Below are 57671 nucleotides of genomic sequence, written 5' to 3'. Positions count from 1 at the left end.
TACATTTACAAACAGGCTGAAAACAACAAGAGATTTCTGATAGGGAAAAAACCTTCCGTAGATATAGACAGCATCAGCACAAACCTGTATGGCTGGGTAAGTTCGAATGTGATTTCATCATGGGGCGAGCGTTCGGCAGTTAAAATGAAAAATACCACAGGTATTGCAGAAACTTCTTTGGGAATTCGCGAAGGATATCCCGGCGGAAATGAAGCCGAAAACAAAACGGCTGTTTTCCTGACAGATGTCAACAAGAGAACACCGCTTGAAAATATTTTCCCAGTGAGCCTGCCATTGCATGAACCGCCGGCCCCAGACTCGAAGACTAAGTATTTCACAAACATATTGGATTATAGTAAGAATTTTGTTTTCAATGTTTTAGGGGGATCTATTGAGTTTGGCCGCTACAAAGAGATTACGGAAAGAGATAAAAAACTTAATATTGTTTTTGCATTAGACATCAGTGCTTCCAACGCACCGTATGCCCCGATTGTAAAATCTCTGCTTCAGGATCTGCAGCTCAGATTCGAAAAGCCTTCTTACTTCAACCAGGTGAAATACGGAGTGGTCTTGTATAAAAACAATTCTTGCGGAGACAATGTGGCTGTTTCAAATTTAAGTACGGATTATAATAAAATCACAACATTCATTGATCAGAAGACCAATGAAATGAGTTGTCCGAGCAACAGCGGTTACCAGCCGGTGAATGAAGGTTTAACAGCTGCTGGAGACCTTTTGTCGAATGTACCTGATGAAACCAATATTGTCGTAACGGTAGGGACTTCTGCAAACCAAAGCGGAAATATGTACGGCGTTATTAATTCTTTGACACAGGCTCAGGCACGCTTAATTATGTTCCAGACCAGTGCAAAATCATCTGATACCTATAACGATTTTGTTTTAATGGCAGAAAATGTGGTAACCAATACAGCAAAAAATATCGCCGAATTAAAAAAACAGAAAATCATCAAACAGGATCAGGTCCTGACTAAGAATAATTTTAATCTTGTTGAAGGTGATGAAGGTTTCTTCTCTTTGGATTATCCTAAACAAAGCATGGCTCAGGGGTTTGTTATTTTCCCTAAAAAAGGGGATATCGCCGCTCCAGGATATCTTAAAAAATCAGTCGACAGCCTGATTGCTCAGGTGACACTGGATAATACAACTATAGACAAATCTTTAGATGAATATTTCCATTCAACAGTAGGAGCAGGAAAAACAGATGTCGATTTAAAGTATAAATATCTGTATCCGGGCCTTACAAATCCGGTACCGGCCGGGATTGCCGCACAGCTGATCAATTATGGAAATCCGTTTCTGGTGAAAGGCCATATTCCTAAAGATTTGAAAGATTATAAACCCGGTCTGGAAAAAGGAATTCTGATTTCTGAAACAGAATATGATAATCTGAAGCTATTCTACACAGAAGTTTATCAGAAGACAGGCGCCGAAAGATTGGATTTTAAGCAGGCAAGAGCTGTTAATGAATATATAAAGCTCCTGAAGAAATATAATCCGACCCTGCAATTCCTTGATAAAAGCGAATTGTACAAGCAGCCGATGGCTTATGCAGTAGGAGTGAGTACCGGGTTTGATGTCACTGAAGAAGAACTAATGTCTAAATATATGCTGAAGGGCTGGAAAAAGCCTAAAGTTGTGACTAATGAAACCGTAAGGACGTACTTCCGTTATTACAAAACTCTTGCAGACAGGATGCTGACCCACAGAAATGATCCGGCAGTGAAGATTGAGCAAAACGGTCAAACGTTTTATTGGCTGAATGAATACTTTATGCCGACCCTGCTGCCCACCGAGCAGCCGGAATATACTCAACATTAATATCTTATCATATCAGAAAGCGAAAATTTATTTTCGCTTTTTTTATTTTTTTAAGGTAAATTTTTTATCTTTGGTAGTAACCCAAATTACAGTATTATGTCACAGCAATCATCACCTCATGAAGGCAGACACTTTGTTGTACAAAAAGGCAAAGCCCAGTGCAACCAGGGTGACCAGTTCCCTCATTATAAAGTTACTTCCCACCAGAAACATTTTTGGAATGACTCTGACGGCAATTCTGATTTCCTTGGCGTTACGGAAGATGATCTTCAGTTCAATCCTTCCGGCCCAAGTTTCGGAAAATGTAAACTGAAGCCTTCGTCAGGCGGAAATTTACCCTGTTCTTATGCACCGGCCGGAAAATGGCAGAAGACCTATGATAAAGTAAAAATAACGGATAAGAAGATCGTAACGGAAGTTTCCGAGCTGTTATGTACCGTTGGGGGCAAAATTACCGTCAAAGACCATGGACAGCGCGGACAGATGAGTAAAAAAAATGTGAAAAATGCCGACAATAAAATGGTACAGCATATCAATCCGCTGGTGAACATGCAGGATTTTAAAGAGACTGTGTTCGAAAGTGAGCTGGATGCTTATTAATCTTAAAAAATACTTTCCATGTCGAAAAAAGGAGTTTCAAAAATAGCAGGAAATCCTACACCGAAAGTAGGAGAGAAAACCTTGTATACCATTACAGACTGGTATCCTTCAACGCCCGAAAGCGATAGAAACCCGGCTTTGGTAACCTGGGAATTATTTAAAAAGCGTTCCGACGGAAGCTTTACCACAACCAACATCAGGAAAAAAGGCGACGGGAGTTTTACTTTCGGTGAAGTGGCTTCAAAAAATACCTACCGTCTCGAAGCATATCTGCATGAACCGGAAGGAGCGGGTGCTACAACCATAGATATTACACCGCAGCCGACAGAAATTCCTAAAATCAATAAAGTCGAGCTTTTGTATGTAGATGATTCTAAAGGAACCATATTCAGCTATACGGAAAAACTGGTTGCTAAAGCACAGTGCGTAAATTTGGCGAATAAAAAACTGGTTTTTACCCTTTGGGAAGATGATGTTACAGGAGACGGACATACTGCTAAAAATCTTTTTGTCGACAGTAAAGAAGCGATCGTTGACAGAGCCGGAATAGCTACCGCTGAATTTGTTTTAACAAAGGCTTTAATGCAGAAAGCTTTACAGGGGGAAAGAGATCCTAAAGAATTGGAGTTTTATGTCACGGTAGAATACTACAAAAATAAAAAGCATGCTACCGGAAATATCGACGTTAAAAACCCTGACTACAGACCGCCGGCGGCACCCAAACCTTCCGCCCCGCCAAAGAACAGTACTCCGTCACAGCCTTCGAAAACACCTCCCAAAGCTAACGGTTCGCCGGCTGCTCAAAAGCCTCCGTCCCAAAAAGAAGAAAAGGGCATTATGAATTCTATGACAGAATCCGTAAGAAACAAATGGAATGAACTCTGGGACTGGGTAGAATCCAAAGGCACTGTAAAACCGGATCAGAAACCTACAGCACAGAAACCTGGAGGGAAGACGGTGAGTGTGGTTGAACAAACTCCTAGACAAGCTTCTGATAAAAAAGGTAAATGTTTTTGTAACAGAGATTTTACTTCTGATGAATTTGAAAAAATTATTCATGGATTAAGAGACAGTGAAACACGGGTTAAAAAAGACAGTGGTTATGCTCTATTTGCAGCAGACAACTGTACATTACCGGAAACAGATAAAACGATAGAAAAATTAAGAGCCCAGATTAATAGCTTATTTACTAAATACGAAATTACTACCTGCTTAAGGAAATTGCATTTTTTAGCTCAGGTTTACCATGAAACAGACCGTTTGAGAACAACTTTAGAATATGCTACCAATAAAGACTACAAGCCCTATTTCGGCAGGGGATTAATGCAATTGACTTGGGAAAGTAATTATAAAATTTATAAAGCTTATACAGGGATAGATTTTGTAAAAGATTATAAAAAAATAGAGAATAACCTATTTAATGCTTGTGATTCTGCAGGTTGGTATTGGAAACAAGGGAAAGTTCTAGGTGTTGGAAAAAGATGGAAGGGACCAGCTGATCCTCCTGCATATGTAAAAATTCATAAGCCTGATTATCCTAAGGAAACAATTACTTACCATGATGGCAAAGATACAAAGAAATATGGAACTGTAAATTTAGGATTAATTGCAGACGATGATAAAGTAGACTTGATCAGTTATTTAGTAAATGGGGGATCAAACGGCTTACAGGAAAGAAGAAATTATGTAATCACATTAAAAAATATATTTAAATATCCTCAGGATTGTGTAAACAGAGATAAGAAAAAGGCAACTAGCACTTCAGGTCCTTCATCATCTGTCACTATAAGGTTAACAAGGAAATGGCAAACTGATAATTCTACCATAGGAGAATTCACCATTGATAATACAGATATTAAAGGATTCATTCTTGAAGAGAAAGGTCCTGATACTACAGTTTCAGGAATTGAACAAAGGGTTCCGGTTGGGACTTACAATTTGGAATGGCACGCTGGAACTAAGATTAAAAAAGGCTTGAAGTTATATAATGATGTGGTTTCCAAATCAAGAGCCATTTTGATACATTCTGGAAATACTGCAGGCGATACAGAAGGTTGTTTATTACCTGGATCTACAAAATCAAAAGATTTCGTAGGAGGCAGTAAAGCTAAACTTAAGGAAATTTTTGACCATGTGGAAGAAATCGGTATAAAAGATGCAAAAATAATTATTTCACAAAATTATGAATAAAATAGTATTCCTATTATTGATATTTTTATTTTCATGTAAGAGTCCATCACAAGAAAATAAATCTGAAAACATAAAAGTATCTGTACCATCTTTAGAAAAAGCTTTTTCTATAAAGGATGAAGCAGCTTTTTTAGACAGTTTCCCCCAAAATTTTTTAGATTTTAAAAATACATTTGGTTGGAATGATAAAACAGATATTGCAGAACCGCTCTATAAAAATTCGAATGAATATATTGATTATTGGTTTTTACTGATTCAAAAACCTAAATATAAAATGTATGAACATCAGATTATAAATATTTCGAAAGGAGGTGTTTGGCAAGCAGATGCTGTAGGATACTTTCAGAATCGTGCATTAGATTATATTAAAGAAAATAAGAAATATACTCTTATTAATGCTTTATCAAAGAGTGATGCAAAATCCGTATTGTCGTTTCTATTTGATAGTCATATAAAAATTGACCCTGATTTTCTTTCACACCTGAATAAAGATAAGCAAGAGATTGTAGAAGATATAATATCAAAAGACATCTCCTCCGAAAAGAAAAGAGGAACTTTTAAAACGTATGAGAATAATAAAAACTATTTTATCAAAACCTTTGATGTCGACAAAGATGGCATTGCAGATAAGATTGTAAGCAGCGTAGTCTACCAGGGAGAAGATTTGTTTGTGTTTTTAGGGAATAAAAAAGGGACGTATGATTTGTCCCTGGAGACCACAAATTTTTCTGAAGACGGAGGAAATATTATTAAAGCGATTTCTGAGATTCCCGGAAATAAAGGACTGAAAATTACTACTTATTTTCCGGACCGGGGATTCTATGAAAAAGAATACAGCATTGTTCCTGATGGCAATTCATGGATACTTAAGAACATAATATATAAAACAATATCGGATGCTTCTGAAAATGCTGTAAAATATATTTGCGAGGTAAGCCAGAATATTGATATCACAAAATCAGGATGGTCAGAGAAGTTGAATCCTATCCCTGCAGAAGCGGATAGAAGCAAGAAATGCAGAACCGAACCGGTGGATCATCTGAAGATAAGACAATATCAAATTCAGGATCCTGACGGATTTACCAATCTTAGAAAAGCGCAAAATACATCTTCACCGGTCCTGCAGAAGATAAATTCAGGCGAAAATGTTGAGGTACTGAATCGTTCAGGCGACTGGTTCCTGATAAAAACAAGCACTGGAAACAGAGGATATGTGCATAAAAGCAGAGTGAAAACGAATTAACACAATAAACGCAAAAATGAAAAAGCGGGCTGAATTGTATTTTTCCATACTGAAAAATTGTTTAAAAGATAGCACGGTATTTCGTCAAAAGAACGTGAGGGAAAATATAAAATCATTGTTGCCGTTTTTTATTTTAATACTGTTTTCCTGTAAAGGCGAACCCGTTAAAAAAGAAATGATCAGTACCTTCATTCATCAGGAAAACCTTACCGGTGGCTCTGCAAATCAAACTGCTGATAATTGTTATGATTATTTAACGGAATTGGTCAGGAGCAGTAATTTTCCCTTTTCAGAATGGAAAATACATAAAAATAAAGTACATCTTTTGATAGATGACGATAATAATGGAATCATCTCAGCCAAACTTTTTTATGATACCGAAGGAACAGGTACTATCGGATGGATAGAATATCATAAACAAGAAGGTAAGTTATTTAATACCTCTGCCAATCTTGATCGTCCTATTGAATTACAATATGATTTAAAACGGAAAGGTTTATTTGATTCGTGCCTTTCTAAAAAGCAGGACCAACATCTTTCTCATGAAGATAGGATGAAGGATGTTCATGAATCTTTTGTAATAAGCTGTGGTTCGGGATGTGCCATGACTTATACTCCAGAGAGTGTAACAGGGAATTTTCCTGATATTCAGGTTAAATTCAGGGTGGAAATATATATTGATGAACAATTGACGGATACTTATGATGAAGTTTATATATTTTCCTACGACAATTTAAATCAAATAAAAAATGTACATCCTGAAGGCAAAAATGAAAATGTTTTAGAAACATTATTGCCAAGTGCGCAGAAGTCATTCAGAGATTTTGGAAACCGGCTGGCTCGGAAAAAAAGTAAAATATGAAATCCGTACTGTTCTTTTTTATTGTTTTAAGCAATTTTTTTTTGCCGGAAAATCATAACCAAACTAATGAAAGAGATTGGATTGGGAGTTATTTTTTTTCTGCACGCAACAGAGAGGCTCTGGAAACAAGTTTTAATATCCAGATTATAAAATTCGATAATATTACAGTAAAATACATAAGTGACGGAGAAAAACTACAGATATATAAAAATGTTAAAGCCCAACTTATACAAAAAAATAAATTAAGCATCCTTTTTAATCCTCAAAATGAAGAAATGGGAATGATCTATGTTGAAAAAAACGGGAATGATTTTTATATATCAGGAGGCCCAATATACTTTATAAATCCCGGAAATAATGAATTTCCTTTAAAAAAGACAGATTAGTAACAAAACGATATTGAATCCAACCTGAAACACCAATAAATGAAATCTCTAATCCTGATCTTTTTATTCATTTTCAGTTGTAAAGAAAACAAGACTGAAGCTGTATATAAAGACAAAACTATTTTGTAAAATAAAATTTTTGGATTAATTTGGTGTAAGCCAAAAACAAAACCATATGACCGTTCATTTTATTCTTTCCGGGGAAACATTGGAAAGCATATCTGAAGAAATTAATCTTGAAAACCCAAAGTACCTTAAAGAATTCCATAATTTACATTGTGCCCGGGAAGATATGATAGATAACGGACTTACTCCCGGGAAAAAACTGCTGCTTCCTGATCTTAACATCATTAATGAATACAACCGCAGAAATGATGCGCCTTTTAAAGATTCAAAATTAAATCCGGATATTCCCTTTTTTCCTGAAGGGTTCAGTAAAATATATACGGTTACCATTACTGAAATTGAGAAAAATCTATTGGAAAGGAAGAGCAACGTTCTTACCTGTACGGTTTCAGTGAAATGGATCAGAAGAGAAGGGACTTCCCATGTTTTTCATGTATTTAAAAATAATTTTTCCGATGCACACGGAAGTATGATGTCTGATGTTGCCTCAGCGTCAATCCGTGCCCTTAATCCTTTCGTGATCAGAACAGATAATAAAGGAGAAATCATAACAATCGAGCTGAATGAAAATGCAGCTCATAATTTCCGGCCTATAAAAGACCGATTAATCGACCTGTTCCCCGATCCGTATGCCGGACAGTACCTTGATGAATTTGAATCGGCGGTGATGAGCGGAGATGTGTTTGACAGGAGAATGAAAGAGGATATTTTTATGAAAATATATTTTGCACCCTTAAGAAATGAATTCAAAAACGGTAAGTCTTTCCTAACCCAATCTGTCGGAGTCGGAGAGGAAATTATTCCTGTCGGACTCGTACAGAAAGTAGAAAGGTGGGATGATCCTGGAGAAATTGTATTCCGGCAGAATGAAACAGCTGATCAGGAAATCGTTTTTAACGGAAAATATACTGTTTTGCCTGAAACAGGCTTGGTAAAAAAAGCTGAGGTCAGATATACCCTAATTCAGGAGGATGTTACAACCTCTACTCATATTACCATTGAATAAGGCCACAGGGTTTTTCCGGGAAGGTATATTAAGGTTAAGACTACATCTTATGTCGTAGAATTACGACATTAAATCGTAGAATTACTACAAAAAATAAAATTGTTATTTAAATAATTCCGGATTTGAAAATTCCGTTTTATCTTTGTTATACAATCATCGAATCACAAAATATTATTAACAATTAAATTTACAATCATGGCAGCAAATTCAAGAGGAATCTTAAAATTCAACGGCGGTGAAGGACAGAAATTATTAAAGCTGAACTACAGTGTATCAAGATCTACGGATGTATCCGGGAGAGTGGCATCAGACCCTTCCAACGCACTGATCAAACTTACCATAGAAGCAACAGAAAAATCAGACATCCTGGAAAGTTTACTGAACGGTAAATACAAGCCTACGACAGGAGAAATCACATTCAACAAGTCTCACGAAGAAGGTACGTTGATTACTTTGACTTGGGAAAACGGATATGTGATCCAGCATGAAGTAGACTTTGATGCAGTAGATGAAAACAGTATGCTGATCAGTTTTATCGTAAGTGCGGAAACTATTAACTACGGTAATTCTGCTTACGATGGACTTTGGCCGTCAGCCTAAAAAAAAATTAACTTTTAGTATTGAAAGACATACAAAAGGTAAAGACTGCCCTTCAATGGCAGTCTTTTTTCGTTTGTTTAAATTGTTATGAACTTTGTATAAGGCTTTAAACAATTTGCCAAACAATCAAATAGATATAAATTTAAAATAACTGTTTGAATAATTTTTTTTAACTTTACTTATACCACAATCACAAAATTATGTCAACTACAACTGAAAATAGGCAGGGGGCAAATTTTCGCCCGTCTGAGAATGCCGATGGCATTTCAGAAAGTCACCATGCAGGAATTAACAGGTTGGTGAAGCTTTCTCTTGTAATCGAGGGAAAAGTAATCAAATACTACAAACATTTTACCTTAACCCAAAGCACAAAGCACCATCATGAATTCAGCGTTATGCTGGCTCATGATGCACTGGGCAACCGCCAGACCCATACGCTGGAAGAAGCCAATAGGTTTTTAGGCAAACGCTTGACTGCAGTAATCTCCTATAAAGACATTGAAGCAAGCCCGGAAAGGACATTTGTAGGCGTGATCACAGATGTTGGTTTCAGCCAGGAAAAGATGAGCCTCGGAAATATTATTTTAACCGGATACAGTCCGACCATTTTACTGGACGGTGCGCCTCATGTCCAGAGTTTTGGCGGCGAATCGCCTGTAAATATGGGGATTATTGCCAATGAGGTGATTAAGCAGGGGATTGACAACCGTTTTGATATCCGGGTCGATACCAATGACTATTCCCAGATTATCTACAGCAGCCAGTACGACGAAACCCATTACAATTATCTGGCAAGAATGGCTGAAGCCTATGGCGAGCAGTTTTATTACGACGGTGAAGTGCTTCATTTCGGAAAACTTCCGCCTCAGAACAAACCGATTAAACTGACCTACGGAAGCAGTGCCAATGATATCAGGGTTCATCTGAAAGCCGTTCATATAAAGCCTCAGTTTTACGGGTATAACAGCAGTAAAAATGAGAAGCTGACTTCAGGGGAAACTCCTGTTCAGCACGTGGGTGAGCTGGCCAAAACAGCCTATGCACATAACAATTCCATTTATAAAACCCCGGCCTTACAGGTGGCTCCGGTTAAGGCATCTACCCATCTGGATGTAGAATATTCTCAGAAAAGTGCAGCGGGAAGCCAGGCAGTCAATGTATTTTTATTATCCGGGGCTACCACGGTTCCGTTTTTGCATCCGGGCTGTGTAGTGGATGTGCAGATGCGTAAACCGGATACCAATGAATCTTCCTACTTTACAAGGGTTATGATTACTGAAGTTTCCCACGAAATCGATACCATCGGGCATTACAGCGGACAATTCGAAGGGATTGCTTCCGATACGGGGTTCTTGCCGAAACCTGACTTCACCGTTCCTAAAGCCGAGCCTCAGATCGCCACGGTGATCTCCAATACAGATCCGGAAGGCCAGGGCAGGGTACAGGTAAGGTTTGACTGGCAGACAAACGACACCACCCATTTTATCAGATTGATGAGTCCGGATGCGGGAGGCACTGATCAGGTAAACCAGAACAGAGGCTATGTGGCCATACCGGAAGTCGGGGACCAGGTCATGGTGAATTTTGTACACAGCCATCCTGACCGTCCTTTTGTCATGGGCGGCATGTTCCACGGCGGAGTAGGCCTTGGCGGCGGAGTGGACAACCGGGTGAAATCCATTCAGACCAGAAGCGGCCATAGGATCGTTTTTACGGAGGATGAAAGCATTGTGATTACGGATAAATCAGGGAATGAGATTCATCTGGATACCACGGGAAGCAATATCACGATCACGGCTCCCGAAACCATGACGCTGAACTGCAGGAATATGAATATCAACGTTGCAGAAAACATGATAACGAATGTCGGGATGAATAAATCCGATACCGTTATGGTTAATCATACCGAAAGTGTGGGTTCTATGAAATACCTGTCAACCGGTGCTGATTTTATGACCAATGTGGTCGGGAAGATGAGCCACTACGTAAAAGGGGATATGGAAGTATACGGTGAAAAGGAACATAAACTGACCTCTCTGAAGGGAGTTGAGGTGAACAGTGAAGGCAAGGTAGAGCACCACGCAGAAAAAGAAGTTCAGAACAACAGTGGCGAGAAGTCTAAAAATCACTAGTCATGAGCATCGAGTATTTTGTAGAAGGGAAAACGGTCACCCATACGGGAGGGGATTACAGAACCTACGCTAAAGAAGAAATCAGTCACAACAGTGCCGTTTCAGTGGAGCAGAATGGGAATCAAACCGGGGTAAGTTATAACCCGGCTCAGAAAATAAATCCCAATGACAAGCCTGTCAATACCATTGATGTTACCCTAAACCTTTTTTTCGACGGAACCCAGAATAATAAGACTAATACACAAGCAGGAAGATCTCATGAAAATTCTAACCACGAAGATGACAGTTATACCAATGATTATTCTAACGTTGCCAGAGGATATGATGCGATAGACCCAAATGCCGACAATCAAGTGTCTTGGTATATAGAAGGCATTGGAACCGAAGATTTACAAAGTGAATCCATACCATTTACTACAAAGCCCAATAATGCAGGAATACCTTTCGGAACAGGAGCCAGAGGAGTGCCTGCTAAGGTAACCAGAGGCTGTACAAAAGGGGCTGAAGCTCTCAGCAGATATGCTGGTAAAGATATTCATCTGAAAATAAATGTATATGGATTTAGCCGCGGTGCAACGGCAGCCCGACATTTTGTTCATATGGCAACTCAGCCTGCAAGAGTATTGAGAATTAATAATGAAAAAGGTATGGCTTTGGCTCCTTATGATGACTCTGATAATCGTATTGAAGTAAAACTTGATGACCCGTTGATTATACAGCATGGCTATTTTGGAGCCTGTTTAATAGCAAATAAAATTACGCCCAAAACTGTCAGTTTTAATTTTGTAGGTTTATATGATACGGTAGCTGCATATGGAATGGATCACAGAGGAAAAGAAGTAGCAGGGGTAAGTCTTATAGATGGAGATACGGCACAGTTAGGTTTAGATGCTGTTAAAAAAGCTTATTTTATCCTACAGCTGGCAGCAGATGATGAGCATCGTGATAATTTCGATTTAACCAATATTAAAAGATCCGGAGTAAAAGGTCTGGAGTTTACTTTACCAGGCGTACATTCTGATATAGGAGGCTGCTATGTGGAAATGGCAGAGGAAACGGTAGACCTATACAAAGAAGAGGGAAGTGGGGAAGAATGCAAAAGGTTTCGTAAAATACTGATTGAGGAAGGATGGTATAATGATGATACTAAAGAGATTTGGATAGAAAGACTTGCCCCACATGTTCACGGAGTAGATGCTAGATTCATTCTAAAAGGAAAGCGTAGGCTTCATAATGCATATGATAAAGTCTCTTTAAATGCCATGTTCCATTATTCAAAACAGTTTGATGTAAAGTATGATACTTCTCTTATAGAAAATCATAAAATAACGGATGCTTTTTTAAGCAGAATTTATAACCAGATTCTTGGCTACATGAATGCCTGCACGAATTTGAGGAATGATTATATTGGAAATTATAATAAAACCGGATCTTCAGGAGATTACGTTGAAAAAATAAAGAAAATCTATTATGAGGACTTTACCGATCCTAATGATCTCAAAATGCTTCGGAACCGGTATCTTCATTGGTCAGCCAGCGTAACCAAATTGGGATTGGGGCCAAGAGTTGGCAAAGTAACTGATGCTAAGGACCGCAAAAGAAATATACAGGATGGATAACGTAAAGAAAACAATTAAAAGATTACTGCAGTATACAATTTGTTTTATACTCTGTATTAATCTGATACACTGTCAGAAAATGAAAGAAGAAAAATTAGCATTTCAGGTAGAAATAAGTTCTCCGGCTACACAATATAGGGTAGAGCCTGTCTTTGATAAAATTAAAACCTTGGAAGGGATACATGCAGGTTTGCCTTATGGCGGTTCTTCCGGCAACTGGGGAGATTCGGGTAAAGGCTGGACAGATCAATATGGTACTCCCATAGGGGCAGATATCACCTATTATTCAAGATATGAAGACCAATTTTATCATCTGAATATAGATTTTCCTGTGGATACTATAAAAGACTATATGGAAAGAGCATATGCAAGATGGGACGATTTAGAAGGCGAAACCAAAAAATATAAAAGACTGGGCAGAGGCTATAAAGCGAAAAACGGGAAAAATGCTTATGATAGCTTTAGTGGTCTTGTTTTCGGTTTTGCTCCGAAAGGTATGGTGGTGGTGTGGCTGAACTTTGGTCTAACCCGTATAGAACTGGGACGTTACCAAGCAACAATTATTAATGATAAAGCAACAATTGCAAAAGCCAGAGAAAAATATATGCAGATGTACCGCATCAGTCCGGAACGTTATGAAGAGGCCAGAAAACAATTGGCTATGCCTGGGGCTTCTCCGAAAGAATGGGATGATTACAGGCAGCATTATACCTGGCGTCCTGTAGTAACTTCAGAAAATCCAAAATTCCGTCTGTTTGAGGTGTTGAACTATACTTATAATGGAGAAAAAGAAAGCACTTTGCGGCCCTGGGTGCTTAATATTCCCTACAAGAAAAGGGCTGTACCAAAAGAAATGGTATTCTTTTGGGAAACAGGTAAAGCAAAAAATGAAAAATTCAATGCAAGAGCTTTTTTCAACTGGACAGAAATGAATGAAGCTTTTGACAGGGCCGGAGATAAAATAGATCTTCAGGTAAAGATAGCCTCTGATAACAGTTTCATACAGCTTTTCCTGAATGGTCAGCCGCTGAAGATTGACAGTATCCGTATCTATCAATGGGAGGGGGATTACAAAGAGGGTTATAAATAGATTAATTCTGAAATGAGTTTTTATACAATTGTAGTATTTCCGGGGAACTTACACAACCACAGCATAGAATCATGATTAATAATCAGCCGGTACCGGCAGACAGTATCAGAGTCTATAAAAATAATTTCAGATTAAGGAGCCTTACAAATAATATGAATATCCATTCAGAAATGCCGGGAGATACAAAGCGAAAAAATTCAAAAACTGAATTTTTAAATAATGAAGGATAGAATAGCCAAATCTCATTAAATGCAGAATAAATTAAAAACGTATTTTTCATTCCGTGTTGACTTTCTTGTTATTTTGAATTATTAAAAATTAAATATATGATTATCAATAGTTTAATTTTGAAAAAATTTCTAAAGTCGTAGAACTACTACACCCAATCGTAGAATTACTACAAAAAATGAGATTGATGTATAAATAGTTTCATAATAAAAAAAGGAGGTCTATCTTTGAATCAATAAATCATACAAAATATACCAAATCACAAAATATTAACGATTTAAATTTACAATTATGGCAGCAAATTCAAGAGGAATCTTAAAATTCAACGGCGGTGAAGGACAAAAATTATTAAAACTGAACTACAGCGTATCAAGATCTACGGATGTATCCGGGAGAGTAGCTTCAGATCCTTCCAATGCAATTATTAAAGTTACGGTAGAGGCAACTGAAAAATCAGACATCCTTGAGAGTTTACTGAACGGTAAATACAAGCCGACCACCGGTGAAATCACATTCAACAAGTCTCATGAAGAAGGTACATTGATTACTCTGAATTGGAATAACGGATATGTAATCCAGCACGAAGTAGACTTCGATGCGGTAGATGAAAACAGTATGCTGATCAGTTTTATCGTAAGTGCTGAAACCATAGACTACGGTACTTCCAATTACCAGGGGCTTTGGCCAGGTGGCAGCAGTAACTAATCCTGCGGAAAATCATTCCAATAGCAATACATTCATAACAGAACAGTTCATCTCATACAGAGCGAACTGTTCTGTTTTTGTTTTTTTAGGAAACGGTTGCAGAAAGATAATCTGAAATATAAAAAGCAAATAACAAACTCATAAAAGAGTTAAGAAATGTTATAATATGGCAGGTCAAAAAAGAAATTTATTATCTTTATGAATCAATCAAAATAATAAAACAGTATGGAAGCCTACAATTTTGAAACAGCAATTAAGCCCTTTTTTTGGGTAGCTTCAGAAAAAACTTTTTCAGTATGTTTAAATGCAGGAATGTATAAACCCGAAATTTTTGAGTGGAGAAAAGATGAAGGTTTTGAAGGCAACGGATATGATTGGGTATCTTTGGCAAAAGTTTTTGTAGAAGAAAAAAGGCCTGATCTGTCAGAGGAAATTAAATTTGATCCCGAAGCGGATATGTTCTGTGCCTATTCATCAAATCCGGAAATCCTGAAAGAATTTATAACAGACTTTAAAAAAACATGCGAGGACGAAATACAGATTCAGGATTTATTTTTAAAAGCAGAACTGGATTAAAAAATGACACATCAGACTTCAAAAATGAAGTCTTTTTTTATTACCGTGCAGAAATGAATAAAAATCCCTAAGGCATACTGCAATAAACATTCTGTTTACACTTTATGAAGTCAGTGCTTAGTTTAATACAACATCAGATTTTCACATGAATCCTTTCAAAACTTCAATACAAATTTCTTATCACACTTCCTGTTAGATAAACTGTTAAATCCATTTCCATCGAAGGTAGTTTCGGGAAAAAGAAAACTAATTTCTTATATTTGTTCTTTATGAAAAATATGGACGCGACACAAGATAAAAGGCTATTTCTTATTGATGCCTATGCAATGATTTTCAGAGGATATTATGCACTGATCAGGAACCCGAGGCTTACCAGTAAAGGGCTGGATACTTCTGCGATTTTCGGATTCAGCAATTCCCTGATTGAGCTCATCAGAAGAGAAAGGCCATCCCATCTGGCGGTTGTTTTTGATGTAGGGGAAGCCAGCATCAGAACCGTGGATTTTCTTGAGTATAAAGCGAACAGGAGCGAAACACCGGAAGCAATTAAGGCAGCCATCCCATATATTCACAGGATTCTGCAGGCGATGCATATCCCTATTTTGGGTGTGCCGGGCTATGAAGCGGATGATGTGATCGGAACCATTGCCTGTAAAGCTGAAAAAGAAGGCTATACCACTTTTATGGTAACCCCGGATAAAGATTTTGCCCAGTTGGTGACGGATAAAATTAAAATATACAAGCCGGGACTGAAAGGAAGCGAAGTGGAAATTCTCGGTGTTGAAGAAATAAAAGCCAAATACCAGATCGAAAACCCGAAACAGGTAATCGATTTTCTTGCGATGATGGGCGATTCCGTGGATAATATTCCGGGGCTTGAAGGGGTAGGTGAAAAGACCGCTATGAAATTCCTTAAAGAATACGGAAATATTGAAACCCTTTTAGCCAATACCCACGAACTCAAAGGAAAACTGAAAGAAAAAGTGGAGGCATCCGCAGAGAGAGGAATTTTGTCTAAAAAATTAGCTACTATTATCTGTGATGTACCGGTGGAATTCCATCAGGAACAATATGACCTTGATACTCCCGATTTTGAAAAAGTAAAAGAGGTTTTCGATGAAATTGAATTCAGAAGGCTCTATGAAAACCTGTACAGGGCTTTTGCACCGGCTGCAACCGGAACTGCTGTATCGGCAGAAGCGGAAATCAAAGCAGCGGAAACTCCTCAGCAGAAAGTAGCCCAAGCCGTGGGTCAGCTGGATCTTTTTGCCACTTATGAAGAACTGGAGCAGGAAACGGCTACAAAATCCACCATTGAGCACAACGACCACCTGTACCAGTTTGTTGATAATCCGAAGGCCCAGAAGATGCTGGTGAATAACCTACTTAAACAAAAGGTAGTATGTTTTGATACAGAAACCACTTCACTCAATGAGCTGGAAGCCGAACTGGTAGGAATGAGTTTTTCTTATAAAAAAGGGCTGGCGTACTATATTCCTTTACCGGAGGATCAGAGTGAAGTTTTACAGACCCTGGAAATTTTCAGGCCGTTTTTTGAGAAAGAAGACCTGGTAAAAGTCGCCCACAATTTAAAATTTGATTACAAAATCCTTCAGCGGTACCATATTACCGTAAAAGGCGCCATGTTCGATACCATGATCGCGCATTACCTTCTGAATCCGGACGGAAGGCATGGAATGGATTACCTTTCAGAAATGTACTTGAGCTATAAACCCGTTTCCATTGAAACCATCATCGGCAAAAAAGGGAAAAACCAAGGTAATTTCAGGGATGCGGATCTCAGGACACAGACAGATTACGCTGCGGAGGATGCCGATGTAACTTTTCAGCTGTATGAATTGTTTGCGCCGCAGCTGAAAAAGGAAAACCTGGAAGATCTCTTCTTTAACATAGAAATGCCTTTAATGGAAGTTTTGGCTAAAATGGAACTCGCCGGGATTTCACTCGATGAAAAATGGCTGGCCCAGGAAAGCATTGACCTTGAAAATGATCTAAGGCAGCTGGAATCAAAGATTTTTGAGCTTTCCGGGGAAGAATTCAATATGAACTCACCCAAACAGCTGGGAGAAATCCTGTTTGAAAAAATGGAACTGGACCCGAAAGCAAAAAAAACCAAAACCGGCCAGTATGCCACTTCGGAAGATATTCTTCAGAAACTGTCTTCAAAACACGAAATCATCAAGCATATCCTGGAATACAGGACCTATCAGAAATTAAAATCGACGTATGTCGATGCACTGCCGTCACAGATTGAAAAGACGGATAACCGCGTACATACGAATTTCTCGCAGACCACCGCTGCAACAGGGCGTCTGGCAAGCGTGAATCCCAACCTTCAGAATATCCCGATCCGGACGCTGAGAGGACAGCAGATCCGTGGAGCGTTTGTTGCCGGAGAAGGGAAAAAGATCATTTCTGCCGATTATTCACAGATCGAACTTCGTTTGATTGCCGAAATTTCCGGTGAGGAAAACATGATCAAAGCGTTTCAGGACGGAGAAGATATTCACGCTTCTACCGCAGCCAGGTTATTTAATATTCCATTGGAAGAAGTTTCCAAAACCCAGAGAGGACAGGCAAAAACCGTGAACTTCGGGATCCTCTACGGCCAGGGTGCTTTTGCATTGGCTGAACAGACGGGATTGTCCAGAAGCGAAGCCAAGCAGATGATCGAAGCCTATTTTGCCACCTATCCTAATTTAAAGGAATATATGGCGGAACAGGTAAAAAAAGCACGCGAAATCGGGTATGTGGAAACCATTTTAGGAAGGAAACGTCATTTAAAAGATATTAATTCCGGAAATTTTGTGGTAAGGGGACATGCCGAAAGAAACGCGGTAAATGCACCGATACAGGGAAGTGCCGCAGACGTGGTGAAAATGGCCATGATTAAAATTCAGAAAGAACTGGAAAAAGAAAAACTGCAGACCAGAATGCTGCTGCAGGTTCATGACGAATTGGTCTTCGAATCTCCGGTTGATGAGGTAGCACTTGCTACCAATATTATTAAAATGGAAATGGAAGCCGCCATTGAAACCCGGGTTCCGTTGCTGGTTGAGGTGGGCGTAGGGGACAACTGGCTGGAAGCACATTAAGTTAATAACCTTAAAATAGAAATAACAAAACTTTCATTGATTAGTGAAAGTTTTGTTATTTCTATTTCTCAAGAGTAAAATATTATTGTATTTTTTCAATAGCTCTTTTCATTCGCTCTTCCCAGCCTTTACCATTTCTCTTTTCCAGGTATTGTTGTACGGTTTCTTTATACTTTTTATGCCCTTTGGTTTCAACAGCATCAATGATACAGCCTGTATTTTGATAATGGATTCCATATCCGTGTTCTATACTATCAATTTTTCCGTCTAGGTCATTAGCAATGGCAAAACCTCCGGCAAATCTGAATACAACGCTGTCATTTTTAATATCTTCTTCTGCCTGATGGATGTATTCATTCTCTCTTTGTGTAATCACTTTTTCAGCTGAATGATAAGCATCAATGGAAGTATAGATTAAATAACCAAGCAGTAAGCCACACAATAGAGTATAGATTAAAAGGAATTTGTTTTTTGCAGTAAGATTTTTAATTTTCAAAGTACTGATCATCCATGAAACTAAAGCAAGAAAAGCCAGTACAATAAAAAGATAAATAGTATCACTCAGCCGGATATAGCTCCAAAAATCCATGATCCAAGGGTAATTAATAAAAGCTGTTCCCAGAGTATAGGCACAAAAAACAAAGATCAGAACAATAATATTGAGGATCAGAAGCTTTTTTGAAATCATCGTCATTTTTTAAGTTGATATTTTCTTTATGAATATAAGAATAGACAGGATATTCTTATCGAACAATTTCAGGCTGAACAATTTTTTCAGTTTCTCTATTTTAAACACTAAACTCAATTCCTCCCACATACGTTAAGGAAAACGTTTCATTCTCTACGGAAACAGGCTTCGGAATCTGGCCTCTGTTTAAAAAGATAATTGAATTGATGTCAGATTTCAGATTGAGTTCATTGATCCGGTTCAGCAAAATAGGCAACCACTGTTCCGCAAATGAATAGTCTGAAAACTTTTCATAAAATGTCCGGTCTCCGTCCTCAAAACCATATTCTACAAAATCATGGTCCAGCCACACGGTATCCTGCGATTCGGCAAACTTTGAAATATAGGTGTCATCAGATTCTTCCAGAAGATAATAGTTTTCATCTTCCTCTACAAAATCATAAAAGTCCTCTTCACTGTTGAAATTTCCTATCCAAAAATCTAATGTATCTGTATTCATTGACTGATTCTTTATTTTGAACGCCAAAGTTATGATAATTTTTAAAAGTAATCCAGGGTTAAGACCATCATAAGAACCATAACGGAAAAATAATAAATGACGCTTGAGATGATAAAAGAATAGAAAATATAAAGATATACGTAAAATAACCCTGCACAATAAGAATTTTTTCGATAAGTGAATTAATAGCAGAAAACATGAAAAAATAACCTGTAATGACAAGATTTAAAAGAGCTAAAGATCAGATATTTTTAATAAAATGATCTGTTATAAAGGCTGGGAAGTCTCTGGAAATAAGATACAGGCCTAAGATAATGGAGAGATCTGATGCATTTCCGTATGATATTGATCGGTTTCATTTTTTGATTTTTGTTTCTGAATAATGTAAATAAACACAAATTTGAAAACTCAAAAATAAAGAGTGAAAAAATAATAAATTTAGTCATACTACAGCTATGTCATTCTTTTTCCCAGTTCACTTACCTGAATGGTTTTCTCCAGTCTTGAAACCCTTGTTTTCTCCTGTTTGGCGCTCATGATCCAGTGGAGCATGACTTTTATATAAGAGGGAGCCTGGCTGTTGAAAAATTTCCATGCTTCAGGATGGGATTTGAATTGTTTTTCCAGTTCAGGATCGAGCGTGGCAAGCCCTTTTTCATGGGAATAAATGGCCGACTTTTCCTCTTTTCTGAGTTCAAAAGCTTTTTGCCCGACTTCAGTCATTAAGCCGGCTTTTTTCAGTGCTTCCATTTTTTTAATATTAACGGCGCTCCAGATGCTCGTCGGTTTTCTGGGCGTAAAACGGATGCTGTAGCTTTCTTCGTCAATTGATCTTCTCACACCGTCAATCCAGCCGAAACACAACGCCTGATCCACCGATTCGGACCACGTCATCGATGGTTTTCCGGTCCCGACTTTGTAAAAACCGACCAACAGTTCTTTTTCTGTCTGATGCTTCTTTTCAAGCCAGTTGCGGAACTCTTCCTGTTTCAGGAAAAAGGTTGCTGTCATTTTCAAAATTAAAATCTAAATTAGTTTATTTTGGGATATCAAATGGTTTTTCAGGGGTTTTGCAATTGATTTTAGATGGTTTGCATTCATAAGAGATATTCTAAACAAGCGATATTCTTTCTTTTGATTAATCAGTATATGCGCATATATTTAGCCTATTTACAATTATTATTTTTTATTTTAGAATATCCATTGACTTGTTTAAATGATTTTGTTTTTGCTGTCATTACCAGAACTCTTTTTAAGAGATTCTAAGTAAGGTTAGGAGGGTTTTTCAAGCCAAAACTTGACCAGGATTGATTATAATCTAAGATAATCTCCTGCCAAAAAGGAATTTTTTTAGATGGGTCATATTGGTAATCATTATCATGTGTTTTTCTGGCTTCATCATTAAGATCAGAATAATATTGCCGGTCCTCTTCATCATATACAGTTTTCCAAATATCCAGATAATATTTGAGTTCGTTTATTAAATATGTTTTTAAAGTCCACCCATAAATGATTGTGTCTGCTCCCCAGATTGACAGTACCGGATTATATAGTAAAGAAGGATCACTTACCAGAAAACGATGAGCATGCAGAGGAAGCAACCTTGGGGATTGACGGTAAATATCAGTAAATTTTTCTGTTAGCTCTGCTTCGTTGTCAGGTCTTCCACCCCAGGACTTTAACCACATGGCATGGTTTTTTACATTATGTAATATACCTTCAAAAGGATATTGCAGCCTGTAAATAATTTCTTCATTATCTTCCAGCCAATTATAGAAAAAAGGATATTCATTCACTATAATTTCTCCGTTATCATCTGTATCTTCACGCTTTTCCCTGCGGTCAACAGCATGCAAAACCTTTAAAAATTCTTTATGTTCATGAGTGAATTTTATAGAATATTTTTCTTCAGCCTGGTTGATCTGTGTATCGCTCATCCCTATCCATTCGGCACCATGAAGCCATTTTTCAAAATGATGCAAATCAGGGTTTTTGCTCCATAAAGTTTCTGTTTCTCTTTTTATCCAGTAGAGAAATTCTGTGAAATTTTCAGGTATTGTGGTCATCATGTTTTTAGTAGTATTCAAATTTACCGCAAATTTCTTTATGATGTATATTGCCTGGCATCTCTAACTGTTATTTAAAGTTTTAAAGATGACTCAAATCATTTAAAAACTTTTCGTGATTGGTGAGAAACTTATAGCTGTTTGAAAGTTTTATTAATTTATATACCTGTTTTTCTTCCGGTGATATCAGGTTTCCCTGTATGTCCAGCAAAAGGCAATCATACTTTTTTGCAATTTCAATAAATCCGGTTAAGAATGTTAAATGTGGTTCTCTTAAGTCTGCCCGAAAATGAAGTTCTTTTATCTTTCCATTTTTAGTTAAATCTAATGAAGCATCATGATCAATCGTACTGTCACTCATTCTTTTATAATGTTTCCAGTAATAATAATCGGACATACTTTTTACAGGTTTTCTGGGAAACAATTTATTGATGTAATAAATTATCTCTGTTGGAAGAATTTCTGCTGAATCCCAAAAATTTATCGTTAAAGCATCTAAGAAAAAATCAGCAGAATCTAATAATTTATCTTTTTCAAGATAATAATGATCTTCTCTTTCCTGAGTGTTGATTTTTAATTAATTAGGAATAAATCCAAACTCATGAATAACTCCTTTTCGTGGAATTAAGTTTAATCTAAACTGATAAATTGCCATTTATCAAATGTAGAAAATTTATTTAAGCCAAAGGCAGCACGAAATAAAAAGTGCTTCCCTGATCGGGTAAACTTTTTACGCCGATTTCACCGTGCTGTTTTTCGATGAAATTTTTGGAAATCGCAAGTCCGAGCCCAGTGCCGTTCTGATGCTCACCCGGAACCTGGAAATAGCGGTCGAAAATCTGGCGGTGGTATTTTTCATCAATCCCTTTTCCAGTATCCGTAATGCTGAACCGAATGTTTAAATCAGTTCTTTCAACCAAAATCTGGATATTTTCATCCTGAAAAGAATGTTTGATGGCATTGCTCAGGAAATTATTCATGACCCAGACGGTTTTGTCAAAATCTGCAGAAACAAGGTCATTTTCATTCAGGATAATTTGAGAATTGATTGAGATATTTTTCTGTTCGGCTAATTTTATAACATTTTTTATCGCAGTATGAACAATTTCTTCTGGAGAACAGTTTTCAATATTCAGGCGGATATTTCCTGTTTCAACCTGTGATAAATTTAATAATTCGCCGGTGATATTTAATAAACGCTGGCCATCTTCATTGATGCCGTCTAACAATTCCTTCTGCTGTCCGTTCAAGGGTCCGAATTTTTGATTTCCTAATAACTGAACCCCCATTTTTATCGCAGAAATCGGTGTTTTAAGTTCATGTGAGATGGTGGCAATAAAATTGGTCTTGGCAAAATCCAGTTCTTTAAAAGGGGTAATATTCCGGAGCAGAATCACTTTACCGATGTTTTTTCTTTCCTTTTCACCGGTTTTTACAATATTGATCGGGATGATTTCCTGCTCGAAATAGTTTTCTTTATTATCCGAAACAATTTTAATGGGTTCTTTTACAGGATGATCGATATTCTTTAATAATTCTCTTACCAGATCATTATTCACCGCCACTTCATGGACGGTCTTTCCGATGATTTCCTCTTTTTTAAGGTTGGTAATTTTCAGGGCTTCGTCATTGATCATGTAAATGTAATGACGCTCATCCAGCCCGATCACCGCATCATGCATGTTGTTTACCAGCGTTTCAATGCGCTTTTTATCCATCAGCTGCTTTGAAAGCGTGCTGCTTTCATATTCCTGCAGCTTTTCTGCCATGACGTTAAAAGAATGGGCAAGGTCGTTAAATTCCTCACTTCCTTTAAAATGAACCCGCTGATTATAATTTTTATCCGCAATCTGCCGGATACTGAACGTAAGCTGCTTAATAGGTTCGGCGATGGTCTGGGGTAAATTGACCAATAAAACCACGGCAATCAGGAAACATACTGTTCCCAGGCTGACGATCCAGAAGGTGGCATTTTCAGCCGTAATGATGGCAATGTCGCTTTTTCGTTCGATGCCTTTCATATTCAGCGACATAATGGTAACCAGATCTTCCCGGATCAGTTTTTCCTTTTCACCGGTAGGCTGTTGAAGATAACCCTTAAAATGTAAATTAAGGTTCTGGGTAGCTTCTTTTTCACCGAATTCCGTTAAATTTTTCTCCTGCAGGATGCTGTTTTTCCTGAAATCTTTGATGGCCACGGCACTGTCAGACGAGATCTTATCCAGAGCCAGCAGCATATTTTTAGAGAACTCGATACTGTTATAGTTAGCGGTAAGGATTTTCTCCGTATCCGATTTTAATTTGTTGATATATACAGAGCCTATTACTGAAAGCAGGACAATCAGTAAAAACAGGAGACCGACGCCTAAGGTAAGTTTTGTTTTTAGTTTCATCAATTCAGGATAAAATAATAATATCAATCTGCCGTTCATTCAGCCGGTTCATCAGGGTGTACATCCAGCTGTAGCCGAAAATGTTCCGCCATAATGCCGCGTGAGGCTTTCCCATACAGACCGTAGTAATGTTATGTTCAATGACATACTCCAGAATCCCTTTGTGGACGCTGCTTTCTTTCATGCGCATGACTTTCGCACCCAATTCCTGCGCTAAATTAAAATTATTAATCAGATAACGCTGCTTGTCAAGGGCAATTTTTTCAAGGCTTTCCGAGGGCCTCTGAATGTACAGAACCGTCCACGGACTGTTGTAATAACTGGCGAGTCTAGCCGTTTTGCGGATAATATTCTTGGCCACTTTCCCGTTGCTGCTGATGCAGGCCAGGAATTTCACGGGTTTAAAGTTTTCCGTTTTAATTTCTGTCTCCACTTTTTTTTCAACGTGGGTAGCTACTTCTTTTAGAGCCAGTTCACGGAGCTGCAGAATATGGCCGCTCTGGAAAAAATTCTGCAAAGCGGTCTGGATTTTTTCCTTTTTATAGATTTTACCTTCTTTCAGTCTGGTCAGCAATTCATCGGCCGTTAGATCGATATTTACCAATTCATCGGCAAGTCCTAAAATTTTATCAGGAACCCGTTCTGTAACTTCAATTCCTGTTATTTTTTTTACTTCTTCATTTAAGCTTTCAATATGCTGAATATTCATGGCACTGATAACGTTAATTCCGCTGTCGAGAATATCCAGAACATCCTGCCATCTTTTTTTATTTTTTGAACCTTCAATGTTGGTATGGGCCAGTTCATCCACGAGAACCACTTCGGGATGACTATTGATAATGGCCTGAAGATCCATTTCCTCCAGATTTTTACCCTTATAAAAAGAGGACCTCCTTGGAATATCCGGAATGCCTTCAACCAGTGCCTGAGTTTCTTCCCGGCCATGGGTTTCAATATAGCCGATTTTCACGTCAATACCATTCCGCAAAAGAACATGGGCTTCCTGAAGCATACGGAATGTCTTTCCTACGCCTGCGCTCATCCCGATATAAATTTTAAATTTTCCCTTCCGGGATTTCTGAATCAGTTCTAAAAAATCTTGTGCTGAAGGCATGGATTTAATTCTTTTTAATTGTATTTTCTGAAACATAAATATTGTTGCAAACTAAAAGCAGATAAAGCGAGCAACGGCCTTACAGCTTAATTAAAACCAGACTGAAAGACTTGTTGTAATGAAAAAGTTTCCTTGTTTAAGTTCATCATTCTTGACAAAGACCGCATCTTTAGAAGTAAAACCTCTTGCCTCTGTACGGAATACTACATTTTTTAAGATCGCATAATCTACATTCAAAGAATATCCAAAAGTCTGAAATCCATTGGGTGTTTTTGTATTGATGATAACCCCATTTTTGTCGTTGTAATATTCCAGTCTTCCGGCCAAAGTCCATTTGTTATCGAGCTGATATTTCATCAATATATTTGGAGTGTACCAGATATTATACTGTTTGCTTCCTTTTAATTTCTGTTCAGCTCCGATGTCGAAACCTAAAACTGTAGAAAGTTTTTCTGTTAATTGAAGACTTCCGTACACATCATGAAAATAGCGCATTTTTTTCTCTGCTTTGGATTTGTCATTTCCAATGAATGAACTGCTGTTTAATGTGATTTTCTCATTTGGTGTGTAAGTCACCTGATGTCCGAAAGAAATACTTTGATTGCCTTCCGGTTTGGCAATTCTTTGCCAGCCATTTAAAACCAATCCGCTTAAAAACCATTTTCCGTTATCAGAAGAATAAGAAATTTTGGCTCCTGTTTCAAAATAAGGCGAATTTTCAGCAGCAAGACTCCTTGTCAGGTTGATATTATCTTTTCCAATGGCACTTTCCCAACCGATATGGGAAGGCATAATTCCGGCATCAATCCAAAGGTTTTTTGTTTTTGAAATTTTAATTCCAATATTGGCTTCGTTTACATACCGTAAAGCATCTTGCTCTGCTGCCATATTATCCTGTGCATAAGTTCCTGCCATCAAAGCAAAATGAGCGCGCAGGGTTTCGCTTTTATAAGCAGCTTTAACAAGTCCTAAATTAAGATTCAGCTCGTTGTGACGGTTGTATGAATATAGAAAATCCTGACGGTGATGATTAGCCGGTTCATTAAAATCATAACTGTAAAAAAGCTCTGCATAGGCAGAAAAGGTGATCTTATTGCCAATTTTCATCGAATCCGAAGACTGTGCCTTCGGAAAAAACATACCCAACATAAGCCCAGTGACAATATACTTTTTCATTTTCAAATTTCTTTTTAGCAATGGTTAATTGTTTTTAAGAGCTCGAAACAATTAAGGTTAATTATTTCGAGCCCTTAGTAAGTATTAAAATTTATTTTGTCAGTTAAAGTCTGAACATTACAGCCAATGTTAATCTGCTGTCCGATTTTCTTAAATCCGGTCTCCATGAGTCAACCGGCGTGTCAATCCATCCATCGGGACTAGTTGTTCCTTCAGGCCCTGCAAAATAAGGGATATTGCTTTTTCTGAATCCGTATTCCAATCTGAAAGTCACGAATTGATTCGGCATGAGGTCAACAGTGGCCGTTCCCTGAAACATTTTCAGTTTTTCTCCTTTTGCCAGAGCATCATTAAAATCATTATTCACAACCGGAGAAGGGGAGAATGCCAGATAAGCACCCGGGTTTGAAATGGCATCGGCTCTTAAAGATAAAGCCACTTTATTATGATGAAACCACAACCTGTTGGCAATAGAGGTACCCATCATGTAATTGTCTTTTGCCTTCACACCGCCTCCGCTCTGGAACCCGTAATGGTTGTTGATGCTGAACGCAGCCTGTGACAATCCATTACTTTCTTTATTGTGGAAATATCTTGCCACAATACTGTGGTCATGGTGAAAACGGCGGACATCGGGATTATTTCTCGTGTCTTTCCCGTTGACATAAAAGTTGGCCACCAACTGAAGATTTTCATTCGGACGGTAATAATTGGAAACGCCCAATCCGAGACCTTTATTCCATGAATTATAACTTTGCCAGCCGTTTAACAACCAAAGTTCAACCTTATATTTTTTTGAAGGATACGCCTGAATTCTTGCTCCCTGAAAATAGAAAGGTGTAAAATCGCAGACCAAACTTCTCTGGTAGTTCCAGTTTTCACCCAGCACATAACTTTCCAGACCGATGTAACTCATGAAAATCCCGGCCTCCACATTCAAACCGTGCATTACGTTAAAATGATAACCTGCGGCAGCTTCTCTGATGTTTTTTAAATTATTGACACTGGTATTTTTACCATGATTCACGGTTCCGTCCAGATCCTGAACAATAGAACCCATCTGCCCGTATTGTAACCATAAACGGCCGATCATATTTTTGTAGTTGGTTTCCAAACCGATACTCGCCATATTAATGGTAAATTCATTGGAACGGCCGATGGCAGAAGAAACAGTATGCGTATTATCTTTGGGATTACGGAAATCATGGTTATAATAGGCATCTACATAGGTTACACCTGTTAAAATGGTTTCTCCATCTTTGTCTTTTAAGGTTAAAGGGAAATCGGTCTGGCGGTTCTGTCCGTTGATCCACGTCAGATCGTAGCCGTCAAAAGGAATTTTAGAATCATTTGTAATTAAAGAATCTTTAGGTTGCAAGGAAACTGAATCTTTCTTATTTTCCTGTGCATTTATGGGATGGAAAGCAAAAAATCCCAATAAAAAAATAGCCTGAATGGTTGTTGATTTCATTATATAAATATTGATAACAATGTGTTATTATTTTAAATTATCCAAAGCAATATTCAATTTCAAAACATTTACTTTAGACGGTCCGAAAAGAGGTGTTTCTGTCTGATTTTTAATAAGATCTTCGAGTTTCTGGTCAGAAAGATTTCTCACTTTTGCAATTCTTTTTACTTGATAAAATGCTCCGCCCTCAGAAATATCAGGATCCAGACCGCTTCCGCTTGCCGTAACAAGGTCTACGGGAACTTTTATATTTTCCATTCCCGGATTCTGCATTTTCAGCGTATCGATTCTTTTCTGGACCGTTTCCAGATATTCCTTATTGCTGGGCCCTTTATTGCTTCCTGCGCTTCCTGCGGCATTGTAATCCACAGCGGAAGGCCTGCCATGAAAATATTTGGGAGATTTAAAATCCTGGCCGATGTTGGCGTAGAATTTTTGACCTTTATAATGGATGATTTCTGCATTTCCGCCGGTCGGTAATATTTTGGAGCCGGCATAGACAAAGCCTAAATAAAGTCCTACAATAACGAGCATGACAAGAGTCAATCTTAATGCTGATGAAATATGATTTTTCATTTAATTAAATTTTAAAAGAATAAACTGATAAACAAATCGATCAATTTGATGCCGATGAACGGCGCGATTATCCCGCCCAAACCATAGATCAGAAGGTTTCTTCTCAGCAATGCGCTGGCACCGATCGGTTTGTAAGCCACTCCTTTTAGCGCCAGCGGAATCAGAACGGGGATAATGACCGCGTTAAAAATAATCGCCGATAAAATGGCAGATTCCGGACTGTGAAGATTCATGATGTTCAGCTTCTGAAGTGCGGGGATAAACGTAATGAAGAGCGCCGGGATAATGGCAAAATATTTCGCCACGTCATTCGCAATACTGAATGTGGTAAGCGTCCCGCGGGTCATCAACAGCTGTTTTCCGATTTCTACAATTTCAATTAATTTTGTAGGATCATTATCCAGATCGACCATATTTCCCGCCTCTTTGGCAGCCGCCGTTCCGCTGTTCATGGCAACCCCGACATCGGCTTGCGCAAGGGCCGGCGCATCATTGGTTCCGTCGCCCATCATGGCCACCAGCTTTCCTTCCTGTTGTTCTTTTTTAATGTAGTTCATTTTATCTTCCGGCCTGGCTTCGGCAATAAAGTCATCAACGCCGGCTTTTTCAGCGATAAATTTGGCCGTTAAAGGATTGTCACCGGTAACCATCACGGTTTTTACCCCCATTTTTCTCAGCCGCTGAAAGCGTTCCTGAATTCCGGTTTTAATGATGTCCTGAAGCTCAATCACGCCCCAGACCTTTTCATTAACGGAAACAACCAGCGGCGTTCCTCCGTTTTCAGAGATCCTGGTTACGGCTTCCTGGGTTTCCGGCGGGAAAATATTCCCTGCTTTTTCGGTAATCTTTTTAATGGTATCATACGCGCCTTTCCGGATCCTTGTATCTTCAAAATCAATCCCTGAAGTTCTGGTCTCAGCGGTAAATTCAATATAAACAGGATTGGGAACCAGCAATTCTTCAGGCTTTAACCGGCTTAATTCGATGATGGATTTTCCTTCCGGCGTTTCATCTGCTACAGAACTGAGTGCCGAGGCTTTGATAAATTCATCGGGATCGGTTCCGTGGACAGGGTGAAACTGGGTGGCTTTCCGGTTTCCAATAGTGATGGTCCCTGTTTTATCCAAAAGCAAGACATCAATATCTCCCGCCGTTTCAACGGCTTTACCGCTTTTGGTAATAACATTGGCTCGTAAAGCTCTGTCCATCCCTGCAATGCCGATCGCAGAAAGCAGGCCGCCGATCGTTGTCGGAATCAGACAAACGAAAAGTGAAATGAATGCCGCGATGGTAATCGGCGTCTGCGAATAATCTGCAAAAGGTTTCAAGGTAACGGTAACGATGATAAAAGTCAGCGTAAATCCGGCTAATAATATGGTTAGTGCGATTTCATTGGGTGTTTTCTGTCTTGAGGCTCCTTCTACGAGAGCGATCATTTGATCCAAGAAGGATTCACCCGGTTTTGTGGTGACTTTCACTTTTATTCTGTCCGAAAGTACCTTTGTACCGCCTGTTACAGAACTCTTATCTCCACCGGATTCTCTGATAACGGGTGCGCTTTCACCTGTAATTGCTGATTCATCGATCGTTGCCAGTCCTTCGATAATTTCGCCGTCCATGGGGATCTGGTCGCCTGTTTCACAAAGGAAAATATCTCCGAGTTTCATTTCGGCGGACATTTTTAATGAAGTTTCCACCTGGAATCCCGGTTTGTTATTGATAATCAGTTTGGCCGGTGTTTCTTCACGTGTTTTTCTTAACGTGTCGGCCTGGGCTTTCCCCCTGGCTTCAGCAATGGCCTCGGCGAAATTGGCAAATAAGACCGTAAAGAATAAGATGATAAATACCAGGAAATTATAAATAAAGCTCCCTTGGGAATGATCTCCCGTTAAGCTGAATATACTTACGATAAGCATAACCGCCGTTCCGATTTCCACCAGGAACATAACCGGATTTTTAAACATGATTTTAGGATTCAGCTTGACGAAAGACTGTTGAATGGCTTCGTTAACCAGATCTTTTTGAAACAATGTCTGTGATTGATTTTTCATTGCTTTGAATGATTTTTATTTGAACCATTAAGATTTATTTAAAGTTTAAAGTTTGAGTCAAGGAATGTTCTTAATATTTTAAGCTTATAATCTGATTACGATTAGCTTAATCTTTAACTTCTTAAATAAATCTGATGTTTTAATTGTTTAATTTTTATTTGGAAAAATATTGGATTTGTTCTGCTATCGGTCCCAAAGTAAGCGCCGGGAAGAATGACAGGGCGGCAATCAGCAGAATGACGGCCAAGGTCATAAATCCGAAGGTGGCGGTATCTGTCTTAAGGGTTCCGGCACTTTCCGGGATGTATTTTTTACCGGCCAGTAATCCTGCAATCGCAATCGGGCCGATAATCGGGATGAATCTTGAAAACAGCAGCACCATTCCTGTTGAAATGTTCCACCAGGGTGTATTGTCGCCCAGGCCTTCAAATCCGGAACCGTTATTGGCGGAAGACGAGGTAAATTCGTACAGCATTTCGCTGAATCCATGGAATCCGGTATTGTTGAGTGTTTTAGCTCCGAATTCCGGGAAATAAGCTGTTAGTGCAGTCCCTACAAGAATCAGGAACGGATGGAACAGGGCTATAATCATGGCGATCTTCATTTCTTTGGCTTCAATTTTCTTCCCTAAAAATTCAGGGGTTCTCCCGACCATCAGACCGCTCATAAACACGGCAAGAATGATGAAGATAAAATAGTTGAGAATCCCGACACCGCAACCGCCATAGAAACAGTTGATCATCATGGCGAGCAGCTGGTTCATTCCGGAAAGCGGCATGGTGCTGTCGTGCATGGCATTCACAGAGCCTGTTGAGATCACGGTTGTGGCAATGCTCCAGTAGGCCGAGGCCGCACTTCCAAAGCGGATTTCCTTGCCTTCCATAGCGCCGAGATGCGAATCAGTTCCCATTTGGGTAATCAGCGGGTTTCCATTGGTTTCATTGATTATGTTCGGAACGGTCAATGCCAGAAAACCAATGGTCATGACTGTAAAAATTGTCCATGAGAGCTTTCTTTTCTTTAAATAAAACCCAAGCGCAAATACCAATGCAAAAGGAATAATCATCTGTGTGACCATTTCAGTCATATTGGTCAGGTAATTCGGGTTTTCAAGCGGATGTGCCGAGTTGGCTCCGAAAAACCCGCCGCCGTTGGTTCCCAGATGCTTAATCGCAATAAAAGCTGCTGCCGGGCCTCTTGAGACCTCAACATTCTGCCCTTCCAGTGTCGTAATATGGTCTTTGCCTTCAAAGGTCATCGGGCTGCCGCTGGCGGAAAGAATAAATGCCACTACGATACTGATCGGAACCAGGATTCTGGTGACGGATTTGATGAAAAAGTCGTAAAAATTCCCCAGTTCTGTAGTCGTTTTTTCCTTAAAGGCCCTGAACAGCACAGCCATTGCAGCCATTCCGGTAGCGGCCGTTACAAACTGCAGGAACATAAGATACAGCTGGCTCAGATAACTCACTCCCGTTTCGCCCGAATAATGCTGTAAATTACAGTTGACCAGGAAAGAGATCGCCGTATTAAAGGCGAGGTCTGGGGACATATCGGAATTGCCATCAGGATTGAGAGGAAGCCACGACTGGTTTAACAGAATGAAAAATCCTAAGATAAGCCAGACGGCATTGATAGTCAGCAGGGCATACATATTCTGCTTCCAGGTCATCTGCCTGTCGGGGTTGATGCCTGAGATTTTATAAATTAAATTTTCAACCGGCTGAAAAATTCTGTCTGAAAGGTTTTTTTTATACCCGTAAACATCAGCGATATATTTTCCTAAGAAAATACCGATGACCAATGTAACGGCAAACATGGCAATAATGCCTGAAATTTCTGTATTCATGATTGTTGGTTAAAATTTTTCAGGTTTCATTAAGACATAGCAGATGTACCCAAAGGCGAGCAGGGAAAGGAAAAATAAACTCCACATAGTTTTTATATTTGATCAAAGAATTCAACGGATTTGTATAAGAGCCAGAACATTCCTGCACACAGAAGGATTAAAACAACTGTTATCATACCCCTGTATTTAAAGTTGAAACGGTGAATACTGCATACGGAACGATCAGTTGGCTGATTGTCGAGTGCTCCTGTTTTTTAAACATTTTTCCTGAAACTGTCATTTTTTAAATATTTTATTCTGAACCAGTGATGCCAAAATGAAGTCCATTGTATGAATTTTTGTTTTAAGTGTTTTATTGATAGTAACTTATATGGTTTTAGGGTAGTGCCAAAAATCAAAAAAGCCTATCAGAATGATAGGCTCGTTATTAAAATGATAGGGTTTAATTTTATCTCAAATGATATTCTTCCAATTTACGGTACAGCGTGGCAATACCGATTTCAAGTAATCTTGAAGCTTCCGCTTTGTTGCCTTTGGTGTATTGCAAAACTTTTAAAATATGTTCTTTTTCCAACGACCGTATACTTAAAGAATCATTTTCTGCAGCAGGTTTTTCAGAATAATGAGGAAGGTTTTCTGGGTCTAAAACGTTATCGTTCATTAAGATCAGACTCCTTTCAATGGTATTTCTCAATTCACGGATATTGCCTTTCCAGTCGTTTTTTTCCAAAGCTTTATAATACTCCGGAGAAACCTGGACGGAGGACAAATGTAATTTTTGAGAGAAGACATCAACAAAATTTTTAGCCAGTGCTTTTAAATCTTCTTTTCTTTCACGGAGCGGAGGAAGCATAATTTCGAAAACATTTAACCTGAAATATAAATCTTCACGGAAATGCCCCTGTTTTATTTCGTCTTCAAGATTTCTGTTGGTGGCGGCAATCAATCTAAAATCGGACTTTGAAACTTTTGTCTCGCCCATTTTGATAAATTCTTTGGTTTCCAGGACACGAAGCAGTTTGGCCTGCAATTCTACAGGCATTTCACCGATTTCATCCAGAAATAAAGTTCCGGCGTTGGCTTCTTCTATAAGGCCTTTCTTATCTTTTACCGCTCCCGTAAACGACCCGGCTTTGTGCCCGAAAAGTTCACTTTCCAGGATTTCTTTACTGAAAGCAGAGCAGTTGATGGCCACAAAACTGTTTTTCTTCCGGTCGCTGCCTTCATGAATGGCATTGGCAAAAACTTCTTTTCCGGTTCCTGTTTCTCCGGTCAGAAGAACGGTGGAATCTGTCAGTGCGACTCTTTCCGCCAGTTTTTTAGCCTGAACGATCAGTGATGAACTTCCGATAATACTTTCAAATCCTTTTTGGGCCGTGCTTTTTTGAATGATCCCGGATTTATTATGTTTGACCTTTTCCAGAGCTTTATACACCAAAGGGATAATTTTCTCATTATCATCGCCTTTTACCAGATAATCATAGGCTCCGTTTTTCATTGCCTGAACAGCATCCGTAATGTTGCCAAAAGCCGTCATTAAGATAATTTCCAGGTGAGGGTATTTTGCCTTGACAGATTTGATCAGATCGACTCCGAACGCGTCGGGGAGGCGGACATCGCTTAAGACCACATCAAATTCATACTGTTCCAGCATGATCATTGCCGAACGGGCTGTTGACGCTTGTTTTACGTTAAAATCTTCCTGGGAAAGGATCATTCCCAAAAGTTTAAGAAGCTTGATTTCATCATCGATGATCAGAATGGTTCCGGACATGGTGCATTTTTTTGGAAAACTGATGCAAACTTATCGAATTTATTCGGTAAGATCTGCCAGCCCCTGCATGTTTTTAAAATCTGTCCGGCTTTGGTAGAAACCATAATATCCGGAAACAGATTCCTACGCTGAGGTGTTTTTATATACCGGCCTTTTACCCTAGCCCGGATAGAAGCGGTTACCCCACAGCCGGAAGGGGTATGCAGAGGCGCGAGGAGTATGAGCGGATAGCCGGAAACAGCTCCCGAAATAATGGGTAATCAGTTTAACGGAAACTTTAGTTTTATTTTTTACAAATGATGATTATAGATGCATTAGTCTTAAAAACGATGCCGATTATGTTACGATTGCTTACATTTGTATACCTCAGCTTTGAGTGTATAATGAAATGATAAATATGACGGAAAAAAAATACAAAGAAACAGTCCACACTGATCCCAATAGCTATGAATATACCACAGTCACCAATGACGAAAATAAAGTAAGGGTTTATACCCTGAAAAACGGGCTGAAGGTTTTCCTTGCCCAAAATTCAGATGCTCCCAGAATCCAGACTTACATCCCGATAAGAACGGGAAGCAATAATGACCCTGCCGACAATACGGGGCTTGCCCATTACCTTGAGCATATGATGTTTAAGGGGACTTCCAGAATCGGAACCCAGGACTGGGAAAAGGAGAAATTGCTATTGGACCGGATTTCAGACCTGTATGAACAGCATAAAGCAGAACCGGATGGTGCGAAAAAAGCAGATATTTATAAAAAAATAGATGAAATTTCCCAAGAAGCCAGCCGGTATGCGATTGCCAATGAATACGACAAGGTCATTTCTTCCCTGGGTGCTTCCGGGACCAATGCCCATACGTGGTTTGATGAAACGGTCTATAAAAACAACATCCCGAACAACGAGCTGGAAAAATGGCTGAAGATTGAAGGCGAAAGGTTTTCGGAACTGGTGCTCCGTCTCTTCCATACGGAACTTGAGTCGGTATATGAAGAGTTCAACCGTGCGCAGGATAATGACTCAAGACTGGTACAGTACGAAATGATGGATGCTTTGTTCCCGAACCATTCGAACGGCCAGCAGACGACCTTAGGAAAAGCGGAACACCTGAAAAACCCTTCCATGAAGGCGATCCATAAGTATTTTGATGATTATTATGTTCCCAATAATTATGCTGTGGTTTTGGTAGGCGACCTGGATTTTGAGAAGACAATCCAGCTTATAGATCAGTATTTTGGGGCACTTCCTTATAAAAAACTTCCGGAAAAGATACCGATAACCGAGCAGCCGATTACGGAAATTGTAAGGAGAACAGTAAAAAGTCCTACCACACCAAGGATCCAGCTGGCCTGGAGAACTGAAAGTTACGGAACCCGAGAAGCCATGCTTGCCGATATCGCGGCCAATATTTTAAGCAACAGAGGAGAAGCCGGGCTGCTGGACCTGCATATCAACCAGACCCAGAAAATGCTTTGGGCGCAGGCCTATTCGGTTGGCCTGAAGGAATACGGTTATTTTTCCGTTTTGGCGGTCCCTAAGGAAAATCAGATCCTGGAAGAAGCTGAACATATGGTCATGAAAGAAATTGAACGGCTGAAAAGCGGTGATTTCCCGGACTGGATGCTTCCTGCTATCATCAATGATTTTAAGCTGCAAAGAATAAAATCTCTGGAAACGGCAGACGGGCTGGCTACTAATCTGTATGATACCTACATTAAGGGCCGAACCTGGGAAGAGGAGCTGAATGAAATGGATGAATATGCACAGTTTACCAAAGAGGATGTTGTTGCTTTTGCCCGTGAATTTTTCAGGGATAATTATGTAGCGGTATATAAGGAAAAAGGAATTAATGATCAGCTGGTGCGTGTTGACAACCCGGGAATTACCCCTATAAAAATCAACAGGGAAGCACAATCTGATTTTCTGAAAGAAATTCTGGCTGAAAAAACAGCAGATATTCAGCCCGAGTTTATAGATTATGATAAAGAAATTCAGAAGGAAACCATTAAAGGAAAGCAGGTAAGCTTTGTTAAAAATAAGTACAATGATATGGCGCAGGTCCATTTCATATTTCCTATGGGAAGCGATCACGACAGGAATCTGGTAATCGCTACTCAGCTTCTGCAGTATCTCGGGACTGAACAGTACTCACCCGAAGACCTGAAAAATGAATTTTTCAAGATCGGGATAAGCAATGACTTTAAAACCAGCAGCGATCAGCTTCTGATTACCCTGAACGGCCTGGAGGAGCATATTGAGCAGGGAATAAAGCTGCTTCAGCACTGGATGCAGCAGGTAAAGCCGGATCAGGAAATTTATAACCAGTTTGTAGAAAACATTCTGGAAAACCGTACGGCTGTAAAAAAAGATAAAAACCGGATCATGACAGCTTTGACCAACTATACCAAGCTGGGTGCCTTTTCACGATCCACCGATATTGTTTCCAAAGAGGAACTTGAAAAAAGCAGCGCAGAAGTATTCACCGGCAGGATAAAAGCTTTATTCGAATATCCTTACCAGCTCTTTTTCTACGGCAAGGATTTCGAACATTTCAAAACCTATATTCCGGATTATATTGAACCGGAAAGCCTGCAGATCCCTGAGCCGAGAACTTATCCCGAGCCGGAAACTGCCGGAAATGTTTATTTTACCGACTATGATATGGTTCAGATGGAAATGAGCAAGGTAGGACGCGGAAATGAGGTGAATACAGGTAATTTCGGGAAAATCAACGTTTTCAATGAATATTTCGGAAGAGGGCTTTCATCTATTGTTTTCCAGGAAATCCGTGAAAGCAAAAGCCTGGCCTATTCTGCCTATGTGTCGTACGCTCCCAATGCCAAACTGGGGCATCACGACTATATTACCACCTATATCGGGACACAGCCGGACAAGCTCCAGATTGCCGTGGATACAATGGCTGAGCTGATGGCCGAGCTGCCGGAAGTGCCTGCCCAGTTTGAGAATGCCCGGAATGCAGCCCTGAAGCAGATTGCTTCTACCCGCGTTACCAGGACCAATATTTTCTTCAATACCTTAAAGCTGAAAAAAATAGGCATCAGTTATGATTTCAGGAAAGATATTTATGGCCAGATTTTAAATCTGAAATTTGAAAACCTGAAAGCGTTTTATGATGCTGAGATAAAATCCGTTCAGTTCAATACTGCCATTATCGGGAAAAGGGAAAACCTCAACCGGGAAGCTGCCGGTCAGATGGGAACTTTTAAGGAAGTCAGCCTGGAAGATATTTTCGGATATTAATATAAAATTTTCGGCCGCTCCTTTGGAGCGGCCGAAAATTTATGCAGTAAGACAAAATGGGATTATTTCACCACTTTCATCTCGTCAATCAGCCATTTGGAATCGGCAAATTTATCGATAATGAACAGGATGTATTTTGTGTCCACCATAATGTTTCTGCTGAAGCGCGGATCATAATTGATGTCACTCATCGTTCCTTCCCACTGCCTGTCGAAATTTAAGCCTACCAGGTTCCCGTTGGCATCCAATGCCGGGCTTCCCGAGTTTCCTCCGGTCGTATGGTTGGTCGCCGTAAATCCTACCGGAACATCACCGGTTTTGTCCTTGTAATTTCCGAAATCTTTTTTCTGGTAAAGATCAATAAGCTTATTCGGAACATCAAATTCGTAATCTCCCGGAACATATTTTTCCATTACGCCGGCCAGGTGGGTCTGGTAGCTGTAAGAAACCGCATCCCTTGGTGAAGAACCTTTTACTTTTCCGTAAGTCACCCGCAGGGTGGAATTGGCATCCGGGAAAAACTTACGGTCTTTATCGGTTGCCATCTGCTGGGCCATATAGGTTTTCTGCAGGGCATCGATTTTTGTCTGCAAAGCCGTGAACTGAGGGTCTGCCTTTGCAGCATACGTTTCCTTCATGGTCATGAAAAGCTGATAAACAGGATCTTTTTTCAGGGTTTTGATCAGTTTGTCCTGATTGGAGAAGGCCTTGTCAATATCTTTGCTTAGAGAAGCCCCGTTTACCTCGGACCTTCCGGAAACCACAGAGTTTTTAGAAAGGTCTTCAAGCTTCTGAAGGTTCTGTGCTTCATTTTTATACTGATCGAAACCTGACGGTAGAAACTGGGGTCCTGTTTTATTGGCATACAAAGCTAAAAGCTTGGCTGTTACTTTAGCATCCAGCTCCGGATTGTAATCTTTATAGAATGAAGTCAGTCTGCTTTTGAAAGAATGGGTGCCTTTTTCATCCATTCTACCTGCTTCTACGGCAGTGATATAATTGGAATACAGATTAGCAAGAGCCAGTGTTTCGGCATTTCTGAGTACTTCCGTATAATAGGCATTGTTCAGTGCATAAGGTGCCTGGTCAGTGTAAAGCTGGTTCAGCTGATCCAGTGTGGTTTTAACCTGTATATTTTTAGCTGCTAAAGTATTTTCGTAAGTGGTTTTTTTAGCGACTGCATTTGATTTTTTAAGGCCTTCCACTTCACCGATCCATTTTTTCCAGTAGTTCGCTACGGAAGCGTATTTGGAAGCGTACTGGATACGGGTGGCATCATCCGAACGCATTTTTTCATCAAGAGTTTTCAGTGCCACATCCCTCACGGCAATTCTGGCCGGATCGATCTCTTTCATGATTTTGTCAACCGCAATGGCAGGAAGGTATTCCGTAGTTCTTCCCGGGAAACCGAAAACGAAGGTGAAATCATTTTCATTTTTATCCCTGATGGAAACCGGAAGATAATGTTTCGGGATATACGGAACATTGTCCTTGGAATATTCTGCCGGTTTGTTATTTTTATCGGCATAAATACGGAACATAGAAAAGTCTCCCGTGTGTCTCGGCCATACCCAGTTATCCGTGTCAGAACCGAATTTTCCGATACTTTGCGGCGGGGCACCTACCAGACGGATGTCTTTATAGGTCTCAATGGTAAAAGCGTAGAATTTATTCCCGTAATACATTGATCTCACGGAAACCGACTGATACGGCTGTATTTTCTGAGCATTTTTATAGATCTCCATATTATTGGTGATTTTCTTCGAAAGCTCAGGCTCGGTAAGATTGTCGGTACCGGCCAGGATCTGAGGGGTCACTTCTTTGATATCGACAATAAAATCAACGGTTACACCGGGGTTTGGCAATTCACCCGTCATATTTTTAGCCCAGAAACCGTTGGTCAGAAGGTCATTCTGGACTGTTGAATGATTCTGGATCTGTCCGTATCCGCAGTGGTGGTTGGTAAGCAATAATCCTTTAGGGGAAATAATTTCGGCTGTACATCCGCCGTTAAACTGCACAACAGCGTCTTTGATGCTGGGCTTCTGGGTATTGAAGATATCTTTTGCAGAGATTTTCATGCCCAGCTCTTTCATTTCTTTTTCATTCAGCTCCGTTGGGATCCACATTCCGCCATATTGCTGGGCAAAGGTCATCACAGCCGGCAAAAGGAATACGGACAGAAGTATCTTTTTGGTCATAATTAAAATTTTGGCCTAATTTACAAAGAAATTGTGAGTTTTGGGATCCTGTATGGGTTTTAGGTTTGTCCAGCCTGTGAATTCTTTAGAATTATAGATAAGACTCCGGGGGTCAATCCGAATCTCACACAGATCTATAGCCGATCAGGTTTCTTTCTTTAAAACTGATAGGCTATGATTCTTTCGTCCTCCATCAGGTTTTTCATCAGTGCTTCATGGCTGGCGCTTTTTCCTGTAATGATCCATGAGGTTGTCAGGCTGCCTTCGGCATATTTCTGTTGCGAAATAATGTGTTTCAAATGATGTGTTTCAAAAAGATCCTTACAGTATGCCATATCATAATGATTGGCAACCGTGATCCTGTATTCTCGGATCTTATGTTCCTTATCAATCAATCTCTCAAAATAGGTGAGCGAACTTAAAATCAACAATACCAGAAGCGTTCCCAAAACAGCTAAATATACATAGCCTGAACCTACGGCCATCCCAATGGAAGCGGTGGCCCATATCGTGGTTGCGGTGGTAATCCCGTCGATTTTAGTGTCTCCCTTAAAAATCACGCCGGCACCCAGAAAACCGATTCCGGTGATGATGTTGGCCGCAATCCGGTCCGGATCATCAACGCCGATCTTAATGGACAGAATGGTAAACAGGCAGGTTCCGAAACATATTAAAATAAAGGTCCGAAAACCGGCCGATTTATTCCTGTATTCCCGCTCTGCCCCGATCAGGACTCCCAGGATTACGGAGATTAAAATGAGCAGTAATTCATTTTGAATAGAGTGATCTTTTAAAAATTCCATTATTTCCCATTTAAGTTTATCAGAATAAATGTAAGCAAAAATATTTTTTGTTCCTGTATGCCTGGAGTTATTTTTAAAGAGCACAGATATAAAAAAGGCTGCCTTTTGGCAGCCTGTGATCTATTTAATCCTTAATAAATTTCTGAATGACCGTTTTATCCTTTGATGATAATCTGATGATATAACTTCCTTTGGCAAGTTCAGAAACATTAACGGAGTTTCCTTTGACATTTACTGAAGTAATGATTCGTCCTGCTGCATCATAAACTTCCGCTTTTACAATTTCTGTTTTAGACTGAATATACAAAATGTCTTTAACAGGATTCGGATATATCGTAATGTCTTTATTTTCCTTATTGGTTTCAGATGTGGCCAATACATTCTGTACATTTGTTGTATAGGTATTGGTTAAAATAGGAGCATTATAGTCGAAATAAATTTTTGCCGTATTGCTGAAGCTGTCTCCGAGGCTTAAAGTAGATTTCGTTTTTATTTTAAACGAGACATATCCGTCATTGGTCGCATTATTAAAAGGAAGCTGAATGTTTTCAAAGATAAATTCTACAGTATTTCCATTTGTAATTCTCGTTACAAAATTATGACTTCCGTTCATCGCCACCAAACTTGATAAATCGAATTTTGAAGTATCAATTACATCTTTCACGACGATATTCTGTGCATTTGCGGTTCCCGTATTTTCAAACCGGATTAAATAATGAACATAATCTCCGACTTTTGCCTGGGCAATTGAAGTTCCTTCCAAACAGGTTTTATCATTAGGATCGAATGAGTTTACCACAGTTTGGTTTAATGTAAAGGTATTGTCTAAAGGCGTTTCATCTGTCGCTCCGTTGATTTGAGCTGTATAATGAAGTACATCACTGCCATTTAAAGGTGGAACCTGCGTTGGAGTGTTTAATTTTAAAGTCACGGTAATTTCTCTGGTCTCAAAAGGTAGGAGATTAGTGAAATCCCAATTTAATAATCCTGTTAATTGAGAACTTGGATTTACTGTTGCAGTTAAATAATCCGTTAAAATATCATTATAATTAAATGCTAAAGTTCCGGATTGTGCTGCTGTCCCTTTATTTTTGTAAATGATCTTATATTTTGTATTAAAGCCTGGAGCAGCTGCTGTTACTGGGATAACTAAAACTTCGAGATCATTGTGGTTTCCGTTTGCAGAAATACAGAAATTTTGAGCTAAGTTGATCGTTGAAGTGGTAATATTTGCTGTAAAATTTACCGGTGAAAAATTAAAATAACCAGGATTTTCAATAAATGGAGTTATAACGGTTGACCCTATTGGTACAGGGATTGAAAAACTACCTGAAATACCTGATATGAAAGTGCCTGAAGCAGAACTATTTACTACGGAAAATTTCTGAAAGGCTTTATTCGGGTCTGTGGTATCGCACCCGTTATTGTTGATATCATATTTTGTATTTCCCTGAACATAATGGTTGGTATTCGCAATAAAATAGCAGTCACTGTTAACAATAGTATTGCCTTCTGGATTATACATTGAGACATGATTCGTGTAATCGGTAATCTCAGATGCATCACAGCAAATATATTTTAAGCTTGGATTGGGAAAAATAAAATTTACATTGGAAGGCTGAACCGTTTGATTTTTAATAAATAACTGTTCAAGATGAGGATTATAATTACATGTTATATTTTGTAATAATTTGTTATTTGATAAATCAAGCTGAATAAGTTTATTCGCTGCACATTCAATATTCGAGAGATCAGTAAGCATGCTTACATCTATATTCGAAAGCTTGTTGTAGGAACAAAGCAATGATTTTATTTTCGTTGCGGTGGATAGGTTTAAGGAAGTAAGCTGGTTGCTGCTTAGATACAGATACCATAGATTTGGAAGATTATTTAATGTAATATTTGAAAGGTTATTACTTCTCAGATCCAGATATCCTAGACCGGAAAGATTGGAAAATGAGATTGATGTCAGCTGGTTATTGCTCAGGTTAACACTTCCGATAGCATTGGCGCCATTCATGCTTATGGCTGATATGTTATTGTTTGCTAAACTGATATTCGAAAGTGAAGTACAACCATCCAAAACAACATTTGAAAATGTATTATTAGAGCAGTTCAAAAAAATAAGACCTGTATAATTGGTGAGATTCAAATTGGTTAAACCTGTATTATGAACATCCAGTTTTTTGAAATTAGAAGATCCGCTGAAATTGATTTGGGACATCAAAGGAGAATAACTTATGTATGCTTCTTCTATAGTTGGCATATTAGATCCGTTTATTATTTCTAAAGCGGGTCCGCTTGCATTTACTTGTTTCAATGCGGTGAGTCCTTGTAAATTAATTGTCTGAAGGTTATTGCCCCCAACCGTAAGATATGTTACTGTATTACTGTTCAGTGAAAATATAGGATTGAAATAATCTGCATCCACCACCACGAGATTAGGACAGGACATAATATCTACAGTATTCAGACCGGAATTCCCAAATCTTAAAACTTCTAAAATGGGTAGGTTTAGCGATATAGAGGAAAGATTATTATTACCAATATATAATGCTTTTAGATTAATGAAAGAATTAATTCCCGTAAGATCTGTCACTGAACTATTATAAATGTCAATCTTAGAGACAGTTAATGCTTCTGAAACCTGAACTTCACCATCATTATTCGTATCAAGTTTAATACTGGCACCAGAGCTATTGATTACAATACCATTGGTTGCTGTGGAAGAAATAAGTTTGGCTTTGAAAATAGGGTCAGGAATATTCACAATCTGCGCCTGAAACACAGAAAACAAAATCATACAAATGATTAGGTAAATTTTTCTCATGGTTATTATTCGTTTTATATTTTTAATTTTTGCAAAAGTAAGCCATTGAAAGAAAATCCCAATGGCTTATTGTGTTAATTTATTTTAGTGAGAAAATTTTATTGCTTCTCAATCAGATCCAGAAACTGCTGCTCGTCCAGAATTTCTATGGTCCCGATACTTTGGGCTTTTTTCAGTTTGCTGCCTGCTTTTTCACCGACGACGAGGTAATTCAGATTCTTGGAAACGGCTGAAATGTTTTTCCCGCCGTGTTTTTCCACCATTTCTTCGGCAGCTTCGCGGGTAAATAAAGAAAGCTTACCGGTGAAAAGAAATGTTTTCCCATCCAGAATATTGGAAATGAGTTCACTGGTACTTTCGCCTCTTTCAAGCTTGACGCCATAGGATTTTAACCGTTCGATCATTAAGATATTCTCCGAATTATTAAAGAAATCGACAATGCTTACGGCAATTTTTGTCCCGATGTCTTCTACCTGGCAAAGTTCTTCCACGGTTGCCTGAATCAGCTCATCAATGGTTGGGAAATTCTTTACCAGTTTTTTGGCAACGGTTTCCCCTACATGTTTAATGCCTATTCCGTATAATACTTTTTCGAATGGGATCTCTTTTGACTTCTCGATTCCTGAAATAATATTCTGGGCCGATTTTTCCGCCATTCTTTCAAGAGGCAGAATCTGTTCTTTCGTCAATACATAAAAATCGGCAGGATTTTCAATCAGCCGTTCCCTGTACAGCTGTTCAATGGTCTCGCTTCCGAGGTTTTCAATATTCAGAGCCTTTCGGGATACATAATGGATCATCCGTCCAACCACTTGCGGCGGGCAGTGAAGCTCATTCGGGCAGAAATGGATGGCCTGGTCTTCTATCTTTACCAGTTCTGTTCCGCATTCCGGGCAGTTTTTAATATATTCGATTTCTTTATTTTCCGGGTTTCTTTTTTCCGGGTTTACCGCAATAATTTTAGGGATGATCTCGCCGCCTTTTTCTACGTAAACAAAATCATGCTCATGGAGGCCGAGCTTCTTAATGATGTCTTCATTATGCAGCGATGCTCTTTTTACAATAGTCCCTGCCAGCAGAACAGGTTTCAGGTTGGCAACAGGGGTAATAGCTCCGGTTCTTCCTACCTGATAAGAAACACTCATGAGCTCGGTTTCCACTTTTTCCGCCTTGAATTTATAGGCCATGGCCCAGCGCGGGGATTTTGCCGTATAGCCAAGCTGCCGCTGCTGTTTTAAGGAATTCACTTTTAAAACGATACCATCAATTTCGAATGGCAGGTTATGGCGTTCTATGTCCCAGTAACTGATAAATTCCTTGACTGCATTCATAGTCGAGCAAAGCCTGGCCTGCTGCGAGGTTTTAAAACCCCAGGATTTTGCTTTTTCCAGCAATTCCCAATGGCTTTCTGCGGGGATTTCTTCCGAAATAAACTGATAGAGTACTGAAGAGAGGCCGCGTTTCCGCACTTCGCCGCTGTCCTGCATTTTTAAACTTCCGCTGGCGGTATTCCTTGGGTTCATAAAAGGGTCGAGGCCGTCTTCCTGCCGCTGCTGATTGATTTTATCGAAATTTTTCCGGGTTAAATAAATCTCGCCCCGCATGAAAAAGTTTTCCGGAAAATCCCCTTTCAGTTTCAGGGGAATGTCGGAAATCGTGCGGACATTTCCTGTAATTTCGTCTCCCTGAAAACCGTCTCCGCGGGTAACGGCCTGCGCCAGCTTCCCGTTTTCATAACGTATGGAAATAGAAGCACCGTCATATTTCAGCTCGGCTACAAATTCTACCGGATCATCAATGGTTTTGATGATTCTTTTTTCCCAGTCTTCAAGATCATCGAAATCATAAGAATTGTCCAGCGAATACATCCTGAATTTATGCTGGATGGTCGGGAACACTTTTGTAATTCCCCCGCCGACACGTACCGTAGGGGAGTTCTCATCATAAAACTCCGGATGCTTTGCCTCCAGGTCACGCAGTTCCTCAAGCAGCATATCAAAATCATAATCTGAAATCGAAGGAGCATCCATCAGGTAATAATTTTCATTATGCTGATGAAGCTCTTTACGCAGGTCTTCTATTTTCTGTTGAATATTCTCGGGCATTGGGTTTCTGTATTTCAGCAAAAATAATTAAACTCGTATCATTAAAAGAATAACGGAACCAAAATATTTTAGCCGAATTAAAATACTGTTAAAACTGATGGTAGCCGGGAAGAAAAAACAAATAATATCTTTGTATTTATTATTGATGAATATATTTCATCAATTCAATACTATTTTTATCAGGGGTCGCAAGACTTTAGTTTAATTATCAGATTATATTATGAAAAAAGTTATCTTAGGGTTAGCAATTGTAAGCACCGTGATCATGAAGGCACAAACCCGGGTTATCGCACACAGAGGGTATTGGCAGACTCAGCCGCCAACCACAGAGAATTCTCTGAAGTCATTGGAAAATGCACAGAAATTAAAAATTTACGGTTCCGAATTCGATGTTAGAATGACAAAGGATGGGATTCTGGTGGTAAACCACGATGAACACCATGCGAAAATGGAAATTTCCGAAACCGATTTCAATGAACTCAGGAAAGTAAAATTATCAAACGGAGAAGATTTTCCTACGCTTAAAGATTATTTAAAACAAGGGAAAAAAGACAAATCACTGAAACTTATTGTTGAGATCAAGCCTGATCAAACAAAAGAAAAGGAAGATGAGCTGACGGCAAAAACTGTCAGAATGATTAAGGACATGAAGCTGGGATCCCAGAGTGAATTCATTTCTTTCAGCCTGAATATCTGTAAGGAGATTAAAAAGCTGGAACCGTCTTTCAAAGTGCAGTACCTGAAGGGTGATCTGTCTCCACAGCAGATCAAAGACGAAGGACTGGACGGAATTGATTACCATTACAGTGTTTTTCAGAAAAATCCGGACTGGATCGCTGAAGCAGCAGCACTGGGATTGATCACCAATGCATGGACGGTAAATGACATTGCCGTATATGAAGAACTGAAAAAACAAAAGATCGGATTTGTTACGACCAATATTCCTGATCAGCTTAAAAATCAATAAGCTTAACCTCATGAAAAAAAAATCAGTCTGCCTCAAATAGGCAGACTGATTTTTTTGCTTAAATACCAATTATAATTTAATATATAATGAATAGTGGTATATGTAGGGTATCTTTTATTTTCTCATAAAAAGACAATAAAAATAGGCATAAAAAAGCAGTCCTGAATATTAAAAATATGTAACTGATTTAACCTGTTATTAACCAAACCTGTATGCTTTTCTGTTAAACATAAATTAATATTTGGTTTAATAATTATTTAATAAATGTTAAAACCTTGTTAAACCGGTAGTCATAATGTCGTTCTAATTTTGCGCAAACAAAAAGGATATGCGTAAAGAGACACAAAAGCTGTTTATTCTGTCGCTGTTAGGATTGGTAAGCGTTAATCTGGCAGCCCAGCAAAAAGCAAAGCGGGATACTATTAAAAATATTGACGAAGTTGTGGTTACGGCTTTGGGAATCAAAAGGCAGGACAGGTCCTTAGGATATGTGGCGGAAACGATCAAATCTGAAGAGTTACTAAAAACCCAGAACAACAATTGGTCACAGGCACTGGAAGGAAAAGTGGCAGGTCTGAAAATCCAGACCGCCGGAGCCGGGCCCCTGGGAAGTTCAATTATTAAGCTGAGAGGTGATATTTCTATGAACCCAAGCGAGAACAGTGCCCTTGTTGTAGTAGACGGCGTTCCGCTCAACGGTACCACTACGGGAACCGGTTTTTCACCATACGGAGCCGGTGCCAAAGCAGATTTACCCATTGATTACGGAAATGGGATCAATACCATCAACCCGGATGATATTGAATCCATAACGGTTCTGAAAGGAGCTACGGCATCTGCCTTATACGGATCACGAGGGGCAGCCGGTGCCATCATGATCACGACAAAATCCGGGAAAAGCAGGAATGGCAAAGTGCAGGTAAGCTTAAATTCCTATTCCAGTTATGACACAGTGTTGAAATGGCCGGATTACCAATACGAATACGGGCAGGGAACCATGCAGAAAGATACAAACGGAAACTATTACTATTCTTACGGAGCTTCTGCAGACGGTGTCAATACAGGCTCTACCAGCAGTGCGTTCGGGCCTAAATTTGCCGGACAGTATTATTTCCAGTACGATCCCACAATCGAAGGGCAGGGGGCAACAAGACAATTATGGCAGCCTTACAAGGATAACATCAAAGGATTCTGGGAAACCGGGACTACGTTTTCCAATAATATCTCCGTAGAAGCTTCTAATGAAAACACATCGTTTAGATCATCTTTAACGTATCTGAAAAATGAATGGATGATGCCGAATACGGGCTTCGACAGATTTACCGCCGCTTTTTCAGTGGATCATAAACTCAGTGAAAAATTAAAGATCGGGATTAAGTTAAATTACAGCAAAACAAAAAGTGACAACCTGCCAGCAACCGGATACAGCAATCAGTCGATTTCCTATTTTATGATTTTCCAGAACCCGAATATTGACCTGTCCTGGTACAGACCTATATGGAAAGCCGGAAAAGAGCAGGTTGATCAGGTTCATCCGTTCAGTTCGTTTATTGATAATCCTTACCTCATCGCTTATGAAATGCTGAACGGGGTCGATAAAAACTTCATCACCGGAAACGTAAACCTTAATTATAAAATTACCAAGAACCTCGACGTGCTGGTAAGATCAGGAATGGAGCTCAACAACGAGCTGCGCACCCAGAAAAGACCATGGAGCTCTGCCAATTACCTACAGGGAATGTACAGGGAACAGCATCTGAGACTAATGGACTTAAACAATGATATCCTGTTCACGTACAGAACCCAGTTTAACGACTTCGATTTCAGCGCATCTGCCGGAGGAAATATACGATACACGGAATTTATCCTGAATGATTATACGGCAGAAGGGCTGTTGAAGCCGGGGGTATATACACTTCCAAACGGTATTTCAAACATTTCAAAATTTGCAAAACCCAATGATAAACAGGTAAACAGTGCATACGGTTTAGCTACATTAAGTTACAAGAATAAAATATTCCTGGACCTTACCGCAAGAAACGACTGGAGCAGCACACTTCCGAAAGAGAACCGCTCTTATTTCTACCCTTCGGCAGCAACCTCGTTTATCCTTTCAGATATTTTCAAACTGACATCGGATAAATTTAACTATTGGAAACTCAGAGCTTCCTGGTCGAGAGTCGGAAATGATACCAATCCATACAATCTGATCAAATATTACAACAACAGTGATTTCGCCGGTTCTGTGGAGATTCCTTCATTATATCCAAATCCGAATCTGAGACCCAATATGATTACGACCATAGAAGCAGGAATGGAGTTTAGTATTCTTAAAAGCAGAATAAATTATACCATCACAGCGTATCAGAACAATTCCAAAGATCAGATTATCAGCATCCCGACATTATGGGAAACCGGGTACAGCAATAAAGTCATCAATGCCGGTGAAGTGAGAAACAGAGGTCTTGAAATGACATTAAACACTTACCCTGTTAAAAACAAGAATTTTTCATGGAGTATCAATGCCAACTGGTCGCTGAACAGGAATAAGATACTTTCTCTTCCCGAGGAGTTCAACGGTGAACCTTATACCATGAATAGTGTAGGGGGAGTAGTGTACTTTAATGCATTTGTCGGTGGCTCATTAGGAGATATGTACGGTTACGGACTGATGTATTCTCCTGACGGACAGGTAATTTTCAATGCAAACGACGGACTGACGGCAAAACCGACGCAGATGAAGAAAATAGGGAATGCGTATCCGGAATGGAGAGCCGGGATTCAGAACGAATTCAGGTACAAAGGAATTACGGTAAGCTTCTCATTCGACGGACAATATAAAGGAATGGCTTATTCACAGTCGCACCACAAGATGACGGAACAGGGAAAATTGGAACATACCTTATTCGGCAGGGAAAATCCGGGAGGCCTGATCGTAGGGGCCGGAGTCATGCAGAACCCCGACGGTTCATTCTCGCCCAATACAAAAGGAATACTGGCATCTGCTTATTATGCAGATTATTACAGAAGGGCAAACGTGGAAACCAATACATTTGATACTTCTTTTATTAAGTTAAGGGATGCAAGAATTGCCTATACTTTCCCAAAAACCGTAACCGAACAGCTTAAAATAACAGACCTTACGCTGGCATTATTCGGAAGAAATCTCTGGATGTGGACCAAATTCCCGCTCTTTGATCCGGAAGTCGCAACCCTGAATGACAGCCAGATTACTCCGGGAATAGAAATGGGACAGCTGCCGACGGCAAGAACGGTAGGGATTCAGCTTAATGTTAAATTCTAAAATTTAAAATCATGAAAAAATTACTTTTAAATACACTATTAATGGCAGGGATCGGTCTTGTTCCGGTTTCATGCAGCAGAAGCCTTGATGAGGTAAATACAGATAACAGCAGAATCAGTGAGCCTGTAGCTTCAAAATTATTAGTTCCCGTGCAGTACAGTATGTCTTCGGTAAATTATATGAGAGCCAATGATTTCACATTTGACATCATGCAGGTTTCCCTTGATTTTCCTAACGAAGGAAACACCTTGAGCAGGTACAACATTACTGAAAATACCGGGGCAGGTTTCTGGAACAACAGTTACAAGTGGATCAAGCAGGTAAAAGACATGAAATTTGCCGCAGAAAAAGATAATGACCCGAACTATCTTGCAATCTCAATGGTCCTGAATGCCTGGATCTATTCCAATCTTACGGATACTTACGGTGATGTTCCGTTTTCTGAAGCATCAAGTCTGGATGAAGGGGTGTCCCAGCCGAAGTTTGATAAGCAAAAAGATATTTACGTTAAATTATTAGATGATTTAAAAACGGCAAACTCGCTTTTTGTAACTACAAAAACACTTAGCGGCCCGGATCTTTTTTACAAAGCTGAAAGCGATGTCAATGGGATTGTTAACTGGAAAAAGTTCTGTAATTCACTTTCTTTAAGGTTGCTAACCAGAATTTTAAGCAAAAATGGAGAAGTCAATGTGAATGAAAGGATCGCTGAGATCATTAATAACCCTGCTGTTTACCCGGTTTTCCAAAACAATACCGAAACGGCAAAGGTTAACGTTACAGGCGTGGCACCGCTTCTTCCGCCGATCACAAGACCACAGGATTTTACAACGGGAAGAGTAGCCTCGGCATTTTTTGTAGAAACATTAAAAGCCAATAATGATCCGAGAATGGCTTTGTTTTTCGGTCAGGCGAAAAGTATTCCGGCTAATGCAAATATCGGATATAAAGGTGCTCCGTCAGGATACGCATACGGAACCACTTTCGATTACCAGCCTTCCAACATGAACCAGAACCTGGCCAAAGCGCCTTTAAATATTTTGGTGTATCCGTATGCGGAGCTGCAGTTTATTCTTTCAGAGCTGGCATTTAAAGGAATTATTTCCGGAAATGCACAGACGTATTACGAAAATGGGGTAAAGGCAACCATTGAGCAGTGGGGTTCGGTGATGCCTGCCAACTATTTTACCAATCCCAATGTGGCTTACAATGGGACGTTAGAGAGAATTATGCTCCAGAAATATGTAGCCCTGTTCTTTGTAGACCAGCAGCAATGGTTTGAAAAAAGGAGGACAGGATTCCCGGTACTTCCCAATAACGGCGGCCTTTTAAACAATGGAATCATGCCTTCAAGGCTGATGTATCCTCCCAATCCAAGAGTATTGAATACAGCCAATTATCAGTCGGCAGTCCAGCAGATGGGCGGTGATAATATCAACGTAAAAGTCTGGTGGAATAAATAATTAACATAAAATAAAATAAGAAATAATAATGAATATAAAACTTTTAATGCCTTGTATGTTAATTTCAGCAATGGCATTCTCACAGGCTTCCGTTTCGGGATATGTGTATGAAGACAGCAACAAAAACCAGAAGAAAGAAAACAGAGAGAAAGGAATCGAAGGAGTAGCAGTTTCCAATGGGGTCCAGGTCATATTAACCGATAAAAACGGGAGATACAGCCTGCCGGTTCAGGACGGACAGACGGTTTTCGTGATCAAGCCGTCAGGATACATGACGCCTGTCAACGCAAATAATCTTCCTCAATATTATTATCAGTATAAGCCCAAAGGCTCACCGGCAGATTTCAAATACAAAGGAACGGCGCCGACCGGAGAACTTCCTAAAGAACTGAACTTTGCCTTACATAAACAGAACGAAAGCAAAAACTTTGATATCCTCGTTTTCGGCGACCCTCAGCCTTATACGGAGAAGCAACTGGATTATTTTAAACGAGCCATCGTCAGTGAAGTTAAAAACACCAAGAAAAATGCAGTACTGGGAATCAGCCTCGGAGATCTTGTCGGGGATAACCTGAGCCTGCAGAAACCTTATGCTGATGTGATGAAAGAAGTGGGTCTGCCATGGTACAACGTGATGGGGAACCATGATATGAACTACGATGCCACAGAAGACCTTTTATCAGACGAAACCTTTGAATCGAATTTCGGGCCTGCCAATTATTCTTTCAATTACGGGAATGTCCACTTCATCGTTCTGGATGATATTCTGTACCCTGATCCCAGGGACGGAAAAGGTTACTGGGGAGGATTCCGTGAAGACCAGCTGAAATTTGTTGAAAATGACCTGAAGCTCGTGGATAAAAGCAAACTGATCGTTGTTTCCTTTCACATTCCGCTGGAACACAAGAATGAAGATAATTTCAGGAATTCAGACCGTCAGAAACTGTTTGATGATCTGGCTCCGTTCAGAAATGCATTGATCTTATCGGCACATACCCACATCCAGCAACAGCTTTTTTACGGCAAGGAAGCAGGATGGAACGGTTCAAAAGACCTCCACGAGTATAACGTGGGGACTACCTGCGGCGACTGGTGGTCGGGAACATCAGATGATTCCGGGCTGCCTACTTCTACCATGAGGGACGGGACTGCAAAAGGGTATTCCTTCATCAGTTTTAATGATAGTCAGTATAAAGTCAAATATAAAACTGCCGGAAAGCCGGAAGACTACCAGATTAATTTATATGTCCCGAAGGTCATTCCATATCCTGTAAAAACCTCTGCAAAGATCCTGGCTAATTTCTTTATGGGAAGCAAAAAGGATACTGTGGAATACAGGATAGACGGAGAAAAGTGGGAAACCATGCAGTATGACGAAACGGTGGATCCGAGCTTTGCCATGTCGGTGTTCAAATGGGACACCACGCAGAATCTTTTCTCGGGAAGAAGGCCTTCCAACCCGGAAATGTCAAAACACATCTGGACGGGGGATTTTTCCAAAAAACTTTCTCTTGGGAAACATAAGGTTGAGGTAAGGACATCAGATATGTACGGACATCAGTTTACCGCTTCAGAAGAGTTTGAAGTTCAGAACCAGATCCTTATTCCTTAGATTTTTTTATTTTTTACTATACTTTCAATTGAAACCGGTTCTGAACAGAACCGGTTTTGTTTATAGAAATTACAAATATTAATACATTTAAATAGACTCTCTGAATAAGTCTGTTTGCGAAAAACATTCGGGATCATTCGCATTAAAAAAATAGCTTTTGTAAATTTGCACAGATAAAAAAATAGTAAAATGAACATAAACGGAAAGAATGCCGTGATTACCGGTGGAGGAAGAGGATTGGGAAAAGCGGTGGCTTTGGCATTGGCGGGTGAAGGCGTGAATATCGGAATTGCAGGAAGAAACGAAGAAAACCTTAAAATGACGGTTGACGAAATCCGAAAATTGGGTGTAAATGCAGCGTATGCCGTTTTCAGTATTGACAATGAAATCCATGTGAAGGCCGGAATTGAATCTTTAGCAGAGCAGTTGGGTGGGATTGATATTTTAATCAACAATGCAGGAATCGGTGACTTCGGGTCTATCGAGGAAATGCCTTCAGAAACCTGGGAACAGGTTGTTAAAACCAATCTTTTCGGAGTATATTATGCTGCAAAAGCAGTACATCCTTTCATGAAAGAAAAAGGGGAGGGTGATATTATCAACGTAGCGTCAACAGCCGGCCTTAAGGGCGGTCCAAATATGTCAGCCTATGCTGCTTCCAAGGCAGCCGTAGTTTCATTGTCGCAATCCATGATGGCGGAATGGAGAAAACAGAACATCCGTGTGGTTACGCTGACCCCAAGCACTATCGCATCGGATATGTCGATCCAGGGTGGCCTCACAGACGGCGATCCTGAAAAAGTGCTTCAGCCGGAAGATTTCGCAGAATGGGTGAGGGATATCCTGAAAATGAACCGAAGGGCATTGATCGCCAACGGGTCTATTTTCTCGACAAATCCATAGAAATCAGTTTAAAATAATAAATCAGAGCGGACTTCGGTTCGCTTTTTTTATCGATAATTTTCAGGAGCTGTTTCCCGCTTTCCACTGCAATCTTTTTTTTCAAAAAAGGATTTCCGCTTCAATCGGGGCTAGGCTTTTGCCGGTATTTTCACTGTTTGTCTTTCGTAAAGGTACCATGACAAGGCAACGTCAAAACAACATTAAACGCAAAATTTGTTATTCCGTAGAAATCTAAGCAGGGTTTATAATAGCATATCTGAAAAAGATTTGAATCGGGATTCTTATGGAATGACAAAAATAACGGCAAATCAAAAAAGTAGTTTTATTTTTGCAGCAAATTATTCACATGCAACATTATTTAGAATTCAATTTCAAAATTTCTCCGCTTCAGCCGTGGAATGAAATCCTGATGGCAGAGCTTATCGAAATAGGTTTCGACAGTTTTACAGAAGAGCTGGAAGGGATCCTAGGGTATATACAGAAAGAGGTTTTGAATGAAGAAGAATTAAAAGCACTTCCGCTTTTTCAGAACGAAAATGTAAAAATTGAATACACCTTCCAGGAAATGCCGAATATAAACTGGAATGAAGAGTGGGAAAAGAATTTTGAGCCGATTAATATTGATGATAAAGTCATGATCAGGGCAGAATTCCATGAATCGGTTCCGGGAATGCACGAAATTATCATACAGCCCAAAATGTCTTTCGGGACAGGTCACCACCCGACTACCCATCTGATGATCCAGCAGATGATGGATATTGATTTCAATGGTAAGCAGGTCCTGGATATGGGCTGCGGGACTTCTGTACTGGCTATTTATGCAAAGCAGCAGGGAGCCGCCCATACCAAAGCTATTGATATTGATGAATGGTCCGTAGAAAATTCCAGAGAAAATGCTGAAAGAAACGGAGTGGAACTCGATATTGAACAGGGAACTGCTGATAATTTAGGAAAAGAGCATTATGATATTATTTTGGCCAATATCAACCGGAACATCCTCATCTCTGATATTCCCACCTACGTGAATGTATTAAACAAAGGAGGGCAGCTGCTTCTTTCGGGGTTATGTTTCTTTGATGTGGATGATATCCTGGAAGTATTTAAGGAAAGCGGGCTCAGCCTGAAAAAACAGCTTCAGCGTGAAGAGTGGGTAAGCTTACTGCTTGAAAAATAACAATATGAAAACGGTACTTATTTTTTTATTTTTATGTGTCGCCCAGGCTTTTTCCGCCCAGGAAGAAGAATACGTCTATACGAATGGAGTTTTCAATTTTGAAGAGGGCAAAACACAGAAAATTTTCACTGATTGGGCCCGGGTCAGACAATCGCCGGATGTTAAAGGCCAAATTTTGGATTCTTTACAGACCAATCGGCAGGTTCTGATTCTTAAAAAGGAAAATACGGTTTTGCAATTAGGGGAAAGGGTTGCAAACTGGTATAAATTGTCCTATCAGAAGAATAATGAAACAAAAGAAGGGTATATCTGGGGCGGAAGCCTCGCAGTAGGATACAGGAATAAGAACGGGCTTGATTTTCTTTTCGGGCTGTCTAAAACCATTGACAAAAAAGATAAGGAATTCAATCAGGTCTACCCGCAGAATATTGCCGGCGTCAAAGTCATGGAGGGCAATCAGCTGGTTGATGAAGTGTCTTTTGATACCGGATCCGGTGAAAGCCTGAGTTATGCAGCCTTTACGATTGAAAGTGACCATAAGCTTACAAATGTACAATTCACATTAAAAGCGAATGTTTCAGGGGAAGCGTGCGGGATTGCAGGTTATGATCAGTATATTTTATTCACAAATAAAAAACTGGTTGCCCTTCCTCAGCTGATGAATGTGGGCGATGCCGATGTTTATCATCATGGTGAAGAATTGATCTTTCCCAATGACAAAGGCGGAATTCCGAATGCTTTTATCTTCAAAATGGAAGAAATGGAAAAAGATGACAGAGGCAGAGAGAAGAAGAAACGAGACTCTAAAACCTATATTTGGAACGGCATTTCTTATCAATTAAAATAGAAATTTTTTTATCAATATGAAAACCACTGTATACTTACGGTGGTTTTTTAATTAACACGAAAATGACGAAAACCAAGAGGTATTCTGCACAGTAAAAACCGATCTGCCTTTCAATTCAGCAGAAGTCTTATTGGATATTTTTATTAATTTTACTCGTGAGCATTTTAATATTTTGAAACCAGACCTGGAATTTATAATGAATTGGGACAAGGCCATTAAAGAGATGGATAATAATTTAATGAATATGTTTATTCCGGAAAATTCAATAATGCCCAAAACGGTTGTTAATAAATAGGTATAGGTATGAAAAATAAAGTCAGTTCACCAGACTATCTTAAGAACTTTACGGTTGATGTTGACAGTTTAGAAGGATATGCTTTCAGTAAATGGTTTGAAAAATTAACCTGGAAGGGACAATTGAAGTTCAATGGGCATACGTTTTTTAAAATAATGTACTGCGGAGAGAAATGTGAGGATGGATTACTGAAAAATCATCAAGACTATCCCATAGTTGTCTTTGCAGTGAGCAGTAAAACGGCTGGCAGAATTTTGCTCTTTGATGAAAGGATGCACGGCTACGAGGCTTTGCTCATCGAGAAAAAAGATTTTCACGATGATTATTTTGAACACAGGTATAGTGATGATTCTGAAGAGATTTTTGAAATATTTATTTGGACGAATACGAGTATCAATTTTGAAGATGAATTGGGTTTAGATGAAGCTGAAGAAACTGAATTATTAAGTGGAGAAAATGTTGATGTTGAATATTTAAGCCGAAACGCCTTTGATGCCTTCGGAATCATCATCAGAAATAAAAAAAAGAAATATATTAAACTGGTTGAAATAGAATTGACATAGCTGATATAAACCATAAAAAACATTTTGTTCATTTATGTTATAAGCAAAAGTAATCCCTATGAAAGAATACCAAAATTCCGACTTAGTTTCAGTTGATCAGGCATTAGCGAAAGGGCGGCAGATGTTGCTCATACCGAGAATAGTAATGATGATAGGTCTGTTCTTTTTTTTGTTTCCCTTTGCCTTATTGTTTATAGCCATAACAGGAGAGCATGCGTTAACTACGAATACCTGGCTGGTCGTTGTTGCGGTACTGATCGTTAATTCCTTTATATTTTTTTACCTGCCTTTTCGGTTTTGGAGCAAACGCACCACGCGCTGGAAGCTTTGGGCATTCAGCCATGTAAATGATGTAGAAGAGTTGAGGAGAGCTGCAAGAAAAGCTTCTCTTTGCTCCGGCTATGGCAGCTTCCTGGATAAGATTCAGCTCCAGTCCGCTATGGAAAGGGACCAGTGGCGAAGGCTGCAGCAACGAACCGGGGCGCCGGACGTTTTTATTGATGACGCCGGTACTGATTCGGAAACCATTATTTATTACTCCAGACCAAGGCTTTTGATTAAGATTTTTTTCTATCCGATCGTATTTGCTGCGGGCATTGGAGTAGAGATTTTTAATTTTAAGTCAGATGAATCATCAACCTTTCTGATTCTGGTGGGGGCATTAATGATTTTTTCGTCTTTATGCATAATTGTCCGCAGTGTAATAGACGTATCCCGGCATGAGCCCCGTATCATTCTGAATGAACGCGGAATCTTTACCGTTGAGACCGGCTTTATCAGCTGGGACGTTGTTTTTAATATTAAAATAACCGTCATTCATCATGCGAAGCGGGGTGCAGAGCACATACTTCAGATACATTATGCGGGAGGCCTGGCCAATATAGAGGTCACCGATTATGCAAGACGCAGCCAGTTAGAAAGCCTCATCCGTATTTACAAAGGCAGATTTAAAGCTGGCTATGCTTAATTTTGCAATAACTCTTTTGTATATATCTTCAGAAAGATGATCATTTTTTTGTAAAAATAAAATATTGATAAGATTTTGTTAAAAGAGTAGGAACATTTGAATTTTGCTGAGATCATTTTAGATTCTTTTACTGCCATGTAACAAAATACCTGACCCTTACGTGAGGCAAAATAAAAAAGACCTTACATTGCTGTAAGGTCTTTATTTGTGAGTGGTGAGCGCGAAAGGATTCGAACCTTTGACCGTCTGCTTAGAAGGCAGATGCTCTATCCAGCTGAGCTACGCACCCATTAAATAATTTTGAGAAAACTATTAAAACAGTCGGGGCGGCAGGATTCGAACCTGCGACCTCCTGGTCCCAAACCAGGCGCGATGACCGGACTACGCTACGCCCCGA

The 57671-nt window shown here is 39.5% G+C and carries 41 protein-coding genes and 2 tRNA genes (1 of these 43 running past the window's edge); 24 read left to right on the top strand and 19 right to left on the bottom strand.

The features are described from left to right. From tssR to polA, 14 genes are all read left to right on the top strand, one after another. Positions 1-1839, top strand: the 3' portion of a protein-coding gene (tssR, locus tag H561_RS0118355) for a type VI secretion system protein TssR domain-containing protein (RefSeq protein WP_027388324.1). Its footprint begins 561 nt before the window's first position; 1839 of the gene's 2400 nt are visible here — the last part of the coding sequence; its start codon lies beyond the left edge, outside the window; the stop codon is at positions 1837-1839. A gap of 96 nt (positions 1840-1935) precedes the next feature. Beyond that, complete coding sequence (locus H561_RS0118350) at positions 1936-2439, top strand: DUF4280 domain-containing protein (RefSeq protein WP_027388323.1); 504 nt, start codon at positions 1936-1938, stop codon at positions 2437-2439. A gap of 18 nt (positions 2440-2457) precedes the next feature. Next, a complete protein-coding gene (locus tag H561_RS23455; RefSeq protein ID WP_051349450.1) occupies positions 2458-4629 on the top strand; it encodes a DUF5675 family protein in 2172 nt (723 codons plus the stop codon). Then, positions 4622-5872, top strand: coding sequence for an SH3 domain-containing protein (locus H561_RS0118340; RefSeq protein ID WP_027388321.1), 1251 nt, complete (start codon positions 4622-4624; stop codon positions 5870-5872). Before H561_RS23455 ends, H561_RS0118340 begins: the two co-directional genes overlap by 8 nt. Positions 5873-5888: 16 nt before the next feature. Beyond that, a complete protein-coding gene (locus H561_RS23450) occupies positions 5889-6734 on the top strand; it encodes a hypothetical protein (RefSeq protein WP_051349449.1) in 846 nt (281 codons plus the stop codon). Then, positions 6731-7120, top strand: coding sequence for a hypothetical protein (locus H561_RS0118330; RefSeq protein ID WP_027388320.1), 390 nt, complete (start codon positions 6731-6733; stop codon positions 7118-7120). The genes H561_RS23450 and H561_RS0118330 overlap by 4 nt, the downstream gene beginning before the upstream one ends. A 175-nt stretch (positions 7121-7295) precedes the next feature. Next, a complete protein-coding gene (locus tag H561_RS0118325; protein WP_027388319.1) occupies positions 7296-8252 on the top strand; it encodes a hypothetical protein in 957 nt (318 codons plus the stop codon). 195 nt (positions 8253-8447) lie between these two features. Beyond that, positions 8448-8852: a type VI secretion system tube protein TssD gene (gene tssD, locus H561_RS0118320; RefSeq protein ID WP_027388318.1), complete on the top strand. Its 405-nt coding sequence runs from the start codon at positions 8448-8450 to the stop codon at positions 8850-8852. A 200-nt stretch (positions 8853-9052) separates the two neighbouring features. Continuing rightward, the gene (locus H561_RS0118315; RefSeq protein WP_027388317.1) at positions 9053-10984 is read left to right on the top strand and encodes a type VI secretion system Vgr family protein; all 1932 of its coding nucleotides are present in this window, start codon (positions 9053-9055) and stop codon (positions 10982-10984) included. 2 nt (positions 10985-10986) lie between these two features. Next, entirely contained in the window at positions 10987-12603 is a 1617-nt protein-coding gene (locus H561_RS0118310) for a phospholipase effector Tle1 domain-containing protein (RefSeq protein WP_027388316.1), read from the top strand. A 79-nt stretch (positions 12604-12682) separates the two neighbouring features. Further along, a complete protein-coding gene (locus H561_RS0118305; RefSeq protein WP_228372304.1) occupies positions 12683-13693 on the top strand; it encodes a DUF2931 family protein in 1011 nt (336 codons plus the stop codon). A 519-nt stretch (positions 13694-14212) separates the two neighbouring features. Beyond that, positions 14213-14626 (top strand): type VI secretion system tube protein TssD, encoded by a 414-nt coding sequence (gene tssD, locus H561_RS0118295; RefSeq protein ID WP_027388314.1) that lies wholly within the window; start codon positions 14213-14215, stop codon positions 14624-14626. Positions 14627-14851: 225 nt separating this feature from the next. Next, a complete protein-coding gene (locus tag H561_RS0118290; RefSeq protein ID WP_027388313.1) occupies positions 14852-15202 on the top strand; it encodes an Imm51 family immunity protein in 351 nt (116 codons plus the stop codon). A gap of 278 nt (positions 15203-15480) precedes the next feature. Beyond that, positions 15481-18318, top strand: coding sequence for a DNA polymerase I (gene polA / locus H561_RS0118285; RefSeq protein WP_027388312.1), 2838 nt, complete (start codon positions 15481-15483; stop codon positions 18316-18318). 82 nt (positions 18319-18400) lie between these two features. Here polA and H561_RS0118280 read toward each other — a convergent pair whose 3' ends face one another. From H561_RS0118280 to H561_RS0118215, 13 genes are all read right to left on the bottom strand, one after another. Continuing rightward, positions 18401-19006, bottom strand: a complete 606-nt coding sequence (locus H561_RS0118280) for an FEKKY domain-containing protein (protein WP_155845851.1) — start codon at positions 19004-19006, stop codon at positions 18401-18403. Positions 19007-19106: 100 nt separating this feature from the next. After that, positions 19107-19505: an immunity 22 family protein gene (locus tag H561_RS0118275; protein WP_027388310.1), complete on the bottom strand. Its 399-nt coding sequence runs from the start codon at positions 19503-19505 to the stop codon at positions 19107-19109. A 453-nt stretch (positions 19506-19958) separates the two neighbouring features. Beyond that, entirely contained in the window at positions 19959-20516 is a 558-nt protein-coding gene (locus H561_RS0118270; protein WP_027388309.1) for a YdeI/OmpD-associated family protein, read from the bottom strand. 251 nt (positions 20517-20767) lie between these two features. Next, on the bottom strand, positions 20768-21574 hold the full coding sequence (locus tag H561_RS0118265; protein WP_155845850.1) for a hypothetical protein: 807 nt from the start codon (positions 21572-21574) through the stop codon (positions 20768-20770). 79 nt (positions 21575-21653) lie between these two features. Next, positions 21654-21932 (bottom strand): hypothetical protein, encoded by a 279-nt coding sequence (locus tag H561_RS0118260; RefSeq protein ID WP_155845849.1) that lies wholly within the window; start codon positions 21930-21932, stop codon positions 21654-21656. Between the two features lie 316 nt (positions 21933-22248). Beyond that, positions 22249-23964, bottom strand: a complete 1716-nt coding sequence (locus H561_RS0118255; RefSeq protein ID WP_027388306.1) for a sensor histidine kinase — start codon at positions 23962-23964, stop codon at positions 22249-22251. A 4-nt stretch (positions 23965-23968) separates the two neighbouring features. Further along, positions 23969-25078, bottom strand: coding sequence for a histidine kinase (locus tag H561_RS0118250; RefSeq protein WP_027388305.1), 1110 nt, complete (start codon positions 25076-25078; stop codon positions 23969-23971). Between the two features lie 90 nt (positions 25079-25168). Next, on the bottom strand, positions 25169-26254 hold the full coding sequence (locus H561_RS0118245; protein WP_027388304.1) for a porin: 1086 nt from the start codon (positions 26252-26254) through the stop codon (positions 25169-25171). Between the two features lie 103 nt (positions 26255-26357). After that, entirely contained in the window at positions 26358-27725 is a 1368-nt protein-coding gene (locus H561_RS22820) for an outer membrane beta-barrel protein (protein WP_051349447.1), read from the bottom strand. Between the two features lie 27 nt (positions 27726-27752). Next, the gene (locus H561_RS0118235; RefSeq protein ID WP_027388303.1) at positions 27753-28301 is read right to left on the bottom strand and encodes a potassium-transporting ATPase subunit C; all 549 of its coding nucleotides are present in this window, start codon (positions 28299-28301) and stop codon (positions 27753-27755) included. 11 nt (positions 28302-28312) lie between these two features. Then, positions 28313-30352 (bottom strand): potassium-transporting ATPase subunit KdpB, encoded by a 2040-nt coding sequence (kdpB, locus tag H561_RS0118230; protein WP_027388302.1) that lies wholly within the window; start codon positions 30350-30352, stop codon positions 28313-28315. A gap of 154 nt (positions 30353-30506) precedes the next feature. Continuing rightward, complete coding sequence (gene kdpA / locus H561_RS0118225) at positions 30507-32201, bottom strand: potassium-transporting ATPase subunit KdpA (RefSeq protein WP_027388301.1); 1695 nt, start codon at positions 32199-32201, stop codon at positions 30507-30509. A 448-nt stretch (positions 32202-32649) separates the two neighbouring features. Then, positions 32650-33975, bottom strand: a complete 1326-nt coding sequence (locus tag H561_RS0118215) for a sigma-54-dependent transcriptional regulator (protein ID WP_027388300.1) — start codon at positions 33973-33975, stop codon at positions 32650-32652. Positions 33976-34372: 397 nt separating this feature from the next. Between H561_RS0118215 and H561_RS0118205 the strand changes: the two genes are divergently transcribed. Continuing rightward, positions 34373-37240, top strand: coding sequence for a M16 family metallopeptidase (locus H561_RS0118205; RefSeq protein ID WP_027388299.1), 2868 nt, complete (start codon positions 34373-34375; stop codon positions 37238-37240). Between the two features lie 62 nt (positions 37241-37302). On the opposite strand, the gene H561_RS0118200 is transcribed toward H561_RS0118205, so the two are convergent. The 4 genes from H561_RS0118200 to ligA form a co-directional block, all read right to left on the bottom strand. Further along, on the bottom strand, positions 37303-39441 hold the full coding sequence (locus H561_RS0118200; protein ID WP_027388298.1) for a S46 family peptidase: 2139 nt from the start codon (positions 39439-39441) through the stop codon (positions 37303-37305). Positions 39442-39599: 158 nt separating this feature from the next. Then, positions 39600-40244, bottom strand: a complete 645-nt coding sequence (locus tag H561_RS0118195; protein WP_027388297.1) for an MgtC/SapB family protein — start codon at positions 40242-40244, stop codon at positions 39600-39602. Between the two features lie 124 nt (positions 40245-40368). Then, complete coding sequence (locus tag H561_RS0118190) at positions 40369-43047, bottom strand: DUF7619 domain-containing protein (protein WP_162143035.1); 2679 nt, start codon at positions 43045-43047, stop codon at positions 40369-40371. A gap of 125 nt (positions 43048-43172) precedes the next feature. Next, the gene (ligA, locus tag H561_RS0118185) at positions 43173-45179 is read right to left on the bottom strand and encodes an NAD-dependent DNA ligase LigA (RefSeq protein WP_027388295.1); all 2007 of its coding nucleotides are present in this window, start codon (positions 45177-45179) and stop codon (positions 43173-43175) included. A gap of 220 nt (positions 45180-45399) precedes the next feature. On the opposite strand from ligA, the gene H561_RS0118180 reads away from it, so the two are divergent. The 9 genes from H561_RS0118180 to H561_RS0118130 all read left to right on the top strand — a co-directional run bounded on the left by H561_RS0118180 (position 45400) and on the right by H561_RS0118130 (position 57274). Continuing rightward, positions 45400-46146: a glycerophosphodiester phosphodiesterase gene (locus H561_RS0118180; RefSeq protein WP_027388294.1), complete on the top strand. Its 747-nt coding sequence runs from the start codon at positions 45400-45402 to the stop codon at positions 46144-46146. A gap of 328 nt (positions 46147-46474) precedes the next feature. Beyond that, on the top strand, positions 46475-49450 hold the full coding sequence (locus H561_RS0118175; RefSeq protein WP_027388293.1) for a SusC/RagA family TonB-linked outer membrane protein: 2976 nt from the start codon (positions 46475-46477) through the stop codon (positions 49448-49450). A gap of 11 nt (positions 49451-49461) precedes the next feature. Beyond that, a complete protein-coding gene (locus H561_RS0118170) occupies positions 49462-50913 on the top strand; it encodes a SusD/RagB family nutrient-binding outer membrane lipoprotein (RefSeq protein WP_027388292.1) in 1452 nt (483 codons plus the stop codon). Positions 50914-50959: 46 nt separating this feature from the next. Continuing rightward, the gene (locus tag H561_RS0118165; protein ID WP_027388291.1) at positions 50960-52525 is read left to right on the top strand and encodes a calcineurin-like phosphoesterase C-terminal domain-containing protein; all 1566 of its coding nucleotides are present in this window, start codon (positions 50960-50962) and stop codon (positions 52523-52525) included. Positions 52526-52714: 189 nt separating this feature from the next. Beyond that, positions 52715-53428 (top strand): 3-ketoacyl-ACP reductase, encoded by a 714-nt coding sequence (locus H561_RS0118160; RefSeq protein WP_027388290.1) that lies wholly within the window; start codon positions 52715-52717, stop codon positions 53426-53428. 346 nt (positions 53429-53774) lie between these two features. After that, complete coding sequence (gene prmA / locus H561_RS0118150; RefSeq protein WP_027388289.1) at positions 53775-54602, top strand: 50S ribosomal protein L11 methyltransferase; 828 nt, start codon at positions 53775-53777, stop codon at positions 54600-54602. Positions 54603-54606: 4 nt separating this feature from the next. Beyond that, positions 54607-55449, top strand: a complete 843-nt coding sequence (locus H561_RS0118145) for an SH3 domain-containing protein (protein ID WP_027388288.1) — start codon at positions 54607-54609, stop codon at positions 55447-55449. Positions 55450-55752: 303 nt separating this feature from the next. Then, complete coding sequence (locus H561_RS22815) at positions 55753-56307, top strand: hypothetical protein (RefSeq protein ID WP_051349444.1); 555 nt, start codon at positions 55753-55755, stop codon at positions 56305-56307. A 58-nt stretch (positions 56308-56365) separates the two neighbouring features. Next, a complete protein-coding gene (locus H561_RS0118130; protein WP_027388287.1) occupies positions 56366-57274 on the top strand; it encodes a hypothetical protein in 909 nt (302 codons plus the stop codon). Positions 57275-57486: 212 nt separating this feature from the next. On the opposite strand, the gene H561_RS0118120 is transcribed toward H561_RS0118130, so the two are convergent. Next, a tRNA-Arg gene (locus H561_RS0118120) sits at positions 57487-57563 on the bottom strand. Positions 57564-57595: 32 nt separating this feature from the next. Then, a tRNA-Pro gene (locus H561_RS0118115) sits at positions 57596-57670 on the bottom strand. Position 57671 lies beyond the last annotated feature (1 nt).

This window comes from Chryseobacterium gregarium DSM 19109, assembly GCF_000430845.1.
GTDB lineage: Bacteria > Bacteroidota > Bacteroidia > Flavobacteriales > Weeksellaceae > Chryseobacterium > Chryseobacterium gregarium.
This window is presented reverse-complemented; position numbering and strand designations above follow the sequence as displayed.

Bases quoted from the DNA above. Each gene is read 5' to 3' on its own strand.
- H561_RS0118350 (WP_027388323.1), top strand. From the start codon at position 1,936: ATGTCACAGCAATCATCACCTCATGAAGGCAGACACTTTGTTGTACAA.
- H561_RS23455 (WP_051349450.1), top strand. From the start codon at position 2,458: ATGTCGAAAAAAGGAGTTTCAAAAATAGCAGGAAATCCTACACCGAAA.
- H561_RS0118340 (WP_027388321.1), top strand. From the start codon at position 4,622: ATGAATAAAATAGTATTCCTATTATTGATATTTTTATTTTCATGTAAG.
- H561_RS23450 (WP_051349449.1), top strand. From the start codon at position 5,889: ATGAAAAAGCGGGCTGAATTGTATTTTTCCATACTGAAAAATTGTTTA.
- H561_RS0118330 (WP_027388320.1), top strand. From the start codon at position 6,731: ATGAAATCCGTACTGTTCTTTTTTATTGTTTTAAGCAATTTTTTTTTG.
- H561_RS0118325 (WP_027388319.1), top strand. From the start codon at position 7,296: ATGACCGTTCATTTTATTCTTTCCGGGGAAACATTGGAAAGCATATCT.
- tssD (WP_027388318.1), top strand. From the start codon at position 8,448: ATGGCAGCAAATTCAAGAGGAATCTTAAAATTCAACGGCGGTGAAGGA.
- H561_RS0118315 (WP_027388317.1), top strand. From the start codon at position 9,053: ATGTCAACTACAACTGAAAATAGGCAGGGGGCAAATTTTCGCCCGTCT.
- H561_RS0118310 (WP_027388316.1), top strand. From the start codon at position 10,987: ATGAGCATCGAGTATTTTGTAGAAGGGAAAACGGTCACCCATACGGGA.
- H561_RS0118305 (WP_228372304.1), top strand. From the start codon at position 12,683: ATGAAAGAAGAAAAATTAGCATTTCAGGTAGAAATAAGTTCTCCGGCT.
- tssD (WP_027388314.1), top strand. From the start codon at position 14,213: ATGGCAGCAAATTCAAGAGGAATCTTAAAATTCAACGGCGGTGAAGGA.
- H561_RS0118290 (WP_027388313.1), top strand. From the start codon at position 14,852: ATGGAAGCCTACAATTTTGAAACAGCAATTAAGCCCTTTTTTTGGGTA.
- polA (WP_027388312.1), top strand. From the start codon at position 15,481: ATGGACGCGACACAAGATAAAAGGCTATTTCTTATTGATGCCTATGCA.
- H561_RS0118280 (WP_155845851.1), bottom strand. From the start codon at position 19,006: ATGATTTCAAAAAAGCTTCTGATCCTCAATATTATTGTTCTGATCTTT.
- H561_RS0118275 (WP_027388310.1), bottom strand. From the start codon at position 19,505: ATGAATACAGATACATTAGATTTTTGGATAGGAAATTTCAACAGTGAA.
- H561_RS0118270 (WP_027388309.1), bottom strand. From the start codon at position 20,516: ATGACAGCAACCTTTTTCCTGAAACAGGAAGAGTTCCGCAACTGGCTT.
- H561_RS0118265 (WP_155845850.1), bottom strand. From the start codon at position 21,574: ATGATGACCACAATACCTGAAAATTTCACAGAATTTCTCTACTGGATA.
- H561_RS0118260 (WP_155845849.1), bottom strand. From the start codon at position 21,932: ATGAGTGACAGTACGATTGATCATGATGCTTCATTAGATTTAACTAAA.
- H561_RS0118255 (WP_027388306.1), bottom strand. From the start codon at position 23,964: ATGAAACTAAAAACAAAACTTACCTTAGGCGTCGGTCTCCTGTTTTTA.
- H561_RS0118250 (WP_027388305.1), bottom strand. From the start codon at position 25,078: ATGCCTTCAGCACAAGATTTTTTAGAACTGATTCAGAAATCCCGGAAG.
- H561_RS0118245 (WP_027388304.1), bottom strand. From the start codon at position 26,254: ATGAAAAAGTATATTGTCACTGGGCTTATGTTGGGTATGTTTTTTCCG.
- H561_RS22820 (WP_051349447.1), bottom strand. From the start codon at position 27,725: ATGAAATCAACAACCATTCAGGCTATTTTTTTATTGGGATTTTTTGCT.
- H561_RS0118235 (WP_027388303.1), bottom strand. From the start codon at position 28,301: ATGAAAAATCATATTTCATCAGCATTAAGATTGACTCTTGTCATGCTC.
- kdpB (WP_027388302.1), bottom strand. From the start codon at position 30,352: ATGAAAAATCAATCACAGACATTGTTTCAAAAAGATCTGGTTAACGAA.
- kdpA (WP_027388301.1), bottom strand. From the start codon at position 32,201: ATGAATACAGAAATTTCAGGCATTATTGCCATGTTTGCCGTTACATTG.
- H561_RS0118215 (WP_027388300.1), bottom strand. From the start codon at position 33,975: ATGTCCGGAACCATTCTGATCATCGATGATGAAATCAAGCTTCTTAAA.
- H561_RS0118205 (WP_027388299.1), top strand. From the start codon at position 34,373: ATGACGGAAAAAAAATACAAAGAAACAGTCCACACTGATCCCAATAGC.
- H561_RS0118200 (WP_027388298.1), bottom strand. From the start codon at position 39,441: ATGACCAAAAAGATACTTCTGTCCGTATTCCTTTTGCCGGCTGTGATG.
- H561_RS0118195 (WP_027388297.1), bottom strand. From the start codon at position 40,244: ATGGAATTTTTAAAAGATCACTCTATTCAAAATGAATTACTGCTCATT.
- H561_RS0118190 (WP_162143035.1), bottom strand. From the start codon at position 43,047: ATGATTTTGTTTTCTGTGTTTCAGGCGCAGATTGTGAATATTCCTGAC.
- ligA (WP_027388295.1), bottom strand. From the start codon at position 45,179: ATGCCCGAGAATATTCAACAGAAAATAGAAGACCTGCGTAAAGAGCTT.
- H561_RS0118180 (WP_027388294.1), top strand. From the start codon at position 45,400: ATGAAAAAAGTTATCTTAGGGTTAGCAATTGTAAGCACCGTGATCATG.
- H561_RS0118175 (WP_027388293.1), top strand. From the start codon at position 46,475: ATGCGTAAAGAGACACAAAAGCTGTTTATTCTGTCGCTGTTAGGATTG.
- H561_RS0118170 (WP_027388292.1), top strand. From the start codon at position 49,462: ATGAAAAAATTACTTTTAAATACACTATTAATGGCAGGGATCGGTCTT.
- H561_RS0118165 (WP_027388291.1), top strand. From the start codon at position 50,960: ATGCCTTGTATGTTAATTTCAGCAATGGCATTCTCACAGGCTTCCGTT.
- H561_RS0118160 (WP_027388290.1), top strand. From the start codon at position 52,715: ATGAACATAAACGGAAAGAATGCCGTGATTACCGGTGGAGGAAGAGGA.
- prmA (WP_027388289.1), top strand. From the start codon at position 53,775: ATGCAACATTATTTAGAATTCAATTTCAAAATTTCTCCGCTTCAGCCG.
- H561_RS0118145 (WP_027388288.1), top strand. From the start codon at position 54,607: ATGAAAACGGTACTTATTTTTTTATTTTTATGTGTCGCCCAGGCTTTT.
- H561_RS22815 (WP_051349444.1), top strand. From the start codon at position 55,753: ATGAAAAATAAAGTCAGTTCACCAGACTATCTTAAGAACTTTACGGTT.
- H561_RS0118130 (WP_027388287.1), top strand. From the start codon at position 56,366: ATGAAAGAATACCAAAATTCCGACTTAGTTTCAGTTGATCAGGCATTA.